Source organism: Sorangium sp. So ce295 (assembly GCF_051527405.1).
GTDB lineage: Bacteria > Myxococcota_A > Polyangia > Polyangiales > Polyangiaceae > Sorangium > Sorangium cellulosum_B.
Genome location: NZ_CP150324.1, coordinates 4,925,931 through 4,983,601, shown reverse-complemented (window position 1 = coordinate 4,983,601; position 57,671 = coordinate 4,925,931). Strand labels below are relative to the sequence as shown.

The 57,671-nt window shown below is 70.7% G+C and carries 44 protein-coding genes (1 of these 44 only partly in view); 24 read left to right on the top strand and 20 right to left on the bottom strand.

What is annotated here, in order from left to right:
* Positions 1–503, top strand: partial view of an efflux RND transporter periplasmic adaptor subunit gene (locus WMF11_RS18825; RefSeq protein WP_437978437.1) — the 3' end only. 676 nt of this gene lie to the left of the window's left edge; 503 of the gene's 1,179 nt are visible here — the last part of the coding sequence; its start codon lies beyond the left edge, outside the window; it ends in the stop codon at positions 501–503.
* An 8-nt stretch (positions 504–511) separates the two neighbouring features.
* Entirely contained in the window at positions 512–3,700 is a 3,189-nt protein-coding gene (locus WMF11_RS18820) for an efflux RND transporter permease subunit (protein ID WP_437978436.1), read from the top strand.
* A gap of 181 nt (positions 3,701–3,881) precedes the next feature.
* On the opposite strand, the gene WMF11_RS18815 is transcribed toward WMF11_RS18820, so the two are convergent.
* The 5 genes from WMF11_RS18815 to WMF11_RS18795 form a co-directional block, all read right to left on the bottom strand.
* A complete protein-coding gene (locus WMF11_RS18815; protein WP_437978435.1) occupies positions 3,882–7,805 on the bottom strand; it encodes a protein kinase domain-containing protein in 3,924 nt (1,307 codons plus the stop codon).
* 354 nt (positions 7,806–8,159) lie between these two features.
* Positions 8,160–9,107, bottom strand: coding sequence for an STAS domain-containing protein (locus WMF11_RS18810; RefSeq protein WP_437978434.1), 948 nt, complete (start codon positions 9,105–9,107; stop codon positions 8,160–8,162).
* Between the two features lie 61 nt (positions 9,108–9,168).
* The gene (locus WMF11_RS18805; RefSeq protein ID WP_437978433.1) at positions 9,169–9,741 is read right to left on the bottom strand and encodes a hypothetical protein; all 573 of its coding nucleotides are present in this window, start codon (positions 9,739–9,741) and stop codon (positions 9,169–9,171) included.
* Positions 9,742–9,743: 2 nt separating this feature from the next.
* Complete coding sequence (locus WMF11_RS18800; protein ID WP_437979321.1) at positions 9,744–11,093, bottom strand: hypothetical protein; 1,350 nt, start codon at positions 11,091–11,093, stop codon at positions 9,744–9,746.
* Between the two features lie 5 nt (positions 11,094–11,098).
* On the bottom strand, positions 11,099–12,013 hold the full coding sequence (locus WMF11_RS18795; protein ID WP_437978432.1) for a hypothetical protein: 915 nt from the start codon (positions 12,011–12,013) through the stop codon (positions 11,099–11,101).
* A gap of 159 nt (positions 12,014–12,172) precedes the next feature.
* Between WMF11_RS18795 and WMF11_RS18790 the strand changes: the two genes are divergently transcribed.
* Together WMF11_RS18790 and WMF11_RS18785 are read left to right on the top strand one after the other, a co-directional pair.
* Positions 12,173–13,024, top strand: coding sequence for a DUF350 domain-containing protein (locus tag WMF11_RS18790; RefSeq protein WP_437978431.1), 852 nt, complete (start codon positions 12,173–12,175; stop codon positions 13,022–13,024).
* Positions 13,021–14,265, top strand: a complete 1,245-nt coding sequence (locus WMF11_RS18785) for a glutathionylspermidine synthase family protein (RefSeq protein WP_437978430.1) — start codon at positions 13,021–13,023, stop codon at positions 14,263–14,265. Before WMF11_RS18790 ends, WMF11_RS18785 begins: the two co-directional genes overlap by 4 nt.
* Positions 14,266–14,298: 33 nt before the next feature.
* On the opposite strand, the gene WMF11_RS18780 is transcribed toward WMF11_RS18785, so the two are convergent.
* Positions 14,299–14,868 carry a YybH family protein gene (locus WMF11_RS18780; protein WP_437978429.1) on the bottom strand — a complete coding sequence of 190 codons (570 nt, stop codon included), beginning with the start codon at positions 14,866–14,868 and terminating at the stop codon, positions 14,299–14,301.
* Positions 14,869–15,343: 475 nt separating this feature from the next.
* Here WMF11_RS18780 and WMF11_RS18775 point away from each other — a divergent pair, with 475 nt between their 5' ends.
* Both WMF11_RS18775 and WMF11_RS18770 read left to right on the top strand, forming a co-directional pair.
* Positions 15,344–15,718 (top strand): hypothetical protein, encoded by a 375-nt coding sequence (locus WMF11_RS18775; RefSeq protein WP_437978428.1) that lies wholly within the window; start codon positions 15,344–15,346, stop codon positions 15,716–15,718.
* A gap of 82 nt (positions 15,719–15,800) precedes the next feature.
* A complete protein-coding gene (locus tag WMF11_RS18770) occupies positions 15,801–16,577 on the top strand; it encodes a hypothetical protein (RefSeq protein ID WP_437978427.1) in 777 nt (258 codons plus the stop codon).
* Here WMF11_RS18770 and WMF11_RS18765 read toward each other — a convergent pair whose 3' ends face one another.
* Complete coding sequence (locus WMF11_RS18765; RefSeq protein ID WP_437978426.1) at positions 16,578–18,242, bottom strand: NTP transferase domain-containing protein; 1,665 nt, start codon at positions 18,240–18,242, stop codon at positions 16,578–16,580.
* Between the two features lie 245 nt (positions 18,243–18,487).
* On the opposite strand from WMF11_RS18765, the gene WMF11_RS18760 reads away from it, so the two are divergent.
* From WMF11_RS18760 to WMF11_RS18750, 3 genes are read left to right on the top strand one after another with little or no spacing between them, the layout of a single operon-like run.
* Complete coding sequence (locus tag WMF11_RS18760; protein WP_437909740.1) at positions 18,488–18,949, top strand: (2Fe-2S)-binding protein; 462 nt, start codon at positions 18,488–18,490, stop codon at positions 18,947–18,949.
* On the top strand, positions 18,946–21,081 hold the full coding sequence (locus WMF11_RS18755) for a molybdopterin cofactor-binding domain-containing protein (RefSeq protein WP_437978425.1): 2,136 nt from the start codon (positions 18,946–18,948) through the stop codon (positions 21,079–21,081). Before WMF11_RS18760 ends, WMF11_RS18755 begins: the two co-directional genes overlap by 4 nt.
* A 9-nt stretch (positions 21,082–21,090) precedes the next feature.
* On the top strand, positions 21,091–21,684 hold the full coding sequence (locus tag WMF11_RS18750; protein ID WP_437909738.1) for a hypothetical protein: 594 nt from the start codon (positions 21,091–21,093) through the stop codon (positions 21,682–21,684).
* Positions 21,685–21,833: 149 nt separating this feature from the next.
* Here WMF11_RS18750 and WMF11_RS18745 read toward each other — a convergent pair whose 3' ends face one another.
* The gene (locus tag WMF11_RS18745) at positions 21,834–22,574 is read right to left on the bottom strand and encodes a hypothetical protein (protein ID WP_437978424.1); all 741 of its coding nucleotides are present in this window, start codon (positions 22,572–22,574) and stop codon (positions 21,834–21,836) included.
* A gap of 76 nt (positions 22,575–22,650) precedes the next feature.
* On the bottom strand, positions 22,651–23,415 hold the full coding sequence (locus WMF11_RS18740; protein WP_437553398.1) for a zinc-dependent peptidase: 765 nt from the start codon (positions 23,413–23,415) through the stop codon (positions 22,651–22,653).
* Between the two features lie 251 nt (positions 23,416–23,666).
* Here WMF11_RS18740 and WMF11_RS18735 point away from each other — a divergent pair, with 251 nt between their 5' ends.
* The 4 genes from WMF11_RS18735 (at position 23,667) to WMF11_RS18720 (ending at position 27,285) form a co-directional block, all read left to right on the top strand.
* A complete protein-coding gene (locus WMF11_RS18735; RefSeq protein ID WP_437978423.1) occupies positions 23,667–24,707 on the top strand; it encodes an AraC family transcriptional regulator ligand-binding domain-containing protein in 1,041 nt (346 codons plus the stop codon).
* A 243-nt stretch (positions 24,708–24,950) separates the two neighbouring features.
* A complete protein-coding gene (locus WMF11_RS18730; protein ID WP_437978422.1) occupies positions 24,951–25,601 on the top strand; it encodes a DUF47 domain-containing protein in 651 nt (216 codons plus the stop codon).
* 10 nt (positions 25,602–25,611) lie between these two features.
* The gene (locus tag WMF11_RS18725) at positions 25,612–26,622 is read left to right on the top strand and encodes an anion permease (protein WP_437978421.1); all 1,011 of its coding nucleotides are present in this window, start codon (positions 25,612–25,614) and stop codon (positions 26,620–26,622) included.
* A gap of 78 nt (positions 26,623–26,700) precedes the next feature.
* Entirely contained in the window at positions 26,701–27,285 is a 585-nt protein-coding gene (locus WMF11_RS18720) for a hypothetical protein (RefSeq protein ID WP_437553389.1), read from the top strand.
* Positions 27,286–27,301: 16 nt separating this feature from the next.
* Here the strand turns inward: WMF11_RS18720 and WMF11_RS18715 are convergent, their stop codons facing one another.
* A complete protein-coding gene (locus WMF11_RS18715) occupies positions 27,302–28,255 on the bottom strand; it encodes a hypothetical protein (protein WP_437978420.1) in 954 nt (317 codons plus the stop codon).
* 122 nt (positions 28,256–28,377) lie between these two features.
* Positions 28,378–29,508 carry a hypothetical protein gene (locus WMF11_RS18710; protein WP_437909732.1) on the bottom strand — a complete coding sequence of 377 codons (1,131 nt, stop codon included), beginning with the start codon at positions 29,506–29,508 and terminating at the stop codon, positions 28,378–28,380.
* 295 nt (positions 29,509–29,803) lie between these two features.
* Between WMF11_RS18710 and WMF11_RS18705 the strand changes: the two genes are divergently transcribed.
* Positions 29,804–30,256, top strand: a complete 453-nt coding sequence (locus WMF11_RS18705; RefSeq protein WP_437978419.1) for a hypothetical protein — start codon at positions 29,804–29,806, stop codon at positions 30,254–30,256.
* A gap of 88 nt (positions 30,257–30,344) precedes the next feature.
* On the opposite strand, the gene WMF11_RS18700 is transcribed toward WMF11_RS18705, so the two are convergent.
* Positions 30,345–31,880, bottom strand: a complete 1,536-nt coding sequence (locus WMF11_RS18700) for a sensor histidine kinase (protein ID WP_437909730.1) — start codon at positions 31,878–31,880, stop codon at positions 30,345–30,347.
* Positions 31,877–32,548, bottom strand: a complete 672-nt coding sequence (locus WMF11_RS18695) for a response regulator transcription factor (protein ID WP_437909729.1) — start codon at positions 32,546–32,548, stop codon at positions 31,877–31,879. Before WMF11_RS18695 ends, WMF11_RS18700 begins: the two co-directional genes overlap by 4 nt.
* A 214-nt stretch (positions 32,549–32,762) precedes the next feature.
* Between WMF11_RS18695 and WMF11_RS18690 the strand changes: the two genes are divergently transcribed.
* Complete coding sequence (locus WMF11_RS18690; RefSeq protein WP_437978418.1) at positions 32,763–33,698, top strand: protocatechuate 3,4-dioxygenase; 936 nt, start codon at positions 32,763–32,765, stop codon at positions 33,696–33,698.
* 102 nt (positions 33,699–33,800) lie between these two features.
* Positions 33,801–34,586 carry a phytanoyl-CoA dioxygenase family protein gene (locus tag WMF11_RS18685; RefSeq protein WP_437909727.1) on the top strand — a complete coding sequence of 262 codons (786 nt, stop codon included), beginning with the start codon at positions 33,801–33,803 and terminating at the stop codon, positions 34,584–34,586.
* A 46-nt stretch (positions 34,587–34,632) separates the two neighbouring features.
* Here the strand turns inward: WMF11_RS18685 and WMF11_RS18680 are convergent, their stop codons facing one another.
* From WMF11_RS18680 to WMF11_RS18660, 5 genes are all read right to left on the bottom strand, one after another.
* Positions 34,633–35,574: an ABC transporter permease gene (locus WMF11_RS18680; protein ID WP_437553381.1), complete on the bottom strand. Its 942-nt coding sequence runs from the start codon at positions 35,572–35,574 to the stop codon at positions 34,633–34,635.
* The gene (locus WMF11_RS18675; protein WP_437978417.1) at positions 35,571–37,133 is read right to left on the bottom strand and encodes a sugar ABC transporter ATP-binding protein; all 1,563 of its coding nucleotides are present in this window, start codon (positions 37,131–37,133) and stop codon (positions 35,571–35,573) included. The genes WMF11_RS18680 and WMF11_RS18675 overlap by 4 nt, the downstream gene beginning before the upstream one ends.
* 7 nt (positions 37,134–37,140) lie before the next feature.
* Complete coding sequence (locus WMF11_RS18670) at positions 37,141–38,163, bottom strand: ABC transporter substrate-binding protein (RefSeq protein WP_437978416.1); 1,023 nt, start codon at positions 38,161–38,163, stop codon at positions 37,141–37,143.
* 213 nt (positions 38,164–38,376) lie between these two features.
* A complete protein-coding gene (locus WMF11_RS18665) occupies positions 38,377–38,928 on the bottom strand; it encodes an SRPBCC family protein (protein ID WP_437978415.1) in 552 nt (183 codons plus the stop codon).
* A gap of 50 nt (positions 38,929–38,978) precedes the next feature.
* Positions 38,979–41,744, bottom strand: coding sequence for a DUF2961 domain-containing protein (locus WMF11_RS18660; RefSeq protein ID WP_437978414.1), 2,766 nt, complete (start codon positions 41,742–41,744; stop codon positions 38,979–38,981).
* A gap of 122 nt (positions 41,745–41,866) precedes the next feature.
* Here WMF11_RS18660 and WMF11_RS18655 point away from each other — a divergent pair, with 122 nt between their 5' ends.
* Positions 41,867–43,300: an ADP-ribosylglycohydrolase family protein gene (locus WMF11_RS18655; RefSeq protein WP_437978413.1), complete on the top strand. Its 1,434-nt coding sequence runs from the start codon at positions 41,867–41,869 to the stop codon at positions 43,298–43,300.
* Positions 43,301–43,816: 516 nt separating this feature from the next.
* Positions 43,817–45,046, top strand: coding sequence for a vWA domain-containing protein (locus WMF11_RS18650; RefSeq protein WP_437978412.1), 1,230 nt, complete (start codon positions 43,817–43,819; stop codon positions 45,044–45,046).
* 235 nt (positions 45,047–45,281) lie between these two features.
* Here WMF11_RS18650 and WMF11_RS18645 read toward each other — a convergent pair whose 3' ends face one another.
* On the bottom strand, positions 45,282–46,499 hold the full coding sequence (locus tag WMF11_RS18645) for an endo-1,4-beta-xylanase (RefSeq protein WP_437978411.1): 1,218 nt from the start codon (positions 46,497–46,499) through the stop codon (positions 45,282–45,284).
* A gap of 341 nt (positions 46,500–46,840) precedes the next feature.
* Complete coding sequence (locus WMF11_RS18640; protein ID WP_437553365.1) at positions 46,841–47,893, bottom strand: LacI family DNA-binding transcriptional regulator; 1,053 nt, start codon at positions 47,891–47,893, stop codon at positions 46,841–46,843.
* Positions 47,894–48,741: 848 nt separating this feature from the next.
* Here WMF11_RS18640 and WMF11_RS18635 point away from each other — a divergent pair.
* The 6 genes from WMF11_RS18635 to araA all read left to right on the top strand — a co-directional run bounded on the left by WMF11_RS18635 (position 48,742) and on the right by araA (position 57,663).
* Positions 48,742–50,433 (top strand): DUF1592 domain-containing protein, encoded by a 1,692-nt coding sequence (locus WMF11_RS18635; RefSeq protein WP_437978410.1) that lies wholly within the window; start codon positions 48,742–48,744, stop codon positions 50,431–50,433.
* Complete coding sequence (locus WMF11_RS18630; RefSeq protein ID WP_437909719.1) at positions 50,430–51,866, top strand: DUF1552 domain-containing protein; 1,437 nt, start codon at positions 50,430–50,432, stop codon at positions 51,864–51,866. The genes WMF11_RS18635 and WMF11_RS18630 overlap by 4 nt, the downstream gene beginning before the upstream one ends.
* A gap of 298 nt (positions 51,867–52,164) precedes the next feature.
* Entirely contained in the window at positions 52,165–53,580 is a 1,416-nt protein-coding gene (locus tag WMF11_RS18625) for a M64 family metallopeptidase (RefSeq protein ID WP_437978409.1), read from the top strand.
* A complete protein-coding gene (locus WMF11_RS18620) occupies positions 53,577–54,143 on the top strand; it encodes a hypothetical protein (RefSeq protein ID WP_437978408.1) in 567 nt (188 codons plus the stop codon). Before WMF11_RS18625 ends, WMF11_RS18620 begins: the two co-directional genes overlap by 4 nt.
* 308 nt (positions 54,144–54,451) lie before the next feature.
* Complete coding sequence (locus WMF11_RS18615) at positions 54,452–56,146, top strand: ribulokinase (protein ID WP_437909716.1); 1,695 nt, start codon at positions 54,452–54,454, stop codon at positions 56,144–56,146.
* An 11-nt stretch (positions 56,147–56,157) separates the two neighbouring features.
* Complete coding sequence (gene araA / locus WMF11_RS18610; protein WP_437909715.1) at positions 56,158–57,663, top strand: L-arabinose isomerase; 1,506 nt, start codon at positions 56,158–56,160, stop codon at positions 57,661–57,663.
* Positions 57,664–57,671: the final 8 nt, after the last annotated feature.

Sequence of the window (57,671 nt, the reverse complement as noted above, 5' to 3'; positions counted from 1 at the left end):
CGGGCGCCCAGGTCGCGGAGGGGACCGAGCTCTGGCGCGTCGTCGATCTCGCGACGCTCTGGGTCGACGTGCGCATCCCGGAGGCGGACGCGGCGCGCCTCGCGGGCGATCGAGCGGAGGTGACGCTCGTCACGGATCCAGCAGCGCGCTTCGAGGCCAGACGCCTCGCCGTCGCGTCGCTGGTCGACCCTGCGACCCGCACCGTCCAGGCGCTCTTCGAGTTCGACAACAAGGACCGGCGCGCGCGCGTCGGCGCGCTCGTCAACATCGGCATGGCGGGGAGCGCGCCCGTCGAGAGCGTCGTGGTCCCGGCATCGGCGCTGCTCGATCGCAGCGGCACGCCCACGGTCGTCGTGAAGACCGGCCCCGAGACGTTCGAGCTGCGCGCGGTCGCGATCGGGCCGAAGTCCGCCGGCGCGATCGGGATCACGGCGGGCGTGACAGCGGGAGAGCGCGTCGTCGTCGACGGCGCCATGGCCGTCCTCCTCGCCGCCGGGGGCTAGCAGAAACGATGTTCGACACCCTGATCCGCTTCTCCCTCAGGAACCGCCTCTTCGTCATCGCCGCGGCGGCGCTGGTGCTCGTCTACGGGACGTACTCGCTCCTGAAGCTCCCGATCGACGTCTTTCCCGATCTGAATCGGCCGACGGTCACCCTCATGACCGAGGCTCCCGGGCTGGCGCCCGAGGAGGTGGAGACGCTGGTCACGGTGCCGCTCGAGCGGGTGATGAACGGCGCGCCCGGGGTCGAGCGCGTGCGCTCCACCTCGGGCGTCGGCCTGAGCGTCGTGTACGTCGAGTTCGGCTGGTCCACGGACATCTACCGCGACCGACAGCTCGTCGCCGAGCGCCTCGCCACGGTGACGGAGCAGCTCCCGGAGGGCGTCACGCCGCAGATGGGGCCCGTCGCCTCGATCATGGGGGAGATCCTGCTGATCGGGGTGCAGGGCGATGGGGTCTCGCCCATGACCCTCCGGACCCAGGCCGACTGGGTGATCCGGCCACGGCTGCTCACGATCCCGGGGGTCGCGCAGGTGATCCCCATCGGCGGCGAGGTCCGCCAGATCCAGGTCACCGTCGACCCGGCCAGGCTCGCGGCCGCAGCGGTGTCGCTCGACGAGATCTCGCGCTCCCTGACCGGCGCGAACGCCAACACCACCGGCGGTTACGTCGACCGGCGAGGGCTGGAGTTCCTCGTGCGGACGCTCGGCCGCGCCCGGACCGAGGCGGACATCGCCGCGACCGTCATCGCCCTGCGGAACGGGACGCCGGTGACCCTGGCGCAGGTCGCCACGGTGCAAGAGGCCGCGCGCATCAAGCGCGGCGACGGGTCGATCGACGGCAAGCCCGCCGTGATCCTCTCGGTGCAGAAGCAGCCGGGCGCCGACACCGTCGCGCTCACCGGCAGCATCGACAAGGCCGTGGCCGAGCTGCAGAGGTCGATGCCCGCGGGCGTCACCATCAACCCGCGCCTCTTCCGGCAGGCGACCTTCATCCAGAGCGCGGTCCACAACGTGGTCGAGGCGCTGCGCGACGGCGCGATCCTGGTCACGATCGTCCTCTTCCTGTTTCTGCTCAACTTCCGGACGACCGCGATCACGCTGACCGCCATCCCGCTCTCGTTCATCGCGAGCGCGCTCGTGTTCCGGGCCTTCGACCTGTCGGTCAACACGATGACGCTCGGCGGTCTCGCGGTGGCGATCGGCGAGCTCGTCGACGACGCCATCGTGGACGTGGAGAACGTGTTCCGGCGCCTGCGCGAGAACAGGGCGCTCGCCTCGCCGCGGCCGGCGATCGACGTCATCCGCGACGCGTCGAGCGAGGTCCGGAGCTCCATCGTCTTCGCGACGATCCTGGTCGTCCTGGTCTTCGTCCCCCTGTTCGCCATGAGCGGCATCGAGGGGCGGCTCTTCGCTCCGCTCGGGGTCGCCTACATCGTGTCGATCCTTGCATCGCTGGTTGTATCCCTGACGGTCACTCCCGCGCTCTGCTCGTATCTCTTGCCGTCCATGAAGCGCATGAGCCACGAGGACGGCTGGCTGGTGCGCAAGCTCAAGGCCGCGGACCGGCGCGTGCTCGCGGCGTCGCTGCGGCACCCCGGGGCCGTGATGGTGGCTGCTGGCGCGCTGGTCCTCGCCGCCGCGGCGACGGTGCCGTTCCTGGGCGGCGAGTTCCTCCCGCCGTTCAACGAGGGGACGCTCACCGTGAACGTCATCGCCAGGCCGGGCACGTCGCTCGCCGAGTCGAGTCGCCTCGGCACGCTCGCCGAGCAGCTGATCCACGAGGTCCCCGAGGTCGTGTCGACCGGGCGGCGGACCGGCCGAGCCGAGCTGGACGAGCACGCGGAGGGGGTCCACTACACCGAAATCGATGTCGACCTCAGGGCGTCGGAGCGTGAGCGGGAGGCGATCCTCGGCGACATCCGCGACCAGCTCGACAAGATCCCCGGCGTCGCGATCAACGTGGGCCAGCCGATCTCGCACCGGCTCGACCACCTGCTCTCGGGCGTCCGTGCGCAGGTGGCCGTGAAGATCTTCGGCGAGGATCTCGGCGAGCTGCGGCGCCTCGGGAAGGCGGCGCGCGACGCGATGCAGGGCGTCGCCGGGGTGAAGGACCTGCAGATCGAGCAGCAGGTGCTCATCCCGCAGATCGCCATCAAGGTGAACCGGGAGCGCGCGGCGCAGCTCGGGGTCAACGCGGGTCAGCTCTCGGAGATGCTCGAGCTCGCCCTCGCGGGCGGCACCGTCACACAGCTCCTGGAGGGGCAGCGGACCATCGATGTGGTGCTGCGGTACCCGCCGGAGCTCCGCGAGGACATCGACGCCTTGCGGCGCACGCTCGTCGATACGCCCAGCGGCGCGAAGGTGCCGCTGTCCGACCTCGCCGACGTGACGGAGAGCATGGGGCCGAACCAGATCAGCCGCGACGACACGCAGCGGCGCATCGTGGTCTCGGCCAACGTGGCGGGGCGCGACCTGGAGCAAGTCGTGAGCACTATCCAGCGCGCCGTGGACGCCATCCCGAAGCCGCCGGGCTACTACGCGACGTACGGCGGGCAGTTCGAGAGCCAGCGCGCGGCGTCGCGGCTCATCGGCCTGCTCTCGATCGCGAGCCTCGCCGGGATGCTGGTGGTCCTCTACTCCCAGTTCCGCTCGTGGAGCGTGGCCCTCCAGATCCTCTTGAACATCCCGCTCGCGTTGGTGGGCTCGGTGCTCGCCGTCGTGCTCACCGGCGGGGTCCTGTCGGTCGCGACCCTCGTCGGGTTCATCACGCTCTGCGGCATCGCCTCGCGCAACGGCATCATGATGATCTCGCACTACATCCACCTCATGAAGGAAGAGGGCGAGTCGTTCGGTGAGGCGATGATCGTCCGCGGCTCGCTGGAACGCCTCGTACCGGTGCTGATGACCGCGCTCACCGCCGCCCTGGCGCTCGTGCCCATCGCGCTGTCCAAGGGTCAGCCGGGCAAGGAGATCCTGCAGCCCGTCGCGGTCGTGATCCTCGGCGGCCTGCTCTCGTCGACGCTGCTCGACATCGTCGTCACGCCGGCGGTGTTCCTGAAGTTCGGCCGCAGCTCCGCTGAGCGTCTGGCGCGCGCCCGGGACAGCGCGGGCGGCGCCCAGGACGACCTCACCGGTGCGGCGCAGCATGAATGCGGGAGCGTCGCCGTGGAGCGTGGGGTCTGCGCCGGAGCGCCTTGAACTGCTCGCGTGGTGCGGGGAGCTGCGCCGACGGCACGCCGTTCAAGCAGCCTTCTTGATCGGGCGGGACATGCGCTGCGACCCGTAACATCCATGAAGTGAGCGGGGCGCGCTCAGGCTTGAAGGATTGATTGCTCACTCGGCGGATCGCCCCGAGGGCTGTTTGAATCAGCCTCGGCGCCTACGCCGGTGGCCGGCCGTCCCCAGCGAACGTCGGGGCAGTGGCAGAGGCCCCGAGCCACGCCCGCGCGAGCTCCAAGATCTGCGCATTCTCGGAGACGTTCTGGAGGAAACCGTCGCGACGGCGGAGATCGTCGATCCGCGCTGCGGTCGCGAGGAGGCGGTCGCGCGCGTCCGCGATGGCGGCGCGCGCCGCCGGGTGGTCGCCTGTCGCCTCGAGCGCCCGCGCGTACACGAGGCGGGCGAGCTCCTCGCCCTCCTCGACCTTGCCGAGCGAGGCGAGCAGCGCCATCGCTTCACGCGCCTCGACGAGCGCCTCGGACGGCCTCCCGCGCGCGAGCATCACCTCGGCCCGCGTCGCCAGGGCCACGACCTGGAACGGCTTCGTCGTCTCGAGCAGCGCCACCGCACGCTGGGCCTCCTTTTCGGCCGCTTCGAGCTCCCCCGCGCTCCGCAAGAGCCACGCGAGGTAGGCGCGCGAGACCCCCTCGATGCTCCGCCAATCGCCTTTCACGGCGGCGGTGACAGCCTCCGACTCGACAGCGAGCCCCTCATCGACCGCGCCGAGGCGGCCTAGGGCGAAGCCGAGGTTGTGCCGGCCCGTGATGACCGCGCGCTCGAGCCCCATGCGCTCGGCGTCGGCGACCGCGCCGCGGAGGAGCGCCACCGCTTCGGCGTAGGCGCCGAGCCTGATCTCGGCCTCCGCGAGGTTGCCGCGGGCGACGCAGGCGTTGCGGACGTCGCCCGTCTGCTCGAAGCAGCGCAGCGAGGCCTCCGTCAGCGCTCGGCAGCGATCGAGGTGGCCGGCGAACTGCGCGCGCACGCTGAGCGCCCGGAAGATCGGCCCGCTCACGGCAGGGTCGCCCGAGAACCGCCCGGCGACGGCCTCGATCCGGGCGTGGAGCAGCTCGGCCCGATCGTAGATGCCCGCGAAGAACAACCGCACCACCACCCGCGTGGCGGCCATCACCGCCGGGCCGGTCGTCCCGTCATCGGACCAGGCAGCCGCGAGCTCATCGGCGAGCGCCACCAGCCGCTCATGATGTCCGAGCCTCCCCGCGGTCTGGCCCACGTCGCCCACGGCGACGTACCAGCGCGCGCTGCCCCTCGGCAGCGACTCCATCGCCACCTGCGCCCAGCGGAGCGCCTCGGCGATGTCTCCGCGCCAGTGATGCGCCTCGGTCCGAACGAGCGCCAGCTCCCCGCGCGCCTCGCCGCTCGCGCCGAGCGCGAGGGCGCGAGCGGTGTGGGAAAACACGGCCTCCAGGTCGTTTCCAGCGAGCGCCTGCGCCGCTGCGCGCCGGTAACCGTCGGCGGCGCGCGCGGGGTCGCCGCCCCGATCGAAGTGCTCGGCGATCACCGCAGCTGCCGGCTCCGACGCCTGCTCGAGCCACGCGCCGGCGAGCTTGTGCCCGAGCGTCCTGTCGCCTTCGGTCAACGTCGCATACGCCCCCTCGCGGAGGAGCGCGTGCCGGAACGCGAGCTCCTCCTCGCCCGAGAAGCGGCTCTCGCGGCGCCGCACCAGGATCTCACGTTCCACGAGGGGCTCGAGGTCGTGCGCGATCTCGCTCCGGCGCGCCTCTCCGCCCAGGAGCGCGGCGACGCTCCCCACCCAGAAGACCTCGCCGAAGATGCTCGCCGCGCGGAGGAGCCGCCGCGCCCCTTCGTCGAGCTCCCCGAGCCGCGACTCGACCATGGCCACCACCGTCTCTGGCATGTCGGAGCCCTTGCCCTCGGCCGTCCAGCGGATCAGCTCCTCCAGGTAAAAGGCATTTCCCTCCGACAAGCGCACGATGCGTGCAATGGTCTCGGCGGCCGCCCGCTCGCCCAGGACGTGCCGCGCGAGGCGCTCGCCGGCCCGCCGGCTCAGCTCCACGAGCCGTAGCTCGTGCAGCCGGCGGCTTTCCCAGAGCTTCGGAAAGACGTCGCGCACCTCGGGACGCGCCACGGCCAGGACGAAGAGCGGCCGCTCCTCCAGCGTGCGCAACGCCGCGTCGAGGAGCTGTACCGTCGGCCGATCTCCCCAGTGCAGATCCTCCAGCAGGACGAGCACCGGCGCCTTCGCGCAGGCCGCGCCAAGGAACTCGAGGAACGCCGCGCGCACCTGGTCCGCCATGAGCGGCGCGTCACGCCGCGCGGATCGCAGCGCGAGGCTGTCCTCGTCCGGGAAGGGTGCGCCCACGATCTCGCCCAGGAACTCCGCAACACGCCGCTGCTCGCCCGGCGCGCTCCACGCCGCCACCTGCGCCAGCAGCTTATCCCGCCGGATCTCCGGCGGCTCACCCTCGTGGATGCCGCACGCGCTCCGCAGCGCCTGGCCGAGCATCTCGAGGGGAGAGCCGGCGCGCAGCGTATCGCCGCGCGCGATCCAGATCGACACCGGCTCATCCCGCGCCCTGAGCTCCTGCAGAAGCTCGTGGGCCAGCCGCGACTTGCCCGTGCCCGGCGGCGCAACGACCAGCGCCGCCTGCGGGGTCGCCTCTTCCACGGTCTCGGTGAACAGGGCCCGCAGCATGCCGAGCTCGCGCTCACGCCCCACGCACGGCGTGGCCTTGCCCAGGAGCAGCCGTGTGCCCTCGGCGACCGCACGCTCTCCATGCAACACGAAGACGCCATCGTCCTCGCGCACATCGAAGCGCGCGTCGAGCAGCCCCGCGACCACCTCGTCGATCATCACCGCGCCCGCTGCCGCCGCAGCGTCGCGCGCCACGGTGCCAGAGAGCCGCGCCACTCGGTCGATGGCGGGCCCCAGCGACCGAGCCGAGCGGTCGCTGCGTCCGATGGTGAGGGCGACGCGCCGCCCGCCGGCCTGGGCGCGCAGCGAGAGCGCGCAGCGCGCCGCCTGCGCGGCGAGATCCGTCGCCAGGCTCCTGCCCGCGATCATCACGACCACCGACCCGTCAATCAGACGCTCGCTCGCGCCGCCATGCGCCTCGGCCTCGCGCAGGATGACCACATCGTCGGGGGTTAACGTGAGCGTGGAACTTCCATCGAATCGCGGAACCTCGACACCTGGCGGTGCGCTCACGAGGATCACCGCCACCGCGCGCTGCTCGCTGCTCGTCAATGACGGTGTTCCGATGGAGCGTGAAGGCAGCCTGACAGGCGGCTCCCCGAGCGCCCACAGCGCCTCCGCTGTTGCCCTGCCGTCGAGCGGTCGCTCCTCTCTCCCCTTGGACAGCATCCTTCGCAGCAGCGCGTCGAGCGCCTCGGGCACCTCCGGCCGCACGCTCCGCACGCTCGGGGTCTCCTCGAAGAGCACCTTCGTCAGGATTGCCGCCAGGTGCTGGCCGCCGAACGCAGGCTCGCCCGTCAGACATTCGAAGAGCACACACCCGAGCGAGAAGACGTCGGCGCGCGTATCGATGCTCGCCTCGCCCCGCGCCTGCTCGGGCGCCATGTACCCGGGCGTTCCGAGCAGCGTCCCTGCGCACGTCATCGTCGCCGCGTGCTCGAGCCGCGCGATACCGAAGTCGAGCACCTTCGCCTCCTCCAGGCGCTTCCCCGGCAAGAACAGGTTGCTCGGCTTCAGATCGCGGTGGATCACCTGCTGCGCGTGCGCATACGCGAGCACGTCCGCGACCCTCAGGGCGAGGGCGACGCTCTCGTCGATGCCGAGCGGACCACGCCCGAGCCGAGCGGAGAGATCCTCGCCATCGAGCCACTCCATGACGAGGTAAGGAGCCCCATCAGCGCTCGCGCCGTGCGCCAGGTACCGTACGATGTACGGATGCGAGAGACCCGCGAGGATCTGCGCCTCTCGCGCGAACCGAGCCGCGTCCTCGAGCGCGCCGCCGAGCAATACCTTGACCGCCACCGGCTCGCCTGTCTCCTGGTCGAGCGCCTTCCACACCTCCCCCATTCCGCCCACGCCGACACGGCGCTCCAGGCGGTAGCGCTCCGTGAAGGCCGTCGCTGGTTGCACGGGGCGAGTATCGGCGGGCCGGACCGGGGTGTAAAGGCCGGGTCGGCCGGCGGGCAGGCGTCTCGCCCTTCGACTCCTCGTAGACAGACCTTCTCGATGCGGTATCCCTCGATTTATACGAGCTTCCGCAGGTACTGAAGCTTGGGATCCGTCACGTCCTCGGCCGTCAGCGCCCAGCCCTCGTCCCGTGGGATCAGGTGGAGGACATCCGACTTCACGCTGGCGAAGCTCACGTGACCGAGGTTCTGGAGGAGTGGCCAAACACGTCGCGGCGCCAAAGGCGGTCCTTGGAGCACCCCTCCTCGATGGCGTGCAGATTGGACAGCAGCGCCATCCATGCCCGAGGGCGGCCCCTCAGCGCCCGGCCGCCCGGCGTGCCCGCAGCGCGTGGTCGATGCCGCTCTCGAGGGTGCTGCGGACGACGACGCCGTGGAGGCTCTCCTCGATGGCGGCGATGACCCGGGCCATCTGCGGCTGGACGCCGGTGAGCACCACCTCGGCGCCGAGCAGGCGCACGGCCTTGGCGATCTGGACCAGCCCCTGGGCGACCTCTTGCCCGGCGCCGGTGACGCCGGTGACGTCGAGGATCGCCGTGCGGGCCCCGCGCTGGACCACGCCGTCGAGGAGGGTCTCGAGCACCTGGCGGGCGCGATCCCTGTCAAAGTCGCCGACGAGGGGCATGGCCAGCACGCCTTCGGCGATGGGGATGAGCGGCGTGGAGAGGGCGCGCAGCGCGGCCTCCCGCGTGCGCTGTATCTCCTCCTGCAGCCGCCGGTTCTCCTCCTCGGCCGCCTGCCGCTCGAGGAGCTCGAGCTGCTGCCGGGTCACGTCGCGGTGCGTCTCGATGACGTATCTTGCGCCGGCCTCGTCGGTGACGGGGAAGAAGAGCGTGTCAATCCATAGCTTGATGTCGTGGGCGCCGGGCAAGCCCACGCGGGAGACATCAACGAGCTTCGGCTCCAGCTCGACGATCTCGCCCTGCGCCGCGCGCAGGAACCCCGCCGCGAATCCCCCCTCGATGGCCTGCTCGTCGTGGAGGATGTTGTGCAGCTTGGTCTCCGGCGTCGGCGGCTCGACCCCCGTGGCCGCGTAATGTAGCCGGTTGGCGCCGATGGACGCGCCATCCGCGCGACGGACGACGATGCCGATGGGGAAGTGCTCGACTATCTGGCGATAGGGGAGACGAAACGAGAGATCCGGGTCGTCGCTCCCGCGCTCCCTCTCGAGCTCGGCGACGCGCTGCCTGAGGCGGTCGTTCTCGCTCCGGAGCGCCGCGATCGTGTCCAGCTCGGTTTCCTCCATCACGCATCGACCTCGCTCGACCCACCAGACAACGACGGGCGACTCGCCGGGTTACACGGTGTTACACGATCTTCCGCAGGTAGTGGAACTTGGGATCCGTCAGATCGTCGGCCGTCAGCGCCCAGCCCTCGTCCCGCGGGATCAGGTAGATGACATCCGACTTCACGCTGGCGAAGCTCACGTGACCCAGGTTCTGGAGGATGTGGCCAAACACGTCGCGCCGCCACAGGCGGTCCTTGGGGATGTCGCAGACCGTGCGGAGCATCCGATCCGTGGGTGAGCCCTGGATCAGCAGGAACGCCATCGTGAAGGTCAGGTAGCGGGGCTGGCCGCGGTACGGGTCCGGCGTCCCCGACGGCCCCTTGCGCGCGCCCTCCTCCGTGATCATGCCGCGGGACCACATGCCGTAATCGTTGAGCGCCCGGGAGTCGTCATCGAAGTAGTCCCAGCACCCCTTCTCGAGGGCGTGCAGGTTGGACAGCAGCGCCAGCTGCGCGCGGCGGTACTGGTACCACTTGTATTGCAGGCTCATCTTCTCGAACTGGACCTGGACGGCATCGTGCAGCGCGCGCTGCAGCGTGCTCCCGGGGTCCATGCGCGCGCACACCTCCATCGCGAAGATCGAGTGCTCCACCGTCAGCCTCCGTATCCGCCCGAAGCCCGGTTCCACGAGCCGCTCCGGCTGAGGGCCGCGCCGAGGATCACGCCGGTGCCGAGCGCCACGACGACTGGCACCGTCCCGAAGCCGTCCGGGCTCGGCGACACCCCGCTCGACGCGGTGCCGCTCGAGAACGCCGTCGCGCGCTGCGCCGGCACGTACGATTTGCCCGGCCTCGGCGCGCTCGGCTCGACCGGCGCCGGGCGAGGGGGCGGCCCCCAAGGATAGTCGTTCCAGAACCAGCCGTGCGACGCGGCGCGGCCGCCATAGTAGTAAGGAGGCCAGTCCTCCGTCTCGTTCGCGGGCTTCGGCTCCGCCGGGTCGGCGGCAAAGACGTTCGCGGCCATCAACCCGACATCGAGCCGCCGCGACCGGAACGCAACGAGGTCGTCGTTGAGGTCGTCCGACTCGGTCGTGTCCCTCTCCGTGGGCACCACGACCAGCACATGGCGAACCCCTCGGTCCCAGAGCGCATCGGCGGACGGCAGCCTCGCGACATGCCGGTTGTCGAACTGCGTGGCGTCGTCCGAATAGGGCGAGAGCCGCTGCCGATCGAGGACGAACATCGTCGCGCGGGGGCCGGGAACCGAGCGGGCGAAGAGCGGCTGGTAGTACGCCGCCGCGGCGAGCGTCAGGTGCGCCTTGACGACGCCCCGCGGGTGCGGCCAGTTGTCGAACGTGAACACCGCGTCGAACGCCTCCGCCGCGCCGGCGGCAAAGGCCACCGACTCGGGGCCGTCGAGATCCACGATGACCGCGATGTCGCGGCGAAGGCCGCTGTCCGTCCGGGCGGCGAGGAGGAGCGACGCGAGCGCCTTACCGCTCCGGTAGGCGCGGTCCATCGCCGGCGTGAAGATCGGCCGGAGCACGTCGCCGAGCGGCGTGATGGGCGCCGGATCCCCCTCGGCGACGAGCGTGGGCACGGCCGACGGCGACTCGAACAGCGCGGGCACGTAGTAGGCGCGCGCGCCCTCGTCCGCCGGCCTGAGGTCGGTGGACATCCTCCCGAGCGCGGCCCGATCGAACGGCTTCTTCGACTCGCCGTCGAACGTCACGCTCTCCTGCGCGGCGCCGAAGCTCCAGCCGAACGTCCGCTGCATGTCGAGCGCCCGCTTCCTCTGCACCGCGGTCTCATCGTCCGAGCACCCGTCCGCGGCCACGGCGATCGCGGCCGCCACGCCGACGAGCCCGACCGCGCCGAGCGCGGCCAGGATCGCGTTCCGCCGCGACGCGTCCTTCGGCGCGTCGGCCAGGCCCTTGTGCCACCAGCGCGCCCCGACGATCCCGGGCTTGTCGAGCACCTCGTCACGCTCGAACGGCTCGTCCATCTGGCTCACGCGGCGGCCTCCCCGACACCCTGCGGCGCGCGCTCGGCCTGCGCCGTTGGCGCGGGCGGCGCGACCCCGGCCGCCCTAGCGTGGTCGCGCCGGAGCGCCTCGATGAACTCCGGCGTGAAGGTGCCGTCGATGCGCACCGAGTACCTGAAGTACGGGTCCGCCTCGACGCCGTGGTAATCGTGATCGTTGAACCAGTACGCCCGGCCGGCGACCGCCGTCTTCCGCCGCGCCCGCTCGTCCCACAGGAACAGGCGCTTGTTGCCCGCGGGACAGAGCGTGATGAAGTGATCGGGCTCGCTGTCCGGCGCTCTCCCCTCCCCGTCGTGGTGCACCGTGCCGTGATCGTTGGCCTCGAGACCCATGATGTTGCAGCGCCCTATCGACGCGAACGGCAGGCGCTTCACGTAAGCGATCGTCCTCGGGAAGAACGACCTCGCCAGGCGGGTGAAGTCCTTGCCTTCACTCCGGCTCTTGTCGCCCCAATAGCGGTTCGGGATGAGCTCGACATAGACCTTCCAGGGGAAGTACACCCCATGACGGAACTTGAGCCACAGCATCTGCCGCCGGGAGAGCGGGAACTCGCGCTCCTCGCCGAACTCCAGCGCGGCGCGCGCGGAGCTCTCGATCGACGAGGGGTCGTCCGAGAGGCGCTGGAATGTGGCGAACTCGTCGTCGCCGAGGCCGCGGATCACCTCGCCGTAGTCGGCGAACGCCTCGCCGCTGCGCGACGGTGGCATGATGCCCATCGTGCGGTGGCTGCCGCCGGTGTAGTCGATCGGCACCTGCGTGAGCCCGAGGCAGATCTCCTCGTGGATCTCGCCGAGCGGGGCGAGGTCGAGGTACGGCTCGAGATCGATATAGGGTCGCGCGAAGATGCCCTGGATGCCGGAGTCACAAGGAGGTTCGACCATGGGTCCGCCGCCGGAGCCGGGGCGTCACAGCCCCGCAGGCCTACCCATATCACAAAGCCCGGGGCGCCCCGCAAACCCCGAAACCGGCCTGACCCTCGCGGCGGCGTGACGCGAGGCTCGGGCTTGTGAGGGCGCGGCGCGTTCTGTAGCGTGCGTCCCATGGATCTGTCCTACGTCATGGGGTTCGGGCTGGGCACCACGCTCGCTCTGCTCGCCCTGCTGCGCATCGGGCAGAGGGTCTTCTCACCGGCGCACACGGTCGCCCGCGATCTCACCGAGAGCAACGCCGCCCGCCGGCTGCTCACGGTGGGCCAGGTCCTCGCGGTGTTCCTCGTCGCCGCGAACGCCGTGAAGAACTGCCTCGAGGGCGAGGGCTTCGCGCGCGACCTCCTCTGGGTGAGCGCGTTCGCCGTCGTGGGCCTGCTCCTCGTGCTCGCGACCGGCCAGCTCGGGATCCGCCTTCTGCTCAGGGCGCGGCTCCCGGCCGAGATCGAGCGCGGCAACGCCGCCGCGGGGCTCGCGGCGGGCGCGCACTACGTGGCGACCGGGCTCATCACCTCGCGCGCGATCGCGGGCAAGGATCTCGGCGATCTCGCGATCTCCCTCGGCTTCTTCGTCCTCGCGCAGATCACGCTGCACGTGTTCATCTCGCTCTTCCGGGCGCTCACCACGTACGATGACGCCGAGCAGATCCAGGGAGAGAACCTCGCCGCCGCGCTGAGCTACGCCGGCGCCTCGATCGCGGTGGCGATCATCATCGCGCGGGCGCTGGAGGGCGACTTCGAGGGTCTCTTCATCTCGCTGAAGGGCTATGGCGGGGTGCTGCTCTATCTGTTCGCCCTCTACCCCGCGCGGCAGCTCCTTGTACAGAGCGTGCTGCTCGGCGCGCCGCTCGCGCTGCGCGGCGGCCGCCTCGACGCGGGCATCGCGGCCGACCGCAACGAGGGGCTCGGCGCGCTCGAGGCGACGACCTACCTCGCGACCGCGATCGCCATCGCGCGCCTCCTATGACCTCCGCTGACCACGCCTACGACGCCTTCGCCGCGAAGATCGTCGACACGGGCCTCATCACCGACCCCTGGTTCGACGGGGCCCCGCGCTTCCGGGAGGAGCCGGTGTTCGTCACGGCCGCCGAGCAGCGCGCCCTGTACCGCGCCGCCGAGGAGGTCGCGGCCGTCTACAACGAGCTTTGCCTGATCGTCGCGGACGAGCCGGCGCTGCTCGACGACTTCTTCTGTCTGACGCCCTGTCAGAAGGCGATGTGGCTCTCGTCACAGCCGCTGTGGCACGGCATCGCCCGCGCCGACGTCTTCCTGACCGACGAGGGCCCGGCGATCGCCGAGCTGAACTGCGACACGCCGACGGGCGAGGCGGAGGCGGTCGTGCTGAGCGCGCTCGCCGCGCCGGACCACCCGGGCGCGCGTGACCCCAACGGCGAGCTCGGCGCCCGGTTCTGCGCGATGGTGGACGAGGTCGCCCGCGCGCTCCTCGGCGAGGCCGCGACGCGGCGCCTAGGCTTCGTTTATCCGACGGAGTTCACGGAGGACCTCTCGGTCATCCGCCTCTACCAGCGCTGGCTCACGGAGCGCGGGTATTCCGTGCTCCTCGGCTCGCCGTACAACCTCGGCCACGACGAGCGCGGCCTGTCGCTCTTCGACGTCCCCTTCTCGGTCCTCTTGCGCCATTACAAGACGGACTGGTGGGGAGAGCGCTCGAGCGTGTGGACCGACGAGCAGATCCCCGACGCCGAGCCGCTCGCCGGCCCGCTCGGCGCCCTGCTGTCCGCCGCGGCCGACGGGCGCGCCGCGATCCTGAACCCGCTCGGCGCCGTGCTGCCGCAGAACAAGCGCTCGATGGCGTTCATGTGGGAGCACCTCCATCGCTTCTCGCCGCACGCGCAGTCGGTGATCCAGCGTCACGTCCCGGTGACGTCGCGGCTGGAGACGGTGCACCCCGAGCTGCTCCTCGCGCAGCGCGAGGAGTGGGTCCTGAAGAGCGATTACGGCGCCGAGGGAGAAGAGGTGATCCTCGGGCGCCACACCCCCGACGAGGCCTGGCGCGCGTCCCTGGCCAAGGCCCGGGAGGGACGGTGGATCGCGCAGCGGTACTTCTCCGCCGTGGAGAACGCGCGGCGCGAGTCGGTCAACTACGGCATCTACCTGATCGCCGGCGAGGCGTGCGGCATCTACGCGCGCGTCCAGGCCGGGATGACGGACGTGGCCGCGCTGAGCGCGCCGGCGCTCGTGCGGTAGGCGCGTTCGCGGGGCGGACGCGCCCGCGGGCGGCTACTGGGCGGGTCGGGCCGGGGCATCCATGGCGCGCACCGCGCGGAACGCGTCGGCCGTGGCCTGCGTGTTCTGCGTCGTCACGATCTGGAGCCGGCCCCCCTCCCGTCGCGCCACGTGCACAAGGATACCCTGCATGTCGGGCACGGGCTGGCCATCCGGGGTGACGACGCCCGTCAGCTCCCATGCCCAGCGGACCACCGCGAGCTCCGGCGCGATGAAGCGTGTCTCGACACGCACGCTGGCGAGGCGGCTCTTCGAAAAGACGGTCTTGTGAATGCCGACGTGATTCGCCCGGATCTCCGCCCGCCCATGCCACCACATCCCGAAGATGTTCACGAAATCGGCGTCCTCCGCTTGGAGCGCGGCGAATGCGTCCATGTCGTGACGGTTCCAGGCGTCGTTGAAGGCGGCGACGAGCTGCTCCCCCAGCGCTTGCTGCTCGCGGGCGTCGGGCGCCGCCGCCGCAATGGCCGGCGCTGGCGCCGCCGGCGCGACGGGCTGGAGCGTCGCGGGGGCGCACGCGAGGACCAGGAGCGGCAGCGCAGCCAGGGCGAGGGCTCTATGCATGGGACGCCACTTACTGCGAACCGGCGCGAGACGTCAACCGGCGGCGCGCTCGATCCCGGCTGCGGGTCAACCCGCTGTCATCGCGGGCGGTCGATGTGCCTCGATCACGTGGAACAGGCGTTGACGCGCTCGCACCGTCATCGAGGCTCGGCGCTCGGCCGGATCACCGGTTGCCAGGGCTGCCGCGGATAGGTACGCTCGGGTGTCCGCCGGGCCCGCTCTGCGCAGAGCCCGGCGGTGCTGTCGAGGCCATGAGCTGCGCTTGCGATCAAAGTATCCTGAAGGAGCTCGCGTTCACTGCGCACCGCGATGTCGGCCTGACCTCATGATGTCGATCGCCGGACTGAGCCGACGCGCGTTGCGAGCCCGGTTCCTGGAGTCGAGGACGTCCGCCTTCGTCGACAGCCGGCCGGTGCCCTTCGAATCGTTGTCGGTTCGCGCGATGAACTTCGGCCAGCATTGGCGCACCCCGGACGTGCCCCTGATTTTTTACTCCCTGGAGCTCCCCGGCGCATACTTCGTCGCTTTCCTGGAAGAGCCCGGGCAGCTTCCGGCGCTCATCGAGGACACGAGGCGCTTTCCCGAGCCGACGGAGGCGCTCGACAGGGCGCTGATCGACGCGGACTTCCCGGGCGCGGCAGACGCAGTGAAGCACCCCGTCCTCGCCAGGGAGCTCGCGCGCTTCTTCGCGCACGAGGCGCTCCTCCGCTGGCTCGGCGATGGGCCGCCGGAGCTGGAGCCAGGCTTCGTTCTCAATTCGGTCGACAAGGTTCTCCTTGGCCCCACCGGCTTGTTGCTCGAGGGCCAAGGTCGGATATCCGGTATCACGGTCGCGTACCAGGATGTCTGAGGAACCCGCCCCAGGTTGACATTCCCACGACCGGGGCGCGATGACCCGGCGACCCGACCCAGGTTGACGGATGAGGAGAGAGATGCATCGATTTGTCTTCAGAACATGCGGAACCCTCGCCACGATGTGCCTGCTCACGCTCGTGGCTTGCGGTGAAGACGAGACCTCCGACGGGACGTCGACGTCGGGGAGCGGGGGCGCCGGCGCTTCAGGCTCGACGGCCTCGACAGGCTCGGGCGGCGCCGGCGGATCCGGTGAGGGAGGCGGGGGCGGCGGCGCGACGGGCTGTCCAGAGCTCGCTGGCCGCGTCCCCATGCCGGAGCTCGGACCATGGATGGTTGGACCTCACCCCGGACCGTGCTCCCAGACGGACACGCAAGACACCGGCGGGGAAGTGTCGTTCGTCTACGAGTACGATGGCGGACGGGTCGTCGGAGCGCTCGAGACACAGGCCCAGAGCGGCGATACCCTCACGCACACCTACGAGTACGAAGGCGGGCGCATGGTCCGCATGACCCGGAGCGGCCCGAACGAGACCCGCGTGCTCGACATCGACTACGACGACGACGCGCGGACGATCACCTACGGCAACGATACTTACGCCGTCAGGTACGATTTCGATGACCAGGGGCGCCCCGTGCAGGTGACGTTCGACTCCTTCGCGGAGGAGGGGCCGGGCATCGCGGCGGAGATCGTCTACGATGGCTGCCGGCTCCTCCGTCGGGAGGAGGGGCGGAGCCCGCTCGACGGCACCCCGAGCCCTTCCCTTCCGGCCTTCACCTACGTCTTCGACGGCGATCTGCTGGTCGAGCGCGTCGCGGAGACGCTGCACACCGCTTACGACTACAGCTGCTGGTGATCAGCTCGGCGGGTTCGCCGGCGCGTGGCCGCCGAGCGCGCGCACGTCGTCGGCCGTATCGACGTCGATCGCCCCGCCCGCCCAGTCGATCGCCGTGACGTCCTCGACGCGCAGCAGGCGGCCGGCGCCCTGGTCGCCCTGGAGGCGCGAGAGCGCGTCCCAGCGAGATCGGTCGAACACCGCCGGCGCGCCCACGACGCCGCCGAACCGCGACGCGGCGATCGGCGCGCCCGCGAGCCAGGCGTCCCGCAGCGCGGTGACGTGCTCGACCGTGAGCAGGGGCTGGTCCGCGAGCGCGATCAGGAGCGCGTCGGCCTTCGAGGCCTCGGCCCACCGGACCGCGGCGCGGACCGAGGAGGCGATGCCCTCTTCCCAGCCATCGTTCGCGACGTGCGCGACCTCCAGATCGCCGAGCGCGCGCGCGACCGCGCCGGCGCTGGCGCCGAGCACGACGCCGACCGGTCCGGATCGCGCCTCGACGCACGTGGTCGCCACGCGCCGGACGAGCGGCGCGCCGTCGAGCTCGACGAGCTGCTTGGGGCGACCGAGGCGACGTGAGCCGCCGGCGGCGAGCACGGCGAGCGCCACGCGCGCATGCAGAGGCCGGGCGCGGGCCCGGAGCTTTCCCCCCTGCGCCCGGCGCGCGACGGCCTGGAGCTCGCCCACGATCGAGAGCGCGATCTGCTCGGGCGTCTCGGCGCCGAGATCGAGGCCGATCGGCGCGTGGAGCCGCGGATCGTCGCCGGGGTGGCCGATCTCGGCGAGGAGATCGCGCGTGCGGCGCGCGGGCCCGAGCACGCCGATGTAGCGGGCGCGCGACGCGAGGGCGACGGCGAGCGCGTCGCGATCCGGCGTGACCTGATGGTGCATGATCACGACGTACGGCTCGGCCGCGGCGTCGATGAGCGCGCGGAGGCGATCCGCCGCGCCGCCGGTCGAGACGACGCGATCCGCGGCGCGGAACCGGGCGCCCTGGCGGATCGTGGGACAAGCGACCGTGACCCGGAACCCGACCGACGTCGCGAGCGTGACGATGGACACCGCGTCGTGCCCGCCTCCGAGCACGAAGAGCTGCGGCGACGGCGCGATCTTCTCGACGAGCACGGTGATCCCCAGCCCGTCGAGCTCCACGACGCCGGCCGGCCCCCGCGCCGCGGCCTCGATCGCGGAGCGCGCGGCCGGATCGGTCACCGGGTGCGCGAGCGCGCACGGCGGACCGAACGCGAGGCGCGCGCCGATCCGGACCGCGCCGGCCGTCGAGCGGATCACCGTGACCAGCGTGCCGGCGCTCTCCTCCGCGAAGCAGGCGGCGGCGAACGCGAGCGCGTCGTGGGTCGCGCCGGCCGCGACGTGCTCGAGCAGGACATCGACGACGCCGTTGCAGCCGAGCCCCACCCCCCACGTCTCCCCGTCTTCGGTGGTCGAGTCGTACGTGACCACCACGGCGCCATCGCGGCACCGGTGCTCTCCGCGGAGCATCACGTCGCCCTCGAGGCAGCCGCCGCTCACACACCCGGATACCCAGCGATCGCCGGCGACCAGCATCCGCGCGCCCGGACGCCGGTACGACGACCCCGACACCCGCACGACCGTCGCGAGGAGAAACGGTGACCGCTCTGCGACCAATGTCGCCGCTTCGCGCACGATCCGCTCAAGCTCGTTCATGCGCTCGGCATCATTCACCCTTCGTGGCGCTCCCGCCAGGGCGTTCATCCTCGCTGGCGACGCTGGCGACGCTGGCGACGCTGGTGACCGATCGCCCTCCACGCCGCTCGGCCGCTCGCGGTCGGGGGGTGCGAGCGTGACAGAGCGCGGGCGAGCCCCGGGCCGATGACCGATGGTAAAGAAATGATAAGAACATGTGCAGTCGCTTGACGGCGCGCCGGCCCAAAAGTATGGCCTGAACGGCCATGAAGCTCGATGTCAACGGCGTTGTTCGTGACGTGGATGCCAGTCCAGAGATGCCCCTGCTCTGGGTGCTCCGCGATCTGCTGGGATTGACCGGCACCAAATACGGCTGTGGCATGGCCCAGTGCGGCGCCTGCACGGTCCACCTCGACGGCAAACCCACGCGGTCGTGCGTCCTGCCGGTGTCCAGCGTCGGCACGCGCAAGGTGACGACGATCGAGGGCCTGTCGCCCGACGGGTCGCACGCGGTGCAGCAGGCGTGGGCGCAGGCCGACGTCGTCCAGTGCGGGTACTGCCAGTCCGGGCAGATCATGACCGCGGTCGCCTTGCTCGAACAGAAGCCGGATCCGAGCGACGCCGACATCGACGCTGCGCTGTCCGGCAACGTGTGTCGCTGCGGGACGTACGTTCGTGTGCGCGAAGCGGTGATCCTCGCGTCGAGGCTCAAGCGAGGTGGCAAGTGACCGTCTCCCGGCGTGACTTCTTGCAAGCGGCCGCGGGCTCGGCGGCCGGGCTGCTGATCAGCTTCTACGTCCCGCAGGGGGTCCGCGCCGCGCCGAAGGCGGCGCAGTCGCCGCCGCTCTCGCCGAACGCGTTCGTTCGCGTCGGTACCGACGAGTCCGTGACCGTGGTGCTCGCGCACTCCGAGATGGGCCAGGGCATCTGGACCGGGCTCGCGATGCTGATCGCCGAGGAGCTCGAGTGCGACTGGTCGAAGGTGCGGTCCGAGCACGCGCCGGCCGCGCCGGTCTACGGCCATCCGGCGTTGCAGTTCCAGATGACCGGGGGGTCGACGACGACGAACAGCGAGTTCGAGCGCTATCGCACCGTCGGCGCGATGGCGAAGGACATGCTGCTGCGCGCGGCGGCCGCCCGGTGGAAGGTCTCGCCCGCGGCGTGCACGGCCGCGAACGGCGTCGTCACCCACGGCAAGGACAAGCTGACCTTTGGCCAGCTCGCCGAGGAGGCGATGAAGCTCGCCCCGCCGGCGAAGGTGAAGCTGAAGGACCCCAAGGACTGGAAGCTGATCGGCACCCTCGTGCGCCGCATCGACACGCCGGAAAAGATCACGGGCAAGGCGCAGTTCGGGCTCGACGTGCACTTCCCCGGGCTCCGCACCGCCGTGGTGCTGCGTCCGCCGGCGTTCGGCGCCAAGCTCGTCAAGTTCGACGCGGCCGACGCCCTCAAGGTGCCCGGCGTCGAGAAGGTCGTCCCCACCGCGAACGGCGTCGCCGTCGTCGCCGCGCATTTCTGGGCCGCCAAGCTCGGGCGCGACGCGCTCCGCGCCGAGTGGACGCAGCCCGAGGGAGGCGGGGCCGACAGCGCCAAGCTGCTCGCCGAGTTCCACGCGAAGGCGCGGACGCCCGGCACCGTCGCCGCCAGCGTCGGCAAGGTGGAAGACGCGCTCGCCGCGGCCAAATCCCGGCTCGAGGCGGAGTACGACGTGCCCTACCTCGCGCACGCGCCGATGGAGCCGCTCAACTGTACGGTCAAGATCGACGGCGATCGCTGCGAGATCTGGACCGGTACGCAGTTCCAGACCGGCGACCAGATGGCCGCGGCGAAGATCCTCGGCACGACGCCCGACAAGGTCCAGATCCACACGACCTTCCTCGGCGGCGGCTTCGGGCGGCGCGCCAGCCCCGTGGCGGATTTCGTCGGGGAGGCCGTGATCGTCGCGAAGGCCGCCGGCGTGCCGGTGAAGGTCGTGTGGACGCGGGAGGACGACATGCGCGGCGGCTTTTACCGCCCCGCCTTCGTCCACCGGATCCAGGTCGGCGTCGACGCGCGCGGCATGCCGTCGGCGTGGGATCAGGTGGTCGTGGGCCAGTCGATCGTCGCCGGCACGCCGCTCGAGGCGTTCGTCACGAGGAACGGCGTCGACTTGACCTCGGTGGAAGGGATCGCCGAGTCGCCCTATGTCGAGCGGACGCCCGCGCTCCGCGTGTCGCTGCACTCGCCGAGGACGCCGGTCACCGTGCTGTGGTGGCGCTCGGTCGGCAACACCCACACCGCCTTCGCGGTGGAGAGCATGGTGGACGAGCTGGCGCACGCCGCAGGGCAGGATCCGCTCGCGTACCGCCTCGAGCTGCTCAAGGACAAGCCGCGGCACGCGAACGCCCTGAAGGTCGCCGCCGAGAAGGCCGGCTGGGGCACCGCGCCCGCCCCGGGGCGGGCGCGGGGGCTCGCGATGCACGAGTCGTTCGGCTCCATCATCGCCGAGGTGGCCGAGGTCTCGATCGAGAAGGGGCGCATCCGCGTCCACTCGGTCACCTGCAGCGTCGATTGCGGCACGGCGGTGAACCCGCTCGGCATCGAGGCGCAGATCCAGGGAAGCGTCGCTTTCGGCCTCACGGCCGCGCTCTACGGCAAGATCAACATCGCCGAGGGGAAGGTCCAGGAGAGCAACTTCCACGACTATCCCATGCTCCGGATGTTCGACATGCCGCGCATCGCCGTCCATCTCATCCCGAGCAAGGCCAAGATGGGCGGCATCGGGGAGCCCGCCACCGCGCCGATCGCGCCGGCCGTAGCAAACGCAGTGTTCGCGCTGACCAAGCAGCGGCTGCGCTCCCTTCCGTTTCGCCTCGCGTAGGAACTGACCATGATCCGATCCTCTCTTGTCCTCGCCTCTCTCCTCGCCGCGTGCGGGGGACAGACGCCCGGGGCCTCGCCGGCGCCCTCGCCGTCGCCGGTCAGCCGCGAGACGGCCCTCGCCGCGTTCGAGACCGTGCGCGGCGTGCTCCAGCACCCTCGCTGCCAGAACTGTCACCCTGCCGGCGACGTGCCGCTCCAGGGCGACGAGGGCCGCCTGCACACGCAGTTCGTGCTCCGCGGCCCGACAGGCCACGGCATGCCAGGCGCGGAGTGCACGACGTGCCACGGGCCGACCAACCCGCCCAACAGCTTTGGCACGCACGTGCCGCCGGGCGTCGCGAAGGGCTGGCACATGCCGCCTCCGGAGATGCCGATGGTGTTCGTCGGTGTCGCCCCGGGCGCCCTGTGCGAGCAGATCAAGGATCCGAAGCGCAATGGCGGCAAGGACATGGCGGCGTTGCGCGTCCACCTCGAGGATCCCCTCGTGACCTGGGGCTGGAACCCTGGCGCTGGCCGCACGCCCATCCCGACGCCCTACGCCGAGTTCGTCGCTGCGTGGGAGACCTGGGCCCGCGCCGGCGCGCCCTGCCCGGGTGGATGATCGACGGTCACGCGCTTCGCCGTCGGGCAGCGCCTGCTCCATGATGCGGCGCATGGGGTCGTGTCCCGCCTCGACATCGGGTCCGTGTCGGAGCGCCGGCGGAGCGCGACGCCCCTTGGCCCTGACGCCCCTGCCGATGAGGGCGGGCGTCAGTCGACGCTGACGCTTGTCACGGCGGTCCAGTCGTTGCGGCCGTCGGCCGAGACGAAGTGGAAGCGGAGCGTGTCCTCGTGGCGAGCGGTCGAGACGACGGCCGCGCAGGCGCCGACGAAATCGTCCTCGCGGCAGGTGTCGCGGAGATCGCCGCCGTCGTCGAGCACGCCGACGCGCACCGGAGCCGCGTTCTCCCGCAGGTACGGCGCAGCGATGAGCTCGGCGGGCGCCTGCGGTGCGGGGACAGGCGCGTCGAGGTCCCAGAGGCGAAGGTGCTTTGCGTCGGTGAGGTGGGCGTAGAGCCGCTCGACTTCCTTGCCCGCGTCCTCCTCGACGGCGAGGGCGAGAAGCAGGACGCGGTCGTCCTCGCGGGCGCGAGCGCGGGCCTTGAACGAGAGCGGCGCGCGCAGCGTGACGACGGCGGGGAAGCGGCCCTCCGGCGGGCGGAAGCGGACAAGGGTGCGGCCCAGCGGACGAGGAGGCGTGAGCGCCGCCGCGCCGCTCGGGTCATGGGGAACGAGGAGGTACGCGGCGAGGAGGAGGACAGGCTCGGGCGCGCCGCGGAGGAGGCCGTCGTGGCCGGAGGCGAGCTCGAGGGCGGTGATGTCGAGGCGAAGGCGGAAGGAGCGCACGCGCCTCACGGGCGGCGCGGCGGCCGCAGGCGACGCGGGAGACGCCGGGCGAGGAGCGGAGGACGCGCCGCCCTTGCGGGACCTGCCTTTGCGCTTTCGGGCCATCGGGGGAGCCGGGAGATACCACGACCGGCGGCGCTCGGGCGATCGGCCCGCGCGGCGCCGACGCTGAGCGGCGCCGCTACCGGCCGGCCGGGTCCTGGCAGTAGAACGCCTTCAGCTGCTCGTAGAGCTCCGGGTGCTTCGCCCTGAGCTTCCGAGGCTTCTCGAAGAAGGCCTCGGTGACGACGGCGAAGAACTCGGCCGGGTTCGTCGCGCCGTACGGGTCGATCACCGTGCGCTTGAGGCTCGCCTCGTCGCGGAGGAGGCGCTCGTACTCGCGGCCGAGGATGCGCGCCCACGCCGCGTACATCGAGCGCTCGGGCAGCTCGGGCGCGCCGTCGGCGGGCCCTTCCTCCTGGTCGAGCTGGTGCGCGAACTCGTGCAGCACGAGGTTGTGACCGTCGCTCATGTCCGCCGCGCCCGCGAGCACGCCGTCCCACGCGAGCACGACCGACCCCCGCGACCACGACTCTCCGAGCCGCGCGTGATCGCCCTCGACGACGACGCCCCCCTCCCGCACCTCCCGGCCGCGGGCCACGTAGGTGCTCGGGTAAACGAGGACGACCTCGAGCTCAGGGTAGTAGTCGGTCTCGCGGTGCAAGAGGAGGAGGCACGCCTGCGCCGCCACCGTGACCCGGATCTCGTCTGTGATCTCCAGGCCGCCGCACCCCTCGAACGGCTTCTCGTCCAGAAAGACCTGGATATGCCCGAGGAGCTCCTGCTGGTCCTCGGCCGGAAGGCGGCCGAAGCAGGGCACGTTCCGGTCGAGGATCTCGCGCCACGCGGGAGGAAAGGGCTCACGGCGGACGGCGTCGCGCCGCCGCTTCCTGAGAAAGGCCAGCATCGACGACCACCTTACCCGCTCGCGTGGCGCTGTCGGAAGAGCGGTGAGCGGCCCTCGCGGAGTGCCCGTGCCGCAGCTGCGGATCAGCAGCGAATCCCCACCGGCTGCTGCCATGGCAGCAACGAGGGGCCACGGCGCCGGGCGCCCCCGCAATCTGCATCTGCAGAGTCTGCAAACCATGAGCCAAGGGCGGGCCAGGCGGAACGCCGCTTGACGCCGCCGCCCCTCGCAGAAACCCTGGCTCCTCCTCCGTGACCCCGCGCCCCGCGACCCAGCCGGCCACGGTCTTCGCGCAGGCGCTCGGCATCGCGGTCGTGACCGCCTCGCAGCGCGACGGCGTGGCGCCGCCCGAGGTGTGCGCGCGGGTCGGCGTCGACCCCGCGGTGCTCGGCCGCGCCGACGCGCGGGTGACGCACGACGAGCTCTGCCGCGCGTGGGCCGCGTTCTCGGCCGCGGACGAGTCGTTCGGCCTGCGCGCCGCGGTGCTCGTCGACGCCGCGCCTCAGTCGCTCGTCGAGTACACGTTCGCGAGCGCTGGCGACGTGCGCGGCGCGGTGCGGGCGTTCCTGCGCTTCCAGCGGCTCATCCACGACGCCGCCGCGCACACGTTCGAGGAGGGGCCGGCCCACGTGACGTTCCGCTTCGCGCTCGCGCCCGGCCACACGGCCCCGAGCGCGGTGTGGGACTACCTCGCGGCGACCACCGTCCTGCGCTTCCGGCGCGCCGCGACGCCCCCGCGCGAGCCCACGGTCGTCCGCCTCGTGCGCCCTCCGCTCCTGGACGACGCGCTCGCGCGCAGCGTCTTCCGCGCGCCCATCCGCTACGGCGAGCCGCGCGCCGAGGTCGAGTACCCGAGGGCGCTCCTCGACGCGCGGATGAGCACCACCGACCCGATGCTCTTCGCGCTCCTCGCCCAGCAGCTCGAGCGCGCGCTCGGCCTGCCCGCGGGCGAGCACCGCGTGCTGCCGCGCGCCGAGGAGGACGTGCTCGCGCGCGTGCGGCGCGAGCTGCGCACGGCGATCCCGCAGGGCGAGGCCACGCTCGACCACGTCGCGCGCGCCGTCGGCCAGAGCGCGCGCAGCCTCCAGCGCCGCCTCTCCGAGCGGGGGACGAGCTTCCAGGCGATCGTCGACGACGCGCGGCGCGCGATGGCCGAGGAGCTGCTCGCGGCGCACCGCGCGACCGTGACCGAGGCGGCGTTCGCGGTCGGGTTCACCGACGTCGCCGCGTTCACCCGCGCGTTCAAGCGCTGGACCGGCGTCCCGCCCGGCGCGTGGTCCCGCCGCCGCTGAGTTGCTCCGGCGTGGGCGCGGCGTCGAGCGACCCCCGGCGGCGCAGGCCCCGACCCACCGCGACCGCCGACGTTCCCCTCGAGACGCCCGCGACCACGGACACGAGGGTAGATTTTTCTTACCCCCCTACACAACGCTTCGATAAACCCTTACACAGCGGCGGCGGCGGCTGTCGGGCGCGAAGCGTCTCCATCGAGCGTCACGCGCTCGTGCTAGGATGCGCCCGCCCGCCAAGAAAGGTTCATGATGTGGCTCGATCGGGTCATCAAATCGCTCTTACCTCGTGAAGAGCACTTCTTCGACTTGCTCGAGCGGGGCGCTGACTGCGCGCTGCAGAGCGCCAACGTCCTCTCGGAGTGCTGCAGCGCCCGGAGCGCCAGCGAGAGGCAAGCCCTGGTCTCGCGGATCACCGACGTCGAGCACGCCGCCGACGCGGTGATCCGCGACGTCTACGACGCTCTCAACAAGACGTTTGTCACGCCGCTCGATCGCTCCGACATCTACGCCCTGGCGACGGATCTCGAGAACGTCTCGGATCGCGTCCACTCCACGATGATGCGGGTCGTGGTCCACGCGATGGAGGATCTCCCGCCGGCGAGCCAGGTGCTCGCCGCCAAGATCCTGGAAGGCTGCTCCGAGATTCACAGCGCCGTCAAGCTGCTCCGGGGGATGAAGCGGGTGGCCGAGATCAACCGGCATTGCAAGGCCATCGCCAAGCTCGAGCACGACGGCGATCAGATATTCCGCTCGGCGATCGTCGAGCTCTTCAACACCGAGAAGGACGCCATCCACCTCATCAAGCACAAGGAGTTCCTCGAGGGGCTCGAGAACACGCTCGACGCCTGCGATGACGTCGCCAACGCGCTGGAGGCGCTGGTGATCAAGAACGCCTGAGGGGCGCGCCATGAACACTCTCCTCGTCACGCTGACCCTCGTGATCGTGGTCGCGCTCATCTTCGACTACATCAACGGCTTCCACGACACGGCCAACGCCATCGCCACGGTGGTGAGCACCGGAGTCCTCCCCATCCGCACCGCCGTGCTGCTCGCGGCGCTGTTCAATTTCGGGGGCGCGCTCACCGGCACGGCGGTGGCGAGCACCATCGGGAAAGGGCTCATCGTCCCTTCGGCGGTGACCCAGGTGGTGGTGCTCAGCGCCCTCGTCGGCGCGATCTTCTGGAACCTCTTCACCTGGTATTTCGGTATCCCATCGTCGTCGTCTCACGCCCTCGTGGGCGGGCTCGTGGGCGCGGGCGCCGGGCGGGCGGGCGCCGCGGCCGTGCAGGGGGCGGGGCTCCTGAAGGTGGTCAAGAGCCTGATCATCAGCCCGCTCGTGGGCTTCGCGATCTCCTTCCTCGGGATGATCGCCATCTTCTGGATCGTCCGGCGCACCCGGCCGGCGGTGGTCAATCGGCGCTTCCGGATCCTGCAGATGGTCTCCGCTGGCTTCATGGCGCTCTCGCACGGGAGCAACGACGCCCAGAAGACCATGGGCATCATCACGATGGCGCTCGTCGCGTACGGCGCGGTCCCCTCGGACCACGGCAACTTCCACGTGCCGCTCTGGGTGGTCTTCGCCTGCGCGACGGCCATGGCCCTCGGCACGGCGGCGGGCGGGGTGCGGATCATCAAGACCATGGGCACCAAGATCATCGACCTCAAGCCGATTCATGGCTTCGCCGCCGAGACCAGCGCGGCGGCGACCATCTTGACCTCGTCGTTCATGGGGATGCCGGTGTCGACGACCCACGTGATCACCGGCTGCATCATGGGCGCGGGCGCGAGCCAGCGGGTGAGCGCGGTGCGCTGGGGCGTGACCACGCGCATCCTCTGGGCGTGGGTGCTCACGATCCCGGTGAGCGCCGTCGTGGCCTGGGCCTGCTATCTCGGGCTCTCGTCGATCCTCGGCGGTTGAGCGTCGCCGCGCCGCGCCGTCATCGCTGACAGCTGACCGCTCACCACTCACCGCTGACGCTTCCCAAGGAGGCCCTCCGTGCACCGTCGCCATGCGCTCTGGATCTTCATGCTCTGCCTGGCTCCCCTGCTCGCCGCGTGCGGGCACCCCTGGAAGACCATGCGTGAAGCCGTGCCGAACCCGTTTTACGGCCAGGGGCGCTTCGGGGTCGTCCCGATCGTCTTCTACGGCCTCCAGGTCGGCGACGGCTCCGAGGCCGAGTGGATGGCGGAGAAGGACGCCGAGCAGCAGCAGAGCTGGCAGGAGGACAAGGCGGCGATGAACGAGGAGTTCACCGAAGCGCTGATCGCGACGGCGGCGTCGGAGGGCGTCGCCATCGTCAGGGCGAGGAGCGCAGCCGACGCGCCGTTCTTCCTCCGCGCGAACGTGACGTTCTACGAGCCCGGCATCTTCGCGGTCGTGCTCAACAAGAACACGCGCCTCAAGGCGATGGTGCAGCTCACCGATCCGGCCGGGGGCGTGTTCGACGAGTTCTTGATCGACACCGCGGTGCCAGCCTCGTTGACCAACCCGTCGAGCGGAGGGCGCGCGCGGACCGCGGCGAGCCAGCTCGGGAAGCTCGCCGCGAGGTACATCATCCATCGCGTCCAGGGCGAGGACTGAGCGCCGCGGGGCGCGGTCAGCGCGCGATCTGCGCGAGCGCCGCCTCGGCCGACGGCGCGGCGAGCCCCAGCTCCGTCGCCCCGTAGCGCGCGAGCGCCCGGCGGTCTGCCGGCGAGAGCGGCCGCGCGTGGAGCGCCTTCGCCGCCGCGGCGGCGCCCTCACCGCAGGACGCCGGTACGCTCGATCCGTAGCGCAGCGCCCGGTGCGTCCTGATCATCGCGAGCACGTCGAGCGACGCGCCCGCGTAGTGCGCCACCTGATCGAGCAGGAACGCCGCCAGGGGCCGCGGCACGGGCACGCTGTCGAGCGCGTCGGTCAGGCGGAGCTCGTAGACGAAACGCTGCTTCGACGGCAGGAACGTGGTCCGATCGAACGTCGCGTCGCACGAGAGGAAGATCTGCGACGTCGGGACCAGCACGCGGACGGACGGGGCCACGTCCCACGCGGCGATCGTGTGGTTCCACGTCGGCCAGAAGAGGCCGACCCCGCGGACGTCGAGCCGGCGCGCGAGCCCGGCGAAGAGCGCCGAGAGCTCGTCACACTCCGCCGTCGCCGAGGGCCCGGCCGACGACGCGAGCGGAGGGCTCTGCCTCCACGCGGCCCAGATGTGCCAGGCGGTCGGGTTGCGATCGGTGATGCTCCAGCGCAGCCGGAACGGACCGCCGTCGCGCGTCATCTCGAAGAGCGTCCGGACGCGCACGTAGTCGCGGACCCGCCCGGCGCCGCACTCGAGCCCGTGCTCCGCGCAGAAGCGCTCGGCGTCGGGGCGCCGCGCGTCGGCGGCGCACGCGTCGATGCGCTCGCCGAGGCGGGCGGCGAAGTCGCGCATCGGCAGCGCGTCCGGGAGCGCCTGGCTCTCGGTGGCGGCGCAGGCCTCGGCGCGCGCGGTGGCAGCGGGCGCGGTCAGCGCCGCGGCCAGCGCGAGCGCGAGCAGGTGATGCGGTCCGGGGAGCGAGCGGCGGTTCGGCATCCCCCTTCATCGCGCGGCGGCGGCGGAGTGTGACCGGATGCGGTCACGGCCGGGCGCCCGCCCTCGGCGCGTGCTCCGCCGTCGCGGCGCCGGCGGCGCCCACCGGGCCCTACCGGCCGCCCTCACTCGATGGTCGACGCCGTGACCATGATCGGCGTGTCATCGTGGTTCGAGATCTGCGGATAGGTCGGGTACCACGATCCGCCGATGTTGTTGGTGATCACCGACCGGTCGATGACGATGTTTCCGGTGTGATCGTTGCTCACGAAGAAGATCGCGCTCCCGTGGGCGTTCACCTCGTTTCGCTCGATCCGGGTCCCGCAGAGCGTGAGCGTCATCGTGGTGCCGTCGTTGTAGATGGCCCCGCCGCTGCCGCCGCCCGGCGTCCCGGCCATCGGGGGGTTGCCGCCGTTGCCGAGCGCGCGGTTGTGGGAGAACAGGCTGTTGATGACCGTCCACGAGACGCCGATGCTGCTGATGCCGCCGCCGTTCGCGCACTCGTTCCCGTAGCCTTCGGCGCCGCCGAAGGTGCTGTTCACCACGTGGAGCGGAAGGCCGTTGTACTGCATGAACGCCCGGATCCCGGCGCCGCCGATGTCGGGGCCGGTCGGATCACACGTGTTGTTGAAGAAGCGTGAGTTGACGACCTTCAGGCGCCCGCCTTGCGCGAAGATGGCTCCGCCGCCCTCGTCGTCATCGTTCGTCGAGTTGCCCCCGAAGAACGTGAGGTTCTGGACCGTCAGGCGCGGGTGGTCCTGGTTGTCGCAGTTCGGCGTCGTCCAGACTTGCGCCTCGTCGCAGGTGTTCATGTAGAGGATCCGCCGCTGCCCGCCCCCGCTCAAGGTCACGAGCCCGCCGCCGTCGATCACGATCTCGGGGCCCGTATCGTTGAAGATCTTCGCCGTCTCCTCGAGCGTGATGGTGATCGGCTCCGGGCCGCAGTCGAACGTGATGATGCCGCCGGCCGCGACGGCGCTGACGACGGCCTCCGAGGTGCAGCTCTCCGGCGTCCCGTCGCCGATCACCGTCGTCGGTGACGAGGTGTCGGCGGCCTGGGCCTCGGCCGGAACAGCGCAGCTCCCCTCCGGGTTGCCTGCCGCGGGGCCATCCCCCTCATGCACCGGAGGCTCCGGCGTCGAGCCGCCCGAGCCCGGGCCGGCTCCCGAGGAGCTCGTCGCTCCGGCGCCGCCCGTGCCTGTCCCCCCGTCACCCCCATGCGGGTCGTCCCCGCAAGCCGCAACTACGGTCGCCATCGACAAGCACAAGATCAGCCCCAGCGATCGCCGCATCACGCCCTCCTCGATCCGAAAGGTCTTGCTCAGCGGCGTGGACACCTCTCGGGCCGCTCGCTCCTCGCGTGGCCAGTCGCCAGCATCATCGCAGCGTACCTCCGTCGTGCGGCGGTCCGCTCATCGATCCCACAGCGACCGAAGAGCCCATGGCACACCCGCGACACGGATGTCCCCCGCGATCAGCCGCTGCGCCCTGTGAGGTTGGGGGCACACACCAGGCACACACGTTGCTATGAGAGCTCACCGGAGGGACGAGATGCACAGCATGGCGTGGATGGTCGCGGCGCTCCTGGTGGTCGGCTGTGGCGGGGCGGACTTGCCCGAGGGCTGGGAGGATGCAGAGGCGATCGAGGGCCTCACCCAGAGCGAGTGCAAGGCGGGCGTGTCCGAAGACACGGTGCAGGAGGCGCTCGTGGCGACGCCCGAGCGCGGCGCTGTTCACATCGAGTACCGCGCCGCGCATTTCCGCTGCGACCAGGGAGTGGAAGGGTTCGTCCGGACCGCCGGCGGCAGGGTGGATGTGCTCGTGCAGCCCGTGGACATGGACCCCGGGGCCGTGGCCGGGTGCGACTGCCGCTATGATATCGACATGGCCATCAAGGGCCTGAGCAAGGGGGCTGTCGCCGTCGAGCTATACCGCCGCTGGGACAACCTCAACGAGCCGAACGATCCGAAGAAGATCGGGTCCGCCGAGGTGCAGATCCCCTGAGATCGCCGCGTCCCATCGAGGGCGAGGCGGCGCCTCGCGCCGTCGGAGGGGTGAGCGGCGGCGTCCCTGCACGCCTGCGCTGGAACATTCAGACGTCGCGCGGGCCGGACCGCTCGCCCTCGATCTCCACCTCGAGCCCACCTGGCTCCGACGGCCGCAGGCTGAGGCGGAAGCCGTGGAGCTCCGCCGCACGGTAAGCGATGTGCAGCCCGAGCCCCTGCCCGTCCGGCGCGCGCGTGCGCGCCTGATCCGCGCGCGCCCCCCGCTCCACGAGCCTCGACAGCGCGCCGGGATCGATGCCCGGTCCATCGTCGAGCACGCGCAGCGAGAAGCGATCGGGCGCGGTAGGCTCCAGGATGACGGCGACGTGCCCGCCCGGCCGGTTGTAGCGGATGGCGTTGTACGCGACATTGCTCACCGCCTGCTCGATCAACGTCACGTCCGCCTGGATGATGAGCGGCTCGGGGGGCACGGCGCCCTCGATCGCCACGCCGACCTGGCGCGCGATCGGGCGGTGGCGGCCGATGACCCGCAGCACGAGCGCGTTGAGGTCCACGTCGCTCCGCTGGAGCGCCGCCTCCGCCGCGTCGAGGCGCGCCACGGTCGCGAGGTTGTGCACGAGCGACGCCATGTAATGCGCCTCGTCCATCGCCGAGACGAGCACGCCCACGTCGACGGGCTGGCCCTCGGCCGCGCGCTGCCGGAGCGTCGCGAGGTGTCCCTGCAGCACGGTCAGCGGGATCATCACGTCGTGCGTCGTGTTCGCGAGGAAATGGCGAAGCGCCTCCTCGCGCCGATCCTTCTCCTTGAGCTGCGCGCGGATCTCGCCGCCCGCTGCGTTGAACGCCCGCGCGAGCTCGCCGATCTCGTCGCGGCCGGCGACCTCGACGGCGCTCCCATAGCTCGTGGAGGCCGAGCGCCGCACGGCCTCGGTGAGCTTGCGGATGCGCCGCACGACGGGGCCCGCGGCGAGGAGCACCGCGCCGAGGACGACGGCCATCGGGAGGAGCCAGAGCTCGGTCGCGGGGAGGATGGATCCCCACGCCGGATCGGTCGTCCCGCGCGCCAGGACGAACGCGCACGGCCCCGCGCTCCAGGGCATGCGCACGAGCACCTCGACCTCGTTGCTCCCCCACGCGAACGGCTGGACCGCGACGTCGTCCTGCTGGATCGTCGCGGCGAGCGTCTCGGGGATGACGGGCGCGGCCGGGTTTTGAGCGCGGAGCTGCGCGTCGTACGCGAACAGCACGGCCGGCCGCGCGCGAGGTCGCTTCCCGAACCCATCCTGCGAGGGTGGTGGCGGGGGCGGGAGCCCGGCGGGCGGCGGGCCCTCAGCGTCCGGGCGCTCCCCCGGCGGAGGCCCACGACGCGGTGGAGGTCCACCCGGCGGGCCAGGGCGGCCCGGGCGCGCGCCCGGGCCGGGGCCGCGCGGGGTCTCGCCGCCCCAGGACGCCGGAGCCGCCTCGCATTCCTCGCGCCCCGTGGCCATGCGCGCGTGGACGAACTCGGTGAGGATCCGCTCCGCGGCGCGGTGCTGCAGGACCGCGTCGTACCAGGAGAGCGCGAGCATCACCGGGAGCACCGCGGCGATGGTCGTGACCGCGAGCCGCTGGCGGAGCTTCACGCTTCCTGCTCGGCGACCAGCCGGTAGCCGATCCCCCAGACGGTCTCGATGAACGTCCCGCGCCCGAGCTTCTTGCGCAGCCGCGACACGTGGACGTCGAGCGTGCGCTCGGTGCCGTCGCGCTCCGGATCGAGAGCGCGCTCCACGAGCCACCGTCGCGTCGCGGCCGCTCCCGGCCGCTCCGCCAGCGCGGCGAGCAGGCTGAACTCCACGCGCGTGAGGTCGACGCGCTGGCCCCGCACGTGGACCTCGCGCCCCGCGCGATCGATGCGCAGCGGACCGACCTCGATGACGTCGCCGCGCTCGAGCGCCGGGCGGCGGAGCCGCGCGCGCACGCGCTCGACCAGCTCCTCGGGCCAGAACGGCTTGGTCATGTAGTCGTCCGCGCCGAGCTTCAGCGCGCGGACCTTGTCCGCCGTGTCGTTGCGGGCGCTGAGCACCAGGACCGGCACATCCGAGCGCTCGCGCAGGTCCTTGAGCATGTCCATCCCGTGGGCGCCCGGGAGCATCAGATCCAGCACGACGAGCTCGACCTCCGGCAGCGTGCCCGGCGGAAGGCGGCGGCCCTCTCTCCACCACGTCGGCTCGTACCCGGCGTCCCGCAGGCGCTGGACGACCTGCGCGCCGAGGTCCTGATCGTCCTCGATCACCAGCACACGCTTCGACATACCCTTCCTCGCGCCCCGCGCTCGTCCGGAGCGCGGACGATCCTAGCGCGCCAAGGCCTCCTGCGCGGCGCAACGCGCGTGCACATCACAGATGTGACGTTTGCGACCGGCGCTTCAGAGTTCCTTAAGAGATGAGTTCCATGCTGCGGAGGTGTCGAGGAGCGGCGCACGCAGCGCGCACGCTCGGACACCGACCATCGAAGAAGGAGCCAGGATGACGAGCGACGCGATGAACGACCCCTCACCTCACCCCCTCACACGCCGGACCCTCCTGCGCGGCCTCGGCGCGGGCCTGGCGCTCGCGCCGCTCGGCGCGCTCCCCGCCTGCGGAGGCGCCGACTCGACCCCGGGGACGGGCGGCGCAGGCGGAGCGGGCGGCGGCACCGGCGAGGCGGGTGCCGGCGGCCAGGCGGGCACCGGCGGCGGGGGTGACTGGGCTTCGGGTGGCACGGGCTCGATATCGGACGATTACCGGGATCCGTTCACCGATGGCCAAGGCGCCGCCTGTGCTCTGACGTGCGCGATGACGCTGGGTCCCTGTTACGCGCAGACGATCGAGCGGAAGGACATCAGCGAAGGCTACCCCGGCTTGCCCGTCCGGCTCGCACTGCGCGTCGTGGACGAGGCGTGCGCTCCCATCGAGGGGGCCACCATCGACATTTGGCACACGCGCAACACCGGCCTCTACTCGGGGGACGACGCGGTGGACATGTGCACGGGTGGGGATGAGGACGCCCTGAGCCACAGGTACTTCCGAGGCATGCAGCCGACAGACGCGCAGGGACGGGTCGATTTCGACACCTGCTATCCGGGCTGGTACTCCGGTCGCGCCATCCATATCCACTTCACCGTGCGCGTCGGAGGCGAAGAGTACGTGACGTCTCAGCTCTTCTTCCCGGAAGAGCTTACCGCCGAGCTCTTCGCGGGACACCCCGATTATGCGGCGCTCGGACAGCCGGATACGACGAACGCGAGCGACTCCATCTATGGCGGCGAGGAGTACCTCCTCTCGACCGAAAAGCAGGCGGACGGATCTCTGCTCGCGTGGAAGACGCTCGTGATCCGCTCCTCGCTCGCGGACGAGCTCTGCTCGACAGGCGGTATGGGAGGGCCGCCCGGCGGCGGCATGGGCCCGCCACCCGGCGGCTGATCCAGGCGCCAAGACCGCCTGGGCGCAGCCCACGACGCCGGGCGAGCCCGACGTGGACCGCTTGCACCCGCGGGAGCGGCCATACAGACTGGTCCGCGCACCATGGTCGAGCTGAGCCATCAACAGATCGAGCGCTTCATCGCCGATGGATTCGTCCGGATCGATGAAGCGTTCCCGCGGGTCCTCGCCGACGAAGGCCGCGCCATCCTGTGGCGTGACACCGGGATGGATCCGCAGGATCCGAAGACCTGGACGAAGCCGGTCGTTCGACTCGGGATGTACGGCCAGCGACCGTTCGCTGACGCCGCGAACACGCCAGCGCTTCACTCCGCGCTCGATCAGCTGGTCGGCCGCGGGCGCTGGCAACCGCAGAAAGCGCTCGGCACCTTCCCAGTTCGCTTTCCGTCTCCCGACGATCCAGGGGATACCGGCTGGCACGTCGACATGAGCTTCGGCACCGAGAACCCCGACTTCATGTCGTGGCGCGTGAACGTCGCGTCGCGCGGCCGCGCGCTGCTCATGCTGTTCCTCTTCTCGGATGTCGGCGAATCCGACGCGCCGACGCGCATCCGGGCAGGGTCCCATCTGGACATCGCGAGGCAGCTCGCGCCGGCGGGCGAGCCGGGGCTGACGTTGCGAGAGCTGGCCGCGAACGGCTTCGCCGAGACGGCCCACCGACCGCAGGTGCTCGCGACCGGCGAGGCGGGGACGGTCTACCTGTGCCACCCGTTGCTGGTCCACGCAGCGCAGCCGCACCGCGGCACGCGCCCGCGCTTCATGGCCCAGCCGCCGCTGCTCCCGACCGAACCGCTGCGGCTCGATCGCGAAAGCGGCGAGAGCTCACCGGTCGAGCAAGCCATCCGCACGGCGCTGCGCGGGGATCCGTGAGCATCGGACACGCCGCGACGCGCAGGCCGCGCGCGTCGGATCACCGTCAGCCCGCGGCGGCGCGCGCCCCGCGCGCTCGCCGCACCCGGTCGACCGCGACGGCGACGACGATGATCGCGCCCGTCGCGATCTCCTGCACCCAGCTCGGCAACCCGAGGTGGACGCCGCCTGTCCGGATGACCGTGATGAGCAGCGCCCCGATCACGCTCCCCGCGACGCTCCCCTCGCCGCCCGAGAGCGGCGCGCCGCCGATGACCACCGCCGCGATGACCTCGAGCTCCAGGCCGATCGAGTCGGTCGGATCACCCACCGTCAGCGTCGAGAACTCCATCACCCCCGCGACGCCGGCGAGGAGGCTCGACAGCGTGTACACCGCGATCTTCACGCGCCCCGTGTCGATGCCGCACAGGCGCGCCGCGGCCTCGTTGCTGCCGACCGCGAACACGTGCCGCCCGAAGCGCGTGAACATGAGGACGGCGAAGACCAGGATCGCCAGCGCCGCCGTCATCCACAGCCCGGGCGCGGTGAGGTCGGACGACAGCAGCGCGTCGAGACCGCGCGGATCCGCGTCGATCTTCTGCTCGGACGCGAGCCCCTTCGCGGCGCCGCGCAGCGCGCTCATCGTGCCCAGCGTCACGACGAAGGGCACCATCCGCGCCCGCCCCACGAGCGTCCCGACGAGGGCGCCCACGAGGCCCGCCGCCGCCGCGGCGACGAGCGCCGCCGGGAGCGCCGGCACCCCCGCGCGCAGGAGCTTCGCGAGGACGACCGTCGTGAACGCGACGAGCGAGCCCGTGGAGAGGTCGATCCCGCCGGTCGCGATGACGAGCGTCATGCCGACGGCGCAGATGCCGACCACCACCGTCTGCCGCGCCATCGTGAGCAGGTTCTGGCTGCGCAGGAACGTGTCGGGCGTCAGCGCCGCGAAGAGCGCATAGACGAGCAGCAGCGCGACGAGCGGCCCCACCCACGGCGGACGCTTCTTCACGAGGATACCTCCAGGAGGAGCGACGCCTCGGTCCATGACGACGCGGGCCGCGGCGGGTCCAGGGTCCCCCGGCGGAGGACCGCGATGCGATCGCAGGTCGTGACGAGCTCGTCGAGCTGGCTCGACACGAGCACGATCGCCTTGCCGGCGCGCGCCAGATCCCGGAGCAGCGCCAGCACCTGCGCCTTGCTCGCCACGTCGATGCCGCGCGTCGGCTCGTCGACGAGGAGCACGTCGAAGTCCTCGCGGAGCAGCCGCGCGATCTGGACCTTCTGCTGGTTGCCGCCCGAGAGCTCGCCGGCGCGCTGCTCCGGCCCGCGCGTGCGGATCGCGAGCCTCTCGATCCAGCGCGCGCCCTCCGAGAGGACCGATCTCGGCCTGGCGAAGCGCGGGGCGCGCGGCGAGAGCCAGACGTTCTCGGCGAGCGAGCGGCCGAGCATCAACCCTTCCCCGCCGCGATCCTCGCTCAGCAGGCCGATCCCGCGAGGAGCGCGCAGCGCGACCGTCCCGCCGCGCCTCGGATCGAGCCCCGCGAGGATGCGGAGGAGCTCCGTCCGCCCCGAGCCCACGAGGCCGGCGATGCCAAGGATCTCCCCCCGACGCAGCGTCAGCGACGCGCGCTTCGGCCGCTTCACGCCGGAGACGCCCTCGGCCTCGAGCACCACCTCGCCGCCGTCCGGGCGCGCCGCCTCGGACACCGCGCTCGCGCGCGTGTCGGCGCTCGCGCGCGTGTCGGCGCTCGCGCGCGTGTCGGCGCTTGCGCGCGTGTTATCGAGCGCGCGGCCCAGCATCTCGCGGACGATCTGCGCCGGCTCGATCTCGCGCGGATCGCCCTCTCCCGCGACGCGGCCGTCGCGGAGCACCGTGTAGCGATCGGCGTGCGCGCGCACGTCCGAGAGGAAGTGGGTCACGAGCAGCACCGCGAGGCCGGCGTCTCGCAGGGCGCCGACGCGCTCGAACAGGCGCGCGGCGTCCGACTGGCCCAGGCTCGATGTCGGCTCGTCGAGGACGAGGAGCCGCGCCGCGAGCCGCCCGTCCTCGCCGAGGCCGCCCTGCGCGAGCGCCCGCGCGATCTCGACGAGCTGCTGATCGGCGACGCCGAGCTCCCCGGCCCGCGCGTCGAGCGGCACGCGGCCCGGATCCGCGGTGACGAGCGCGATCGCCGCCCGCGCCACGGCGCGCGCGCGCGGGCGGTCCCGGATCTCTAGCCCTAGCCGCGCGCGCGCGAGCGGCTCGATCCCGAGCACCACGTTGTCGACGACCGTGAGGTGGGCGCAGAGCGTCCGCTCCTGCGGCACCAGGACGACGCCCGCGCGGCGCGCCTCCTCGGCCGACGCCGGCGCGTACCGCGCCCCTCCGAGCAGGATCGCGCCCGCGTCCGCGCGCTCCATGCCGAGCAGGACGCGCGCCAGCGTGCTCTTGCCCGCGCCGTTCTCGCCGAGCAGCGCGTGGATGCTCGCCGGCGCTACCCGCAGCGAGACGTCGCGCAGCACCGGGTTCGGGCCGAACGCCTTCGCGAGGCCGGTCACCTCGAGGAGGGGCGCGCGCTCTCCGCCCACGGGCCGCTCACTCCCCGAGCCACCTGGCGAGGTCGGGTCTCACGATCTCCTGCACCGCCGGGTCGTCGAGGTCCTGCCTCGTGACGACGCGCGAGCCCGTGTCGATGCGCGCCTCGACCTTCTCTCCGTGCAGGTGCGCCACCATCGTCTTGACCGCGACGTACCCCATGTTGAACGGGTTCTGCACGACGAGCGCCTCGATGTCGCCCTCGCGCAGCGCGCCGAGGAGCTTCTCCGACGCGTCGAAGCCGACGAACTTCACCTTCCTCGCGACGTTCGTCTTGCGGAGCGCCTGGAGCATCCCGAACGTCGTCGACTCGTTCGGCGTGAACACCCCGGCGATGGCCCCTTCCGCCGCCCTCTGCGCGAGCAGCAGGCTCTCGCTCTTGTGGAACGCCGACTCTGTGGTGGCGCCGCCATACTGGTTCTCGCTCGCGATGGTGACGCCGGGCATCGCGCGGATCGCGTCGAGGAACCCCTTCTCGCGGTGCTGCGTGCTCGCCGAGCCCTCCTGGTAGCGGAGCACGACGACCTTGCCGTCCTCGCCGATCGCCTTGCCGAGGTGCTCACCGGCGAGCCTCCCGGCCGCCTCGTTGTCGGTCGCGACGAAGCTCACGTGATCGTCGCTGGCGAGATCGGAGTCGAACACGACCACCGGGATCTTCGCCTGCCTCGCCGCTCGCACCGGCGCCCTCAGCGCCGCGGCGTCGAGCGGCGCGAGCACGATGCCGGACACGCCCTGCGCGACGAAGCTCGAGACGACATCGACCTGCGCCTTGAGGTCGTCCTCCCGGAGCGGCCCTTTCCACACGACGTCGACATCGAGCTCGCGCGAGGCCTTCACCGCGCCTGCGTGCACGCTCTTCCAGAACTCGTGTGTCGTCCCCTTCGGCACGACGGCGATGCGGAGGCGCGCGCCGCCCGTCGCGCCCGGGCCCGCGTCCGTCGACGTCGTCGCCGATGACGACGTCTTGGAGCACGCGGCGAGGACGGCAATCGCGAACGCGCACACGACGACATGGACGCTCATGGGCGCGAGAGGATAGTCGACGGATCGCGGCCACGCTCGCGCCGGCGAGCATGTCGCCGGCGGAGATCCGTCCGACAAGCACCCTGGGAGTTCTCGGCTGCACCCGGTGCAGGCAAGCTCATCCCGGCGCGACGCTCGCCTGCAGCTCGTGATTCACCCGGGTCGAACCGGCGAGCGCGCGCAGGTCGAGCCGGGTCGGACGGCGCCGCGCAGTCAGCTCGGCGGCGCCGCCTTCGACTCGACGATCTGCTTCATCGCCCCGAGCCCCTTCTCGAAGTCGGCGCCGACCATCTTGTCCATATCCATGAACATCCCGAACGCCTTGCCGATGAAGCCGTTCTCCCCCTCCATCACCCACGTCACCTTCGTGCCGGAGGGCGCCGGAGCGAGCGTGAAGTTCGTCGTGTTCGTCGCCTCGATCGGCTTGATGAACTCGACCCGGACCGTGACGTTCGACGGCTGCTCTGCGCCCGTGATCGTCATCTTGCCCTCGCCCACGTCGTCGTTGCCCGACCACGCGTACGACGCGCCGGGGCCGGCCGCGGGCCCGGCGTAGGTCCTCTTCAGGGCCGGGTCGAGCCCCTCCCACGGCGACCACCGCTCCCAGGCGTGGAAGTCGACGATCTGGGCGTACACGGCCTCTGGAGGCGCCGCCACCGTCGCTGAACGCTCGATGCGGAACGTGGAAGGCCGCGTCATCACCACGATCACGAACAGGAGGACGACCGCCACGAGCCCGAGCCCAACGCGCTTGAGTACCTTCATGCGCGAACCCTACACCCGGCACGCAGGGCTTGAAACCCCTCGCCTTCGCCTCACAGGCCGAGGAGCTCCTGGAGAAACACGCCGCCCTTCCCGGCCCCTGCGTGCGTGAAGAACAGGCGCCCCGACGCGAAGTCGCCGCCCTCCGCGACCCACTCGGCCGCGTGAGCGCGCAGCCGGGCGACGGCGCGCGGCGGGAACGCGAACGGCGAGCGCGAGCGGTAGACGAACGTGGCGTCGTAGTCGACAGGATAGCTGGTGAGCGTCAGGTAAAACCACCCTTTCCGCTCGAACACGAACGGCGACTCGGTATAACCGCTGTTGCGCATCGCCGTCTCCGGCCCGAGCGTGAGCGCCATGGCCGGCGGGCTCCAGTGGAAGAGATCCAGCGACGTGCGGTAGGCGACGCCGCTCAGGGGCGACTCGATCGACGCGCAGCGCGTATAGTACACCACCCACAGATCGCCGAGCCGGGCGAGCATCGGATCGCGGGCGACGCAGATGTCCTCGAACAGCGTCCCTCCCTCGCGGCTCCAGGTAAACCCGTCGCGCGAGCGCGCGATCCGGAAGCCGGATCGGTCGGGGTCGTGCGTGCCCACGTGAAAGATCATGACCAGGCTGCCGTCCCGGTCCCGGACCATGTGCGGGGCCCAGATCCAGCGCTCGTCGGAGAGGGCGCGAATCGAGGAGCGCTCCGGCGCCAGCGTGAGGCTCGGTGAGACGGATTCCATCCAGCTCACCGGCCCGGGGCCAGGCGCGGTGGCGAGGACGAACTCACGCTCGGCGTCCGGTCGATAAGGCTCGAGGTGAAAGATCCCGCTGAGGATCCAGCGGCCGTCGGCGAGCTGGATCATCGAGTGATCGTTCACATAGAACGGCCCTCCGGGGATGCTCTCCGAATCGAAGATCTTCACCGCGGGCCCCTGCGTGAGCTGAGGCGTGGGAGGTCCGGAGAAGAACCGCAGCGTGTAACCCCGCTCGCTCCAGGGCGCCGGGGAGCGTGTCGCGTCGATCTCGAGGACCGGGCGCCTGCCTGCGCCGCACTGTTCGGGGAGGAGGTCGATCCAGAGCGCGTCCTCGGCGAGCGACCGGACAGGGTTCGCCTGCATCTCGTGGAGCACGCCGACCTCCCGCCCGTCGAGCCTCACGCGCGCCGTCTGCGGGGCGTTCGCCGCGGAGTACGCTCGGAGCAGCAGCAGGCCGCGCGCATCGGACGGGCAAGCGACCTCGATCCGGGTGATCCCGCGGCCCTCGCTGGACCAGGATCGCCGCCGGAGCTCCAGCCGCTCGGCGTCGACGGCCGAATGCACGAGCCGCCGCCGCCCGGCCGCACGGACCTCCTGCTCACCGATCACCTGAACTTCCGGGAATGCGTAAGAGAGGCCCAGCGAGCGCACCCGCAGCGGCGTGTAGGCGCCGGTCGGCCCGGCCTCGATGCCGAAGCGCAGACCGGAGCGGCTCACGATGGGATCGGCCACGTGCAGGCGGTACAGGGAATGGACGAACGTGGCGTTCTTCCATCCATCCTCGGGATCGACGACGAGGAAGCGGGGCAGCCCGCTGAAGGGGTTATGGTGCGCGCCCAGGAAATAGAAGCCTCCATTGAAGTAGTCCTCGGTGCCGGTCCCTATCTGCAGCGGGTGCGACATCCCGTCGGTGCGGATCATCTCGTCGCCCTCGAGGTACGTCCGATCGTTCGGTCGGCCGCCGCTGATCTCCTCGAGAAGCGCGACGAACTGGAGCGGCTCATCGCTCTCGAAGAGGGGCATCGTCGTCTCGCGTCCGGGGGCCATCTGATCGCGGTATTGCGCGATCAGCCGCACGCCTCGGCGGGCGGGCGCGAGGTCGACGGCCGCCTCGACACCCGCGATCTCCTGCCCGGGCGCGGCCTCGAGCGAGAGCACCTCGCCTTCGGCCAGCGGGATCGGCAGGCGCGTCGCGAGCCTGCCTGCCCCTCTGGCGTCGGGCGTCCAGGCGGCGTGCAGCGCGCTCCGGAAGGTCGTCCATCCGCCGTCGGCGTCGGTGCCCGAGCTGGCGAGGCCGAAGAAGAACGACGCTGGTATGGGCGGCTGTCCGCCGATCCTCACTGAGAGGTCGTTCAAGCTCCCCGCCGGGATGTGAACGTCGATCCCTGATACGGTCGCGGGGCCTGTCGCCAGGACGAGCGGCGCGCTGGCGCGCAGGCTCTCCCGGCGCGGCGGGGCAGGCAGGGTGGCTGTCCAGTCCTCCGTCATGAATCGCGACAGCTCCTCGGGCGTCGGTCCCGACGCGGCCCCGGGGCCCTCGCGGTACGTGATCTGGTAATAGATGGGAACGCCCCGGAAGCGGACCTTGGCCTCGCTCGACCAGGCGAAGGGGACGTAGCTGGTATACGCGCCCGAGCTCGCGTCCACGTCGAGCACGAGAGGCGATCTCCAGGGGCCCCTGCCTCCGAAGAAATCGCCCGGCGACCCGCGGAACGCCGTGTGTCCGTCGATCTCGATCCAGATCTCCTGGTCCTGCCTCTCGAGCTCCGCGCGGGGGGCGGTCATCCAGATGCGCGCGATTCTCCCCTCCCCGCGGGCGTGAAACAGAACCCGGTGGTCCCCCTCGAGCGCGACCCCCGGGCGATATCCATCATCGTTGCCCCCTGCCGGGTCATGCGTTGTCACGCTCCGTGTCATCCACCCGGGATGAAAGGAGAGGAGATCCTCCAGCACCGGCGTGATCGACGCGGCGCCCGGCGCAATGGCGAGGGACGCGCCGAGGAGATGGCGGGCCGCGCTCGAGACAAGGCGGTCCAGGAGCGCGCCGCGCCCATCGAGACTTCCGGCGTTCATGATCGAAACCTAATGGCGCGAGCGACGCCAGGGGAGCGGGCTCGGCGAGGCATTACGCTTGCACCGCCGCGAAGCGAGGACATGCGCGACGCACCGATCGCGCACTCGAGGGGGGGTAATTCATGCGCACCCGCCGCGATCGACGCCCTGTCGAAGGCTCGCCCAGCGTCGGGCCACGCGCATGCGCGCGCGGCCTCCTGCTCGCGCTCCTCTCTCTATCGCCGCTCGCGGGCGCCGGCGACGCGCCGCGCCGCGCGCTCGCCGCTCCCATGGAGCAACGGGACGCCCCGGGAATGTCCCCGAGGCCGCGGCTCCAGCTCGATCGCGCAGCCTACGCCGAGCGGCTCCGCGCGATGTGGATTGGCGCGTGCATCGCCAACTGGACAGGGCTTCGCACGGAGGGCGTCCGCATCGAGCGCCCCTTCTTCACCGACGCTGACTGGGGAAAGCCCCTGGGGCGCGACGGGGCGCCGATCGACTTCGTCCTCCTCGACCCCTGCCCGGCCGACGATGACACCGACATCGAGTATGTCTACCTCCACCTCATGACCGAGGCGGGGACGCTCTTCCTCTCCCCCGAGCGGATCCGGGACGGATGGCGCGCGCACATCAACGACTTCATCTGGGTCTCCAACCGGAGGGCGCGCGATCTCCTCGAGCGCGGCCTGCTGCCCCCCGCGACGAGCGATCCGGCGCTCAACCCGGACGCGCTCCAGATCGACGCCCAGCTCACCACGGAGATCTTCGGCGCCCTCGCGCCCGGCATGCCGGAGCTGGCGCTGCGGATCGCTGACCTCCCCATCCGGACCACCGCGCGCGATCACGCCGCGCACGCCGCAGAGTTCCATGTTCTCCTCTTCTCGCTCGCGGCGACCGTCGATCTGGAGAAGCCGCGGCGACAGGAGATCGTGCGGATCGTCCGTGAGGCCAGGAGCTACCTGCCGGCGGAGTCCAAGGCCGCCGACGTCATCGACTTCGTGCTGTCCGCCTATCTATCGACCAGCGATCGCGCCGAGGCTCGCGACGACTGGGAGCGCGCCCGCGACGCCATTGCGGATCGCTACCAGGAGCGGGCCTCGGCGCATGGCTTCGTCTATCGGGGGTTCACGGAATCCGCGATCAACCTGGCGACCGCGACGCTGGCCCTCCTGTTCGGTGAGGGGAGCTTCCGGCGCACCGTACAGATCGGTACCCTGTCCGGCTGGGACTCCGACAACGGCACGGCGACCATGGGCTCGCTCGTCGCGCTCATCGGCGGGATGGAGGAGCTGCGCCGCGCCTTCCCCGGCGCGCGCCTGTCCGACCGATATCGTATCCATCGCACGCGCCCCACCCTGCCGGACCGGCTTCCGCAGGATCGCGAGGCCGAGGACACCTTCACGGAGGTAGCGACGAGGATGGCCACGCTTGTCGACCTCGCCGTGCGGGAGGGAGGCGGCCAGGTCGAGCCGACCCGATGGGTCGTCCCGCCTCGCGCCCGCGACGGCACAGCACCCGGCGCGCGCGCCGCGCCCGGTTCCGAGCCGCGGCCTCGCGCTCCTCGCCCGGCGAGATGACCTGGCGCTCAAGGCGCCTCGGGCCATCCGCGAGGTAGCGCCGGTGGCCGGTACCGGTGCATCTTAATCGGTCCAGCGGTCTTCCAGAGGCCCTCTCCGGTCGGCACCTCCTCGGTATTCTCGGTGTACTTTGCGAACCCGAATCGCATCTGTTCTCTCCCGGCGCGCCGCAGCGCCGCCGGGGCAATTCAACACGTGGATGAATCTTTGCGTGGGGTCGATTTTCCAGAAGGCGACCGGCGCACGCGAGCTGCTCTTGACGACCAACGCGTGCAGCGTCGCTGCACGATGAAGACGTTTACCGCAAGGAGCTCCGCCAGACCGTATCCCGCGCAAAGATCAGCGTCATCGATTATACTCGTCATCGATCCCGGGGCTCCGGCGAGGCATGCACTGGAAAATTCCGCCTCTGGAGACCTCTCGTCGCGAACTAACTTCGTGCCCGCGGACCGCGCTGGCACGCGTTCCAGAAGGAGTCGGCTCATGAGATTGCCTAGGATAGCCATTGCATTGCCAATGGTGGCTTTGATCGGCGCGGGGTGCGGCGGGGCCAACGACGGCAACGGGGACAGCGCCGGCTCGCAGAGCAGCACCGGCACCGGCAACGGCTCCGGCAACGGTTCCGGCTCTGGCTCCGGCAATAGCACCAGCACCAGCACCGGCTATGACGACACCTTCGGCAACGGAAGCGGCGCGGGCTCGGGCGGGGGCTCCGGCGCGACCGGAAGCAGCAACGGGAGCTCGACGGGCGCGGGGGAAGCGTGCGCCACCCAGTCGTCCCAGGCCGGATTTCAACAGGTGTACCTCGCGTTCGCGTTCGACGTATCGGCCAGCATGACAGCGAGCGACGTGGAGTGGCGCAGGAAGGATCTCAAGTGGGATCCCGTCGCGATCGCGACGAAGCAGTTCTTCGTGGATCCCTCGTCCGCCGGGTTCCAGGCGTCGCTCACGTTCTTCCCAGGCGCGCAAGCGGCGCGTCAGGCGTGCCAGGCCGACATCTACTTGACCCCGCATGTCCCGATGACGCCGCTGCCCTCCCCGGCGTTCGGCATGGCGATCGATGCCATCGAGCCGGAGATCAGCAGCTCGAGAACGTGGCGCACCACCACGCCGACGGTATTCGCGGTCGAAGGCACCCTCGCCTTCATCGAAGCGCAGCGCCAGCAGAACCCCGGGAAATATGCGATCGTGCTCGTGACCGATGGCTATCCGCAGCTGTGCGGGGGCGCGGCGGACACGCTCGAGGCCGTCGTGACGCAGGTCAACGCGGCGCGCGCCGCCAACATCCCGACCTTCGTGATCGGGGTCGACAGTCCGCAGGGGGAAGCAGACGCGCCGCCTAGCCTCACCAACCTGCACCAGATCGCCGAGGCGGGCGGCACGGGAGAGGCATCCATGCTGAACACCGGCAACCCAGACGAGACGATCGCCGCGTTCAAGACGGCCATCGAGAAGATCCGCGGCGCCGCCGTCTCGTGCACGATCCCGATCCCGCCGCCGCCCGACGGGAGGAGCTTCGACAAGCAAAAGGTCAACGTGACCTACACGAGCGCCACGAGCAACATGCCGACGACCCTCACGTATGACCAGGCCTGCGCGGCCGCGGGGACGTGGCGCTACGACGACCCTGCGAACCCGACGGCGATCGTCCTATGCGACGATACCTGCGCCGTGGTTCAGGCCGACGTCGAGGTCTCGCTGGGCGTCGACTTCACCTGCGAGGACGTGATCCAAGTGCCCCAGTGATCGACGACGCTCGCTGACCGACACGGGTCTTCGCGAGGAGGCGCCAACCAGCTGCTCGCCTCGCGATACGCAGCCAGCGAGCGGGTTCACGATCCAGGATCGGATCGTGAACCCGGCTCAGGCCAGAGAGACCGACGCAGACCTGGAGGGAGCGCGCCCGCATCCGTACGAGATACGAGCGCGCCCGAGCTCATCCGGTCGAGGAGCTCGTCCAGCTCAGCGCGCCGGCTCCGCGTCAGCCACCACGGTCCAGGAAGTCCATCAGCCACTGCATCGCCGGCCGCATGGTGCCGTTCTCCTGCTGGAGGCCTGTGCCGTTCCTCCACGTCTTGCCGACGATGTAACCCCACAGGGTGATCCCCGGGATCTTGGGGTGATTCCAGAACATGGTGAACTGCTCCTCCATGATCTGCTTCTGCCGGTTGTCGTTCGCTTCGCCGATGTCGTACTCGGTGATGTACACAGGCTTGCCCAGCTCGGCGAGCGAGTCGATGTACCCCTTGACCGTGTTGGTGTTGATCTTGAAGGCGTCGTGCGCCTGCGCGCCGAGGGCGTCGACCGGGGCCCCCGCCTCGATCACCTTCTTCGCGATGTCCTTGAAGTGCCTGTGCTCGTTCTCGTACTCGATGTTGTTGTAGTCGTTGAGGATCAGAACGGCGTTCGGGCAGAACTCGCGAGCCCACTTGAAGGAGTTGACGATCCAGTCCCAGCCGCTGGCGCCGTTGCCGCCGAGGCCGGCCGTGTACGAAGGCGTGGTGTGGGGCGGCGGCTCGTTGACCACGTCGATGTACTTCGTGTCCGGGTAGCGCTTGCAGAACTCCTCCATCCAGCTCCGCACGGCCTTCTTCTGCTCATCCGGCGAGAGGCTCCCGACCCAGGAGGGTTGCTGGCTGCCCCACACGAAGACGTGGTGCTTGAAGATGATCTTGTTGTCCTGCGCGTACTTGTAGGTCCTGTCGAGCGAGCTCCAGTTCTTGTTCCCGCGGGAGCTCTCGACGGAGCCCCACTTGCCCTCGTTCTCGGGCGTGATCTGGTTCCAGTACTTCGCGAAGCCGTCGCGCACGGCGCCGCTCGTCGTGATGTTGCCGACGAACTTCCCCTCGGGCTCGGCTCCGCCGGTTCCGGTCGACGCGCTGGTCGACGCGCTGGTCGACGCGTCCCCGCCGCCGACCCCCGTGGTCGCGGCGCCGGAGGTGGCGCTGGTCGTCCCCTGATCGCCCGAGCCGCTGCTGGTGGCGGGGCCGACGCCGGCCGTCGTGCTGACGCTGGAGCTGCTGTTCGTGCCGTTGCTGGAGCTCGTGCCGGCGCTGGTGCCGGTGCTCCCTGCCCCGCCCGAGCCGCCCACGCCGTCGTCAACCCCGTCGCCCCCATCGCCACATCCAAAGAGGGTCGCCATTCCGAGCGCGATCCACGCCGTGCTGCACAGCAATCGAGAAGAAAGCTTCTTGTTCATGTTGGACTTCCGGAAGTCGGACGATTGTCGTTGATGAAGCGGGGAGCGAGAAAGCCGGGGGGCAGCGGCACGAACGGCGGCGCCCACACTCAGCGATACGCACGCCGTGCAACTCGCGACGGATGATTCCCGCCACACCTGGAAGTGATCACGACACGCGCGCGAAGCTTCCTACATTTGAAGTTCCTGGCTGACAGGAAACGTGCATCGACAGCGCATGTTGCAATCGCGAGGCAACTTTGCGATTCAAGCGGCAGCCCAGCTCGGCACCCATGACTTAACCGATAAAGTCCCGGTCCGTGAACACATCACGGAGCTGGTACGGCAGAGCGCGCACGGTCTCACCGGCGCCGGGGGACGGCCGTGCTCTTGCGCACGACGAGCTCGGTCTCGACAACGACCCGCGACCACGAGCGCTGGCCGCTCTCGATCTGCCCGAGCAGGACGTGGAGGCACCGGCGCCCGAGCTCGGAGAAGTCCTGGCGCACCGTGGTGAGCGGCGGCGTGAAGTAGGCCGCCTCCGGGATGTCGTCGAAGCCGACGACGCTGAGGTCGCGCGGCGTCTCGCGCCCGTTCTCGTGGAGGAAGCGGAGGAGGCCGAGCGCCATCTGGTCGTTGGCCACGAACACGGCGGTGACGCCCGGCGTGCGCGTCAGCTGCGGGGCGAGCTCGTAGCCGGAGCGCGCGCTCCAGTCCCCCCGCAGGAGCGGCGGGACCTCGGCGCCGGCCGCCTGCAGCGCCGAGCGCCAGCCGTCGATGCGCTGGTCGGCCTCGAGCCAGTCGGTCGGGCCGGCGATGTGCCACACGGTCTTGTGGCCCAGATCGAGCAGGTGGCGGGTCGCGGACACGGCCCCCCCGAGCTGGTCGACCGCGACCACCGGCACCGAGTCGTCCGGACCGCCCTCGACCGCGACCACCGGCACATCGGAGGTGACGTGGCGCAACGCGTCCACCGCAGACCGCTGCGGGGCGATCACGACGATGCCGTCGGCCCCCTGGTCCCGCAGCCGCTGCACGGCCTCCAGCACCGGCGCGCGGCTGAACGATTTCAAGCTGGAGATGCTCACGCCATAACCTGCGTCGTGCGCCGCCTCCTCGAGCCCCAGGAGCGTCGACGCCGGACCGTAGAGCGTCGTGTCGAAGCTGACCACACCGAGCGTCCGCGACCGCCCTGTCACGAGCGCCTGCGCCACCGAGCTGGGCCGGTAGTCGAGCTGGCGGATCGCATCCAGCACCCGCTCCCTCGTGTCGCGGCGCACGTGGGGGCTGTCGTGCAGGACGCGTGAGACCGTCTGATACGAGACGCCAGCGAGCTTGGCCACGTCGACCATGACCGCGGCCCGCCGCCCGCCGCCCCTTTTGACGCGGCGCTCCGGAAGAGATTTCTCAGCCATCGGCGCGGGAGGATAGTCGCGGGCCGCTCGATTGGAACGGAGTTCTTCAATGTGAGCGTTCACAAATTGTTCGGGATTCTTCATTTCACTCGGCTTTCGCGTCACGGGGCGGGTGCGCGCCGGGGATCGTCGCCATCGGACTGGAGCGCGGCACCGACGCTGGTCGTTCGTCGTCGTAGATGCCATTCCCGGTGGAGCCGCGATCGATCCCGCAGATTTCACGCCGGCTGTCAGATTTGGCCCATGCGAACGGCGTGCCGACGGCTGCCGGCCGGCCTGGCCACGTCGACAGGGTCCGCGGCCAGGCCTCTCCTCCCCACGAGGGCGGCGCTCCGGAGGAGCGCCGCCGGCCCTCGTACTCAACCGGTTCAGAAATCGCTGGGCATCGGTCGATTCTAGTTGACATTCGATATGTGAACGTTCACAATCTGGGAAACATCCTTAGGCATTGCGCCGGTCAGGTCGTCGTCGTACGTCATACGCACCGGGGCATTCGTCATTGATGTCAGCGCGAGGAGAGGCGGCGGGTCTGACCTGCTGCGCGGTGCGCTCGCCTCCCGCGCCACCGACCCATTGGGGTCGGCCGCGCGGCAGCGGCGGCTCGTGTAGGTGTTACGCGGCGCGGCGCCAGCTCATCTACCGCAGTCCCGGACGTCAGGAAGGCACTTTTTCACACAGCAGGGCGGACTCACAGGAGGGATCGTGTGAAATTATCTTCTTTATTGGTCGCCGCCTTGAGGCGCGCGCCCCGCAAAGCACCGAGGTGGCTCGATGGCCGAGGTCGCGCAGCCGGAGCCATGAAATCTTCCCACGATAGCGGTCCTGACACCGCGTGTGATCGATGGAAGGTGGAAACATCCATTCACAGCGGGATAGCCTCACGGCTGCTCCGAGCGGCCGCGTGCACTTCGCTCCTCGTCGCAGGGTGCGTGGGCGACATCGGCGCCGGCGGCTCGGGCTCCTCGGGCTCCTCGAGCGCCGGCGCGAACCCGACGGGCGGCGGTACGAGCTCCTCGGGCGGCGGAGACGCCGTGTGCAACCCGCGGCTCGAACGGCGGGTCGTGCTGCTCGCCGACCTGCAGTTCATGAACGCCATCCGGGATCTCCTGGGGGACGAGGCCATCGAGGCGGAACAGGCGCCGGACGCGCGGACGAAGCCGTTTGCCAAGAAGGGCCTTGTCGTGGGGACCTCCCTTGTGCATACGCGGCTCGCGAGGGCTGCCTACGCGGCCGAGAGCATCTCGGGGCGCTTCGAGCAGGTGACGGGGTGCGCCCCCGACGGAGACGACGCCTGCGCCAAGACGTTCCTGACGAAGTTCGCGCAACGGGCGTTCCGCCGGCCCGTGGACCAGACGGAGCTTGACAACCTGTGGTCGGTCTACGCGCTCGGGAAGGAGCAGAGCTACGAGCGGGGCGTCTCGCTCGCGCTCGAGGCGCTCATCGCGTCCCCCTCCTTCTCCTACCGCACCGAGCTCGGCGGCGCCGCGGACGGTGACGTGGTGAAGCTCGCCGCGCACGAGGTCGCGAGCGAGCTCTCGTTCTTCTTGACGGACAGCCTGCCGGACGCGGAGCTCGCCGCCGCCGCCGACTCCGGCGCCCTGAACGATCCGGAGGAGCTGGCGCGCCAGGCCGAGCGCCTCCTCGATAAACCCGAGACGCGCAGCAGCCTGAACACCACGCTGATCGCGGCGTGGGGGCTCAGCAACCTCTTCGGCACGGAGAAGGATCCAGGGCTCTTCCCCGAGTACACCCCCGCGCTCCAGGGGAGCATGTTCCACGAGACCGAGCTGCTCCTGGAGGACCTGCTGTGGAGCCGCGAAGCCGACGTGTCGGCCCTGCTGACCACGAGGGAGACGTTCGTGAACCGCGTGCTCGCGGAGGTCTACGGCGTGGAGCACACGGGCGCGAGCCCGGAGGAGTTCACGAAGGTCGAGCTGCCGGCCGACGAGCGCGCCGGGATCCTCACGCAGCCCGGCCTGCTCGCGGCGCTGGCCCGGACCGACAACACGAGCGTCGTGGCGCGAGGGCTCTTCGTGCGCGGCGCGCTGCTCTGCCTCGGGAAGATCCCGTCGCCCCCGGAGGAGCTCTCGGACGCCATCAAGGAGCTGCTCGAGGCCGACATGACCGAGCGCGAGCGCGCCGACGCGCGCGCCTCGAACTCCACCTGCGCCGCGTGCCACGCCCAGTTCGACGCGTTCGGCCTGCTGCTCGAGAACTACGATCCGGTCGGCCGGTACCGCGACACCCTCGACGGGGAGCCGATCGACGCGCGCGTCAACCTGGGCAACATCGCCGAGGTCGCGGGGAGCTACTCGAGCGCCGTCGAGTTCGCCGAGGCCGTCGCGCAGAACGACGGGTTCGCCGCCTGCATCACCCGGCATCTGCTGACCTACGGCACGGACGATGAGGCGCTCCAGACCCGTGACTGTCAGGTCGAGCGCGTGATCGAGGCGCTGCCTGAGGGCCAGCGGACGCTGACCAACGTCGTGAAAGCCATCGTGGCGTCGCCCGCGCTGACCGAGCGCGCCAGGGAGGAATGACCGTGGGCTACAACCTTTCTTACGGATGGTCTCGCCGCCGCTTCCTGCAAGGCATCGGCGCCGCCGCGGGTCTCATGACGGTGCTCAAGGGCCTCGAGTCGGCCGCCGAGGGCGCGGCGCCCCCGAGGCGCCTGTTGATCGTGCAGCGCCCGGTGGGCACCGTGTACGAGAACTACTGGCCGCAAGGCAACGGGACCAACTTCACGCTCTCCCGCATCCTGACCCCGTTCGAGGCCATGAAGTCTCGGATGGTCGTGATGCGCGACCTGAAGCTGCCGCACGAGGGGTCTGTCGGCGGCGGCCACGAGCGCGGGACGGTGCTGATGTGCACGGGGACGCGAACCAAGCAGCTGTACCCGGGCAACGGCGGCGACGATCCGATGGCCGAGGCGCCCAGCATCGACCAGCTGCTCGTGAAGCAGGCGGCCGAGCTCCAGGGCACGCCCATCGCGTCCCTCCAGGTCTCCTGCGACAACCGCGCCGACACGCCCGAGGTGTCGACCCGCCACATGTCCTACTCGGGCGCACGCGCGCCGATGAAGCCCTACTACCAGCCGCAAGAGGTGTACCGGCGGGTGTTCGGCACGCTCATGCCGGGCGGCCCGACGGACGACAACCTGGACGCCCTGGCGCGGGCGCGCCTGCAGAAGAAGAGCGTGCTGGACTTCGCAATGAAGGACCTGAAGCGCCTTCAGAGCCTCGCGCCGAGCTCCCAGCGAGACGCGCTGGAGGGGCACGCCGCCGCCATCCGCGAGGTGGAGGCGGAGTTCGACGCGGACCCGAGGGATCCCGCGACCTGCGGCATGCCCCAGGAGCCCGAGGTCATCCAGGTGAGCGGGCACATCGATCCCTACGGCAGCTCGCACGTCGTGAACGAGCGCGACGACGTGAAGCACGCGCGCATCGGCGCCCTGCACTTCGCCGTGATCAAGGCCGCGTTCCGCTGCGACCTGACGCGCGTGGTCACGTTCCAGTGGTCCCCTGGCACGAACCACGTGAGCTTCGGCGAGCTGTGGCCGCCCAACTCCGCCATCTTCAAGGTGCACCACACCACGAGCCACGATCCCGATACGCCCGACACCCTCGAGTTCCTCACGCGGGTGGAAGAGTTCTACGCCGGCTACGTCGCCGGCTTCCTGAAGGAGCTCGCGGAGACGAAGGACGTGGCCGGCGGGACGCTGCTCGACACCACGCTGGTCCCGTACATCACGGAGGTCGGCACGCGGCATCACAACTGGGACAAGATGGCGTGGGTGCTGTTCGGCGGCGAGGGCACCAAGCTCCGCGGCGGGCAGGTGTGGACCAACGGCAACCGCGGCGGCCGCTCCACCAACGACCTGTGGATGGCGATCGCGGGCTCCTTCGGGGTCCCGGATCTCGTGATGGGGGACAACGACACGCACACCACGGCGATCGAGGGGCTGTTCGGGTGACCGTGGGCCGGACGTAGCCGTCAACCTAGCCTCGCGCCGAGTCCTCCCACATCCCAACGTTTACGTGAACGTTCACGTGGTTGTGGTCGTCAACGGTTGGCCGTAAACGACCACGACCACGTGAACGACCACGACCACGACCACGTAAACGTTCACGTTGGTGAACGAGGGTGGGTGAAGGGGGCGGGTTTCGTGCCCTGCGTGACCGAACGGGCTTGGTTGACGCCTGGGGAGCCTCGGGGATGGGATACGGTGGAGCTCGGCGTGGACGTCGCCTGCGAAGGGTCGTGAGGTGAACATGATGAAGTCGAGCTTCCACCTGCACCTCTTGAGCGTCGTGGCGCTCTGCGCCTGCGGAGAGGCGTCGGACAGCCCCGCGGCGACGACCGACGGCGGGGGCCCGTCGGAGGGCAGCACCTCCGCGTCCGGCGGCTCTGCAAGCAGCGGAGCGACAGGCAGCGGAGCTCCGGGCTCCGGCGGCGCGGCCCAGAGCGGCTCGACCGGCACGGGCGCAGGGGGGAGCTTCGTGCCCGGCGGCACAGGAGGAGGCGACTCCGCTTACGTGCTCGATTGCGGCGCGAACGGCGTGGCCATCGAGAGCGCGGGCCCACCAGAGAACCGCATCAACTACGTCATCGTGGGCGACGGCTACGACGCCACGACCGTGAACACCACGTACCTCGAGCACATCGAGGAGGCGATGGCCAAGCGCTTCAGCAGCCCGATCGGCGAGCCGTACGGCAGGTATCGCAAGTTCGTCAACATCTGCGCCGTCAAGCTGGTCAGCCGCTCGAACGGCATCCCTGGAGCGCTCGGCTGCACGGGCGACGACGAGAGCCGCCTCGCGGAGTGCGACACCCGCGCGGCGGATCAGGCGCTCAAGGCGAACCTCCCCGAGGACTTCGAGGTCGACTGGCACGCCATCGTGTTGAACAACGATCGCTGGTGGAACACCGGTTCGGCCTGGATGCTCTGGTCCGGCGGGCATGAGGAAGCCGCCGGAGCGGCGCTGCACGAAGGCGGCCACGGCTTCCATCAGCTCGCCGACGAGTATTGCGCCAAGGCGACGGGCTCTGCCTGCGGCGCGAACACGTGCAGCGGCGGCGGCACGGAGTACGTCGAGGTGAACACCACGGGCAACTGCACGACGACGGCGGGCAAATGGGACAAGTGGCTGGAGTACGACGCCACCGACGCCACGGGTGTCCAGGGCACGTTCATCGGCAGCCGCTACGTGGATAGCGGACAGTACCGCCCGTCCTCGAACTCGATGATGAACAGCCTGTTCGGAGACAACAAGGACACGAGCTTCAACCCGGTCTCGCGCGAGAAGATGATCATGGACATCTGGATGCGCATCAAGCCGATCGACTCGGTCGAACCGCCCGCAGGGGCCGTCACGGATCCGGCGACGCTCGCGGTCAAGGTGATCGATCCCGACGTCATCAGCGTGGATTGGACGCTCGACGGCGAGGTGATCGCGACGGACGGCGGCCCCGTCTACAACGTCGCCGCGGCGGGCCTCGCTTCGGGCACCCACACCATTGTCGCCAAGGCCTACGACAACGCCGGCGAAGAGCTCGTGCGCTACCGCAGCGGCGAGTGCCTCGACCCTCCTCCCTCGACCAATCCCCGCTACTACGATCCCTGCTGGGGTCGCGACAACTGGCCCCGCTCGCAAGAGACGGTGACGTGGACCGTGACGATTCCATGAGGTCGGCGCGCACGCGCTGGTCCGTCGCCGCGCTGCTGCTCCTCGGCGCGGCGCTTTACCTCGTGCATCGCTCTCGAGAGCCCGACGCGCGACGGCTGCCTTCCTCTCGGCAGGAGACGTCGCGAGAGGAGGCGCCGCGCGAGGCAACGTCGCGCCGTGGGTCGAACGAACCACGGGCGTCGGCCGGCAGCACCGTGCTCGCCGCGGCGATCGACGACCTGCCCGTCATCGGGCCGAGCCCTGACGACCGCCACGACGGCCCCGCCCACCCCCACCCCATCACGCAGCGCCACGTCGAGATCCAGCATGAGAACGGCCTGATCGGGCTGCTCAACGACGCGATGAGCGCGCGGAACGGCGCGCGCATGCGGGAGCTCGTGCACGAATATCGTCGCACGCATCCCGGCGACCCGAACCATCTCCAGGACGGCTACGAGATCATCGCAAACTGCCTCGACGCGCCGGGCGAGGCGTCGAGAGCGGCCGCGGATGGCTACTACGCCGAGCATCGCGCCTCGACCGTGAGGCGCTTCGTGCGCAGGATCTGCCTCGAAGGCGGCTGAGCCGCTTCCCCACAGGCGTTCGCCAAGCTCGTTCGATCACGCTCAGGGCGCGAAGCCCCCCTCCACCACCATCGGTCACCAACGTGAACGCTCACGTGGTCGTGGTCGTGGTCGTGGTCGTCGCGTGAGCCGGCGGACCATCGCCCCCTCCCGGCCTCACCGCACGAGAAGAGAGTTGCAGCCTGGTTCATCCTCCGGGACGGCAGAAGCGTCGCGATCCAGCAGATTGTGATTGACAGTCACATTGTGAACGTTCACATTTAACCCGGGGCACATCCTTACTGGCTTAGTTCGGTTAACGGGTCGTCATGCGCAAGGGAACATTCGTCATCGGGATCGATTTCGGCACCGACTCCGTTCGGGCGGTCGTCGCGGACACGCGGAACGGCGAGCTCGCGGGGGCCTCGGTCGCGCCCTACCCGCGCTGGGCGCAGGGCCTCTATTGCGACGCGCGCGCGCACCGGTTCCGCCAGCATCCGCTCGACTACCTGCATGCCATGGAGGCGTCCATCCGCGCGGCGCTGGACCAGGCGGGCGGCGACGTCGCCGCGCAGGTGCGCGGGATCGCGGTCGATACGACCGGGTCCACGCCGGTCCTGGCCGACGCGAAGGGCAGGCCTCTCGCGCTCAGCCCACGCTTCGAGGAGGACCCGGACGCGATGTTCATCCTCTGGAAGGACCACACCGCGGTCGCCGAGGCGGCGCGGATCAACAGCGTCGCCCGGACCTGGGGCGGCGTGGACTACACGAAGTACGAGGGCGGGGTGTACTCGTCCGAGTGGTTCTGGGCCAAGGTGCTCCACGTCCTCGAGACCAACCCGGCGGTCGCGCGCGCTGCGGTCACCGTCCTGGAGCACTGCGACTGGATCCCCGCCGTCCTGACCGGCACCGACGACCTCCGGCAGATCAGACGGAGCCGCTGCGCCGCCGGGCACAAGGCGATGTGGCACCCCGAGTTCGACGGTTATCCCTCGAACGAGTTCCTGGCGAGGCTCCATCCGCGCCTGCCCGCGCTCAAGGCCACCCTCGGCTCGCAGACCTGGACCGCCGACGTGCCCTTCGGGACGATCTCGGCCGGGTGGGCCACGACGCTCGGCATCCCGGACGACGTCGTCGTCGCCGTCGGCGCCTTCGACGCGCACATGGGCGCGGTCGGCGGCAACATCCAGCCGAACCGCCTGCTCAAGGTCATGGGCACGAGCACGTGCGATATGCTCGTCGTGCCGAAGACCGGCGCGCCGGAGGTCCTCGTCGCCGGGATCTGCGGCCAGGTCGACGGCTCGATCATCCCGGGTGCGATCGGCTACGAAGCGGGGCAGTCCGCCTTCGGCGACGTCTTTGCCTGGTTCAAGCAGCTCCTTAGCTGGCCGCTCCTCGCCATCCTCCCTGCCCTGCCCGGCGAAGGCCACTCGCTCCGGACGACGGTCGCCGACGTGACGCTCGCCGATGCGGCGATCGAGCGGATCATCCCCGAGCTGGAGCGGGCGGCCGCGGAGATCCCGCCGGCGCGGAGCTCCGTGCTGGCGCTCGACTGGCTGAACGGGCGCAGGACCCCGGACGCGGACCAGCGGCTCAAGGGCGCCATCGTCGGCCTCGATCTGGGCACGGACGCGCCGCGGATCTACCGCGCGCTCGTGGAGGGGATCGCCTTCGGATCGCGCGCCATCGTCGAGCGGTTCCGATCCGAGGGGCTCCGCATCGACGGCATCATCGGTGTCGGCGGCGTCGCCCGCAAGAGCCCCCTCACCATGCAGGTCCTCTCGGACGTGCTCGACATGACGGTCGAGGTCCGCGCCGGCGAGCAGCCGGTCGCGCTGGGCGCGGCGATGTTCGCCGCGACCGCCGCCGGCCTTCACGCCACCGTCGAGGACGCGCAGCGCGCGATGTCGCCTGGAACCGAGGCCCGGTATCTGCCGGATCCCACGCGCGCCAGGCTCTATGACGCGCTGTACCGGGATTACGTCGCGCTGGGATCGTTTGTTGAGAGGGAGTTGACGCAATGAGCGGGATCGCCATGCAGGATCTTCGAGAAGGCTTCGAGGTATGGTTCTTGACCGGCAGTCAGGACCTCTACGGTGAGGAGGCGCTGAAGCAGGTCGCCGAACACGCGCGGGAGATCGCCGCGTCCCTCGACGCCTCGGGCAAGCTCCCGGTCAGGGTCGTCTGGAAGCCGACGCTCAAGAGCCCCGAGGCGATCCTCGCCGTCTGTCGCGAGGCCAACGCGTCGCCGCGGTGCGCCGGCGTGATCACGTGGATGCACACGTTCTCGCCCGCGAAGATGTGGATCGCGGGGCTCAAGCGCCTGGAGAAGCCGATCGCGCACCTGCACACGCAGTACGGCCGCGAGCTGCCCTGGGACAGCATCGATATGGACTTCATGAACCTGAACCAGTCGGCCCACGGGGACCGCGAGTTCGGGTACATCGGCGCTCGCCTGCGCATCGACCGGAGGGTCATCGTCGGCCACTGGACGGACGACGACGTCCTCGCCAAGCTCGACATCTGGGCGCGCGCCGCCTGCGCCATCACCGACGCGCGGCGGCTCAAGATCGCGCGCTTCGGCGGCATGAACATGAGAGAGGTGGCCGTCACCGGCGGCGACCGCGTCGAGGCGCAGGTCAAGTTCGGCTGGTCGGTGAACGGCTACGGCGTGGGCGATCTCGTGGGGCGCATCGCAGAGGTCGACGAGCGCGAGGTCGATCGCCTGGTGGCGGAGTACGACGAGGCGTACACCATCGCTCCCGCCCTGAGGAGGGGCGGAGATCGCCACGGGGATCTGCGGTACGCGGCGAGGCAGGAGGCGGCGATGCGCTCCTTCCTGAAGGAGGGCGGCTTCGGCGGCTTCACCACCACGTTCGAGGATCTGCACGGTCTCAAGCAGCTCCCCGGCCTCGCCGTGCAGCGCCTCATGAACGACGGCTACGGCTTCGGGGCGGAGGGCGACTGGAAGTCCTGCGGCCTGGTCCGCGCCCTGAAGGTCATGGCGACGGGGCTGCGCGGGGGCGTCTCCTTCATGGAGGACTACACGTATCACCTGGTCCCGGGGCACGAGCGCGTCCTCGGCGCCCACATGCTGGAGATCTGTCCGTCGATCTCCGCCGGGAGGCCGTCGCTGGAGATCCACCCGCTCTCGATCGGCGGCAAGGGGGACCCGTGCCGGCTCGTCTTCGACGCCGGGATCGGGCCCGCTGTGAACGTTGCGATGATCGACATGGGCGGCCGCATGCGGATCGTCGCCAACGAGCTCGAGTCGGTGGCGCCCGACAAGGCGATGCCGAAGCTGCCCGTGGCGCGCGCGGTGTGGATCCCGAAGCCCAATTTCAGGCTCGCCTGCGAGGCGTGGATCCTGGCTGGGGGCGCCCATCACTGCGCCTACAGCCGCGCCGTGAGCATGGCGCACGTGGAGGACTTCGCCTCCATCGCCGGCGTGGAGCTGGTCCGCATCGGCGAAGGGACCGACATCCGCTCGCTCAAGAACGAGCTCCGCTGGAACGATCTCGCCTACCGGCTGGCGCACTGAGGGCCACG

What these genes read in the sequence shown, in the direction of transcription:
- WMF11_RS18820 (WP_437978436.1), top strand. Translation starts at nt 512, where the DNA reads ATGTTCGACACCCTGATCCGCTTCTCCCTCAGGAACCGCCTCTTCGTC.
- WMF11_RS18810 (WP_437978434.1), bottom strand. Translation starts at nt 9,107, where the DNA reads ATGGAGGAAACCGAGCTGGACACGATCGCGGCGCTCCGGAGCGAGAAC.
- WMF11_RS18800 (WP_437979321.1), bottom strand. Translation starts at nt 11,093, where the DNA reads ATGGACGAGCCGTTCGAGCGTGACGAGGTGCTCGACAAGCCCGGGATC.
- WMF11_RS18795 (WP_437978432.1), bottom strand. Translation starts at nt 12,013, where the DNA reads ATGGTCGAACCTCCTTGTGACTCCGGCATCCAGGGCATCTTCGCGCGA.
- WMF11_RS18790 (WP_437978431.1), top strand. Translation starts at nt 12,173, where the DNA reads ATGGATCTGTCCTACGTCATGGGGTTCGGGCTGGGCACCACGCTCGCT.
- WMF11_RS18785 (WP_437978430.1), top strand. Translation starts at nt 13,021, where the DNA reads ATGACCTCCGCTGACCACGCCTACGACGCCTTCGCCGCGAAGATCGTC.
- WMF11_RS18780 (WP_437978429.1), bottom strand. Translation starts at nt 14,868, where the DNA reads ATGCATAGAGCCCTCGCCCTGGCTGCGCTGCCGCTCCTGGTCCTCGCG.
- WMF11_RS18770 (WP_437978427.1), top strand. Translation starts at nt 15,801, where the DNA reads ATGCATCGATTTGTCTTCAGAACATGCGGAACCCTCGCCACGATGTGC.
- WMF11_RS18765 (WP_437978426.1), bottom strand. Translation starts at nt 18,242, where the DNA reads ATGAACGAGCTTGAGCGGATCGTGCGCGAAGCGGCGACATTGGTCGCA.
- WMF11_RS18760 (WP_437909740.1), top strand. Translation starts at nt 18,488, where the DNA reads ATGAAGCTCGATGTCAACGGCGTTGTTCGTGACGTGGATGCCAGTCCA.
- WMF11_RS18750 (WP_437909738.1), top strand. Translation starts at nt 21,091, where the DNA reads ATGATCCGATCCTCTCTTGTCCTCGCCTCTCTCCTCGCCGCGTGCGGG.
- WMF11_RS18745 (WP_437978424.1), bottom strand. Translation starts at nt 22,574, where the DNA reads ATGGCCCGAAAGCGCAAAGGCAGGTCCCGCAAGGGCGGCGCGTCCTCC.
- WMF11_RS18740 (WP_437553398.1), bottom strand. Translation starts at nt 23,415, where the DNA reads ATGCTGGCCTTTCTCAGGAAGCGGCGGCGCGACGCCGTCCGCCGTGAG.
- WMF11_RS18730 (WP_437978422.1), top strand. Translation starts at nt 24,951, where the DNA reads ATGATGTGGCTCGATCGGGTCATCAAATCGCTCTTACCTCGTGAAGAG.
- WMF11_RS18725 (WP_437978421.1), top strand. Translation starts at nt 25,612, where the DNA reads ATGAACACTCTCCTCGTCACGCTGACCCTCGTGATCGTGGTCGCGCTC.
- WMF11_RS18715 (WP_437978420.1), bottom strand. Translation starts at nt 28,255, where the DNA reads ATGCCGAACCGCCGCTCGCTCCCCGGACCGCATCACCTGCTCGCGCTC.
- WMF11_RS18710 (WP_437909732.1), bottom strand. Translation starts at nt 29,508, where the DNA reads ATGGCGACCGTAGTTGCGGCTTGCGGGGACGACCCGCATGGGGGTGAC.
- WMF11_RS18705 (WP_437978419.1), top strand. Translation starts at nt 29,804, where the DNA reads ATGCACAGCATGGCGTGGATGGTCGCGGCGCTCCTGGTGGTCGGCTGT.
- WMF11_RS18695 (WP_437909729.1), bottom strand. Translation starts at nt 32,548, where the DNA reads ATGTCGAAGCGTGTGCTGGTGATCGAGGACGATCAGGACCTCGGCGCG.
- WMF11_RS18690 (WP_437978418.1), top strand. Translation starts at nt 32,763, where the DNA reads ATGACGAGCGACGCGATGAACGACCCCTCACCTCACCCCCTCACACGC.
- WMF11_RS18685 (WP_437909727.1), top strand. Translation starts at nt 33,801, where the DNA reads ATGGTCGAGCTGAGCCATCAACAGATCGAGCGCTTCATCGCCGATGGA.
- WMF11_RS18670 (WP_437978416.1), bottom strand. Translation starts at nt 38,163, where the DNA reads ATGAGCGTCCATGTCGTCGTGTGCGCGTTCGCGATTGCCGTCCTCGCC.
- WMF11_RS18665 (WP_437978415.1), bottom strand. Translation starts at nt 38,928, where the DNA reads ATGAAGGTACTCAAGCGCGTTGGGCTCGGGCTCGTGGCGGTCGTCCTC.
- WMF11_RS18660 (WP_437978414.1), bottom strand. Translation starts at nt 41,744, where the DNA reads ATGAACGCCGGAAGTCTCGATGGGCGCGGCGCGCTCCTGGACCGCCTT.
- WMF11_RS18655 (WP_437978413.1), top strand. Translation starts at nt 41,867, where the DNA reads ATGCGCACCCGCCGCGATCGACGCCCTGTCGAAGGCTCGCCCAGCGTC.
- WMF11_RS18650 (WP_437978412.1), top strand. Translation starts at nt 43,817, where the DNA reads ATGGTGGCTTTGATCGGCGCGGGGTGCGGCGGGGCCAACGACGGCAAC.
- WMF11_RS18645 (WP_437978411.1), bottom strand. Translation starts at nt 46,499, where the DNA reads ATGAACAAGAAGCTTTCTTCTCGATTGCTGTGCAGCACGGCGTGGATC.
- WMF11_RS18640 (WP_437553365.1), bottom strand. Translation starts at nt 47,893, where the DNA reads ATGGCTGAGAAATCTCTTCCGGAGCGCCGCGTCAAAAGGGGCGGCGGG.
- WMF11_RS18630 (WP_437909719.1), top strand. Translation starts at nt 50,430, where the DNA reads ATGACCGTGGGCTACAACCTTTCTTACGGATGGTCTCGCCGCCGCTTC.
- WMF11_RS18625 (WP_437978409.1), top strand. Translation starts at nt 52,165, where the DNA reads ATGATGAAGTCGAGCTTCCACCTGCACCTCTTGAGCGTCGTGGCGCTC.
- WMF11_RS18620 (WP_437978408.1), top strand. Translation starts at nt 53,577, where the DNA reads ATGAGGTCGGCGCGCACGCGCTGGTCCGTCGCCGCGCTGCTGCTCCTC.
- WMF11_RS18615 (WP_437909716.1), top strand. Translation starts at nt 54,452, where the DNA reads ATGCGCAAGGGAACATTCGTCATCGGGATCGATTTCGGCACCGACTCC.
- araA (WP_437909715.1), top strand. Translation starts at nt 56,158, where the DNA reads ATGCAGGATCTTCGAGAAGGCTTCGAGGTATGGTTCTTGACCGGCAGT.